The 57,671-nt window shown below is 71.0% G+C and carries 49 protein-coding genes (2 of these 49 cut by a window edge); 36 read left to right on the forward strand and 13 right to left on the reverse strand.

Annotation, left to right across the window (positions count from 1 at the left end; all coding sequences use genetic code 11):
• Positions 1-135, reverse strand: partial view of a type 1 glutamine amidotransferase domain-containing protein gene (locus ACTWQE_RS04965; protein WP_443327566.1) — the 5' portion only. 606 nt of this gene lie to the left of the window's left edge; 135 of the gene's 741 nt are visible here — the first part of the coding sequence; its start codon is at positions 133-135; its stop codon lies beyond the left edge, outside the window.
• 396 nt (positions 136-531) lie between these two features.
• Between ACTWQE_RS04965 and ACTWQE_RS04970 the strand changes: the two genes are divergently transcribed.
• The 8 genes from ACTWQE_RS04970 to ACTWQE_RS05005 all read left to right on the forward strand — a co-directional run bounded on the left by ACTWQE_RS04970 (position 532) and on the right by ACTWQE_RS05005 (position 9,145).
• Positions 532-1,401 (forward strand): HalD/BesD family halogenase, encoded by an 870-nt coding sequence (locus ACTWQE_RS04970; protein ID WP_443327567.1) that lies wholly within the window; start codon positions 532-534, stop codon positions 1,399-1,401.
• A gap of 71 nt (positions 1,402-1,472) precedes the next feature.
• Positions 1,473-2,321, forward strand: a complete 849-nt coding sequence (locus ACTWQE_RS04975; protein ID WP_443327568.1) for a class I SAM-dependent methyltransferase — start codon at positions 1,473-1,475, stop codon at positions 2,319-2,321.
• Positions 2,322-2,362: 41 nt separating this feature from the next.
• On the forward strand, positions 2,363-4,189 hold the full coding sequence (locus ACTWQE_RS04980; RefSeq protein ID WP_443327569.1) for a choline/carnitine O-acyltransferase: 1,827 nt from the start codon (positions 2,363-2,365) through the stop codon (positions 4,187-4,189).
• 159 nt (positions 4,190-4,348) lie between these two features.
• Positions 4,349-5,254 (forward strand): LysR family transcriptional regulator, encoded by a 906-nt coding sequence (locus tag ACTWQE_RS04985; protein WP_443327621.1) that lies wholly within the window; start codon positions 4,349-4,351, stop codon positions 5,252-5,254.
• Positions 5,255-5,405: 151 nt separating this feature from the next.
• Positions 5,406-6,572: a CaiB/BaiF CoA transferase family protein gene (locus ACTWQE_RS04990; protein ID WP_443327570.1), complete on the forward strand. Its 1,167-nt coding sequence runs from the start codon at positions 5,406-5,408 to the stop codon at positions 6,570-6,572.
• A 54-nt stretch (positions 6,573-6,626) separates the two neighbouring features.
• Complete coding sequence (locus tag ACTWQE_RS04995) at positions 6,627-7,412, forward strand: crotonase/enoyl-CoA hydratase family protein (protein WP_443327571.1); 786 nt, start codon at positions 6,627-6,629, stop codon at positions 7,410-7,412.
• Between the two features lie 18 nt (positions 7,413-7,430).
• Positions 7,431-8,168 (forward strand): acetoacetate decarboxylase, encoded by a 738-nt coding sequence (locus ACTWQE_RS05000; RefSeq protein ID WP_443327572.1) that lies wholly within the window; start codon positions 7,431-7,433, stop codon positions 8,166-8,168.
• 26 nt (positions 8,169-8,194) lie between these two features.
• A complete protein-coding gene (locus tag ACTWQE_RS05005) occupies positions 8,195-9,145 on the forward strand; it encodes a 3-hydroxyacyl-CoA dehydrogenase NAD-binding domain-containing protein (RefSeq protein ID WP_443327573.1) in 951 nt (316 codons plus the stop codon).
• Positions 9,146-9,228: 83 nt separating this feature from the next.
• Here ACTWQE_RS05005 and ACTWQE_RS05010 read toward each other — a convergent pair whose 3' ends face one another.
• The 4 genes from ACTWQE_RS05010 to ACTWQE_RS05025 are packed head-to-tail and all read right to left on the reverse strand — an operon-like array spanning position 9,229 to position 15,286.
• Positions 9,229-10,476, reverse strand: coding sequence for a PucR family transcriptional regulator (locus tag ACTWQE_RS05010; protein WP_443327574.1), 1,248 nt, complete (start codon positions 10,474-10,476; stop codon positions 9,229-9,231).
• 26 nt (positions 10,477-10,502) lie between these two features.
• Positions 10,503-11,918, reverse strand: coding sequence for a phytoene desaturase family protein (locus ACTWQE_RS05015; protein ID WP_443327575.1), 1,416 nt, complete (start codon positions 11,916-11,918; stop codon positions 10,503-10,505).
• A complete protein-coding gene (locus ACTWQE_RS05020) occupies positions 11,911-13,680 on the reverse strand; it encodes a DUF3556 domain-containing protein (protein ID WP_443327576.1) in 1,770 nt (589 codons plus the stop codon). The genes ACTWQE_RS05015 and ACTWQE_RS05020 overlap by 8 nt, the downstream gene beginning before the upstream one ends.
• Before the next feature lie 49 nt (positions 13,681-13,729).
• Positions 13,730-15,286, reverse strand: a complete 1,557-nt coding sequence (locus ACTWQE_RS05025; protein ID WP_443327577.1) for a class I adenylate-forming enzyme family protein — start codon at positions 15,284-15,286, stop codon at positions 13,730-13,732.
• 1,196 nt (positions 15,287-16,482) lie between these two features.
• Between ACTWQE_RS05025 and ACTWQE_RS05030 the strand changes: the two genes are divergently transcribed.
• From ACTWQE_RS05030 to ACTWQE_RS05080, 11 genes are all read left to right on the forward strand, one after another.
• Positions 16,483-16,704, forward strand: coding sequence for a type A2 lantipeptide (locus tag ACTWQE_RS05030; protein ID WP_443327578.1), 222 nt, complete (start codon positions 16,483-16,485; stop codon positions 16,702-16,704).
• Positions 16,705-16,923: 219 nt separating this feature from the next.
• On the forward strand, positions 16,924-17,730 hold the full coding sequence (locus tag ACTWQE_RS05035) for an HlyD family efflux transporter periplasmic adaptor subunit (protein WP_443327579.1): 807 nt from the start codon (positions 16,924-16,926) through the stop codon (positions 17,728-17,730).
• Positions 17,727-20,033: an NHLP family bacteriocin export ABC transporter peptidase/permease/ATPase subunit gene (locus tag ACTWQE_RS05040; protein ID WP_443327580.1), complete on the forward strand. Its 2,307-nt coding sequence runs from the start codon at positions 17,727-17,729 to the stop codon at positions 20,031-20,033. The genes ACTWQE_RS05035 and ACTWQE_RS05040 overlap by 4 nt, the downstream gene beginning before the upstream one ends.
• A gap of 1 nt (position 20,034) precedes the next feature.
• Complete coding sequence (locus ACTWQE_RS05045) at positions 20,035-22,953, forward strand: NHLP bacteriocin export ABC transporter permease/ATPase subunit (RefSeq protein ID WP_443327581.1); 2,919 nt, start codon at positions 20,035-20,037, stop codon at positions 22,951-22,953.
• 317 nt (positions 22,954-23,270) lie between these two features.
• Positions 23,271-23,711: a helix-turn-helix domain-containing protein gene (locus tag ACTWQE_RS05050; RefSeq protein WP_443327582.1), complete on the forward strand. Its 441-nt coding sequence runs from the start codon at positions 23,271-23,273 to the stop codon at positions 23,709-23,711.
• A gap of 124 nt (positions 23,712-23,835) precedes the next feature.
• Entirely contained in the window at positions 23,836-24,318 is a 483-nt protein-coding gene (locus ACTWQE_RS05055; RefSeq protein WP_443327583.1) for a hypothetical protein, read from the forward strand.
• Positions 24,315-25,568, forward strand: a complete 1,254-nt coding sequence (locus tag ACTWQE_RS05060; RefSeq protein WP_443327584.1) for an MAB_1171c family putative transporter — start codon at positions 24,315-24,317, stop codon at positions 25,566-25,568. Before ACTWQE_RS05055 ends, ACTWQE_RS05060 begins: the two co-directional genes overlap by 4 nt.
• Positions 25,569-25,774: 206 nt before the next feature.
• A complete protein-coding gene (locus tag ACTWQE_RS05065) occupies positions 25,775-26,536 on the forward strand; it encodes an alpha/beta hydrolase (RefSeq protein WP_443327585.1) in 762 nt (253 codons plus the stop codon).
• Between the two features lie 1,535 nt (positions 26,537-28,071).
• A complete protein-coding gene (locus tag ACTWQE_RS05070) occupies positions 28,072-28,494 on the forward strand; it encodes a peptidoglycan-binding domain-containing protein (RefSeq protein ID WP_443327586.1) in 423 nt (140 codons plus the stop codon).
• 104 nt (positions 28,495-28,598) lie between these two features.
• The gene (locus tag ACTWQE_RS05075; protein WP_443327587.1) at positions 28,599-29,543 is read left to right on the forward strand and encodes a threonine/serine dehydratase; all 945 of its coding nucleotides are present in this window, start codon (positions 28,599-28,601) and stop codon (positions 29,541-29,543) included.
• A gap of 364 nt (positions 29,544-29,907) precedes the next feature.
• Positions 29,908-30,639, forward strand: coding sequence for a hypothetical protein (locus ACTWQE_RS05080; RefSeq protein WP_443327588.1), 732 nt, complete (start codon positions 29,908-29,910; stop codon positions 30,637-30,639).
• 340 nt (positions 30,640-30,979) lie between these two features.
• Here ACTWQE_RS05080 and ACTWQE_RS05085 read toward each other — a convergent pair whose 3' ends face one another.
• Positions 30,980-32,575: a glycerol-3-phosphate dehydrogenase/oxidase gene (locus tag ACTWQE_RS05085; protein ID WP_443327589.1), complete on the reverse strand. Its 1,596-nt coding sequence runs from the start codon at positions 32,573-32,575 to the stop codon at positions 30,980-30,982.
• Positions 32,572-33,162, reverse strand: coding sequence for a TetR/AcrR family transcriptional regulator (locus ACTWQE_RS05090; RefSeq protein ID WP_443327590.1), 591 nt, complete (start codon positions 33,160-33,162; stop codon positions 32,572-32,574). Before ACTWQE_RS05090 ends, ACTWQE_RS05085 begins: the two co-directional genes overlap by 4 nt.
• 17 nt (positions 33,163-33,179) lie before the next feature.
• Here ACTWQE_RS05090 and ACTWQE_RS05095 point away from each other — a divergent pair, with 17 nt between their 5' ends.
• From ACTWQE_RS05095 to ACTWQE_RS05125, 7 genes are all read left to right on the forward strand, one after another.
• A complete protein-coding gene (locus ACTWQE_RS05095) occupies positions 33,180-34,787 on the forward strand; it encodes an FAD-binding oxidoreductase (protein WP_443327591.1) in 1,608 nt (535 codons plus the stop codon).
• Positions 34,784-35,731 (forward strand): diacylglycerol kinase, encoded by a 948-nt coding sequence (locus ACTWQE_RS05100; protein WP_443327592.1) that lies wholly within the window; start codon positions 34,784-34,786, stop codon positions 35,729-35,731. The genes ACTWQE_RS05095 and ACTWQE_RS05100 overlap by 4 nt, the downstream gene beginning before the upstream one ends.
• Before the next feature lie 50 nt (positions 35,732-35,781).
• A complete protein-coding gene (locus ACTWQE_RS05105; protein WP_443327593.1) occupies positions 35,782-36,165 on the forward strand; it encodes an RNA-binding S4 domain-containing protein in 384 nt (127 codons plus the stop codon).
• Between the two features lie 182 nt (positions 36,166-36,347).
• Positions 36,348-36,704, forward strand: a complete 357-nt coding sequence (locus ACTWQE_RS05110; protein ID WP_443327594.1) for a glutaredoxin domain-containing protein — start codon at positions 36,348-36,350, stop codon at positions 36,702-36,704.
• Between the two features lie 193 nt (positions 36,705-36,897).
• Positions 36,898-38,148, forward strand: a complete 1,251-nt coding sequence (locus ACTWQE_RS05115) for an ATP-grasp domain-containing protein (RefSeq protein WP_443327622.1) — start codon at positions 36,898-36,900, stop codon at positions 38,146-38,148.
• 17 nt (positions 38,149-38,165) lie between these two features.
• Positions 38,166-40,190, forward strand: coding sequence for a CocE/NonD family hydrolase (locus ACTWQE_RS05120; protein WP_443327595.1), 2,025 nt, complete (start codon positions 38,166-38,168; stop codon positions 40,188-40,190).
• 145 nt (positions 40,191-40,335) lie between these two features.
• Positions 40,336-41,088, forward strand: coding sequence for a cobalt-precorrin-6A reductase (locus ACTWQE_RS05125; RefSeq protein ID WP_443327596.1), 753 nt, complete (start codon positions 40,336-40,338; stop codon positions 41,086-41,088).
• A 93-nt stretch (positions 41,089-41,181) separates the two neighbouring features.
• Here ACTWQE_RS05125 and ACTWQE_RS05130 read toward each other — a convergent pair whose 3' ends face one another.
• From ACTWQE_RS05130 to ACTWQE_RS05150, 5 genes are all read right to left on the reverse strand, one after another.
• Positions 41,182-41,808 carry a precorrin-8X methylmutase gene (locus ACTWQE_RS05130; protein ID WP_443327597.1) on the reverse strand — a complete coding sequence of 209 codons (627 nt, stop codon included), beginning with the start codon at positions 41,806-41,808 and terminating at the stop codon, positions 41,182-41,184.
• Positions 41,809-42,009: 201 nt separating this feature from the next.
• Entirely contained in the window at positions 42,010-44,268 is a 2,259-nt protein-coding gene (locus tag ACTWQE_RS05135) for a family 2 encapsulin nanocompartment cargo protein terpene cyclase (protein WP_443327598.1), read from the reverse strand.
• Positions 44,269-44,854: 586 nt separating this feature from the next.
• Positions 44,855-45,076, reverse strand: a complete 222-nt coding sequence (locus ACTWQE_RS05140) for a DUF6480 family protein (RefSeq protein ID WP_443327599.1) — start codon at positions 45,074-45,076, stop codon at positions 44,855-44,857.
• Positions 45,077-45,532: 456 nt separating this feature from the next.
• Positions 45,533-45,952: an ANTAR domain-containing response regulator gene (locus tag ACTWQE_RS05145; protein WP_443327600.1), complete on the reverse strand. Its 420-nt coding sequence runs from the start codon at positions 45,950-45,952 to the stop codon at positions 45,533-45,535.
• A 330-nt stretch (positions 45,953-46,282) separates the two neighbouring features.
• A complete protein-coding gene (locus tag ACTWQE_RS05150) occupies positions 46,283-46,840 on the reverse strand; it encodes a hemerythrin domain-containing protein (protein WP_443327601.1) in 558 nt (185 codons plus the stop codon).
• Positions 46,841-47,139: 299 nt separating this feature from the next.
• Here ACTWQE_RS05150 and ACTWQE_RS05155 point away from each other — a divergent pair, with 299 nt between their 5' ends.
• Positions 47,140-48,051: a glycosyltransferase family 2 protein gene (locus ACTWQE_RS05155; protein WP_443327602.1), complete on the forward strand. Its 912-nt coding sequence runs from the start codon at positions 47,140-47,142 to the stop codon at positions 48,049-48,051.
• Positions 48,041-48,937, forward strand: a complete 897-nt coding sequence (locus ACTWQE_RS05160) for a glycosyltransferase family 2 protein (protein WP_443327603.1) — start codon at positions 48,041-48,043, stop codon at positions 48,935-48,937. The genes ACTWQE_RS05155 and ACTWQE_RS05160 overlap by 11 nt, the downstream gene beginning before the upstream one ends.
• 321 nt (positions 48,938-49,258) lie before the next feature.
• Here the strand turns inward: ACTWQE_RS05160 and ACTWQE_RS05165 are convergent, their stop codons facing one another.
• Positions 49,259-49,639, reverse strand: a complete 381-nt coding sequence (locus ACTWQE_RS05165; protein ID WP_443327604.1) for a TraR/DksA family transcriptional regulator — start codon at positions 49,637-49,639, stop codon at positions 49,259-49,261.
• Positions 49,640-50,164: 525 nt separating this feature from the next.
• Here ACTWQE_RS05165 and ACTWQE_RS05170 point away from each other — a divergent pair.
• The 8 genes from ACTWQE_RS05170 to ACTWQE_RS05205 all read left to right on the forward strand — a co-directional run.
• Positions 50,165-51,421 carry an MFS transporter gene (locus ACTWQE_RS05170; protein WP_443327605.1) on the forward strand — a complete coding sequence of 419 codons (1,257 nt, stop codon included), beginning with the start codon at positions 50,165-50,167 and terminating at the stop codon, positions 51,419-51,421.
• Positions 51,422-51,803: 382 nt separating this feature from the next.
• Entirely contained in the window at positions 51,804-52,067 is a 264-nt protein-coding gene (locus ACTWQE_RS05175; RefSeq protein ID WP_443327606.1) for a hypothetical protein, read from the forward strand.
• A gap of 36 nt (positions 52,068-52,103) precedes the next feature.
• Positions 52,104-52,850, forward strand: a complete 747-nt coding sequence (locus ACTWQE_RS05180) for an SDR family oxidoreductase (protein WP_443327607.1) — start codon at positions 52,104-52,106, stop codon at positions 52,848-52,850.
• A gap of 365 nt (positions 52,851-53,215) precedes the next feature.
• Positions 53,216-53,404, forward strand: a complete 189-nt coding sequence (locus ACTWQE_RS05185) for a DUF2795 domain-containing protein (RefSeq protein ID WP_443327608.1) — start codon at positions 53,216-53,218, stop codon at positions 53,402-53,404.
• Positions 53,405-53,435: 31 nt separating this feature from the next.
• A complete protein-coding gene (locus ACTWQE_RS05190) occupies positions 53,436-54,401 on the forward strand; it encodes an NAD-dependent epimerase/dehydratase family protein (protein WP_443327609.1) in 966 nt (321 codons plus the stop codon).
• Positions 54,402-54,473: 72 nt separating this feature from the next.
• Positions 54,474-56,156, forward strand: a complete 1,683-nt coding sequence (locus ACTWQE_RS05195) for a carbamoyltransferase family protein (protein WP_443327610.1) — start codon at positions 54,474-54,476, stop codon at positions 56,154-56,156.
• Complete coding sequence (locus ACTWQE_RS05200) at positions 56,153-57,202, forward strand: glycosyltransferase family 2 protein (protein ID WP_443327611.1); 1,050 nt, start codon at positions 56,153-56,155, stop codon at positions 57,200-57,202. The genes ACTWQE_RS05195 and ACTWQE_RS05200 overlap by 4 nt, the downstream gene beginning before the upstream one ends.
• Positions 57,203-57,302: 100 nt before the next feature.
• Positions 57,303-57,671 carry the beginning of a D-glycero-alpha-D-manno-heptose-1,7-bisphosphate 7-phosphatase gene (locus tag ACTWQE_RS05205; protein WP_443327612.1) on the forward strand. Its footprint extends 459 nt past the window's final position, so 369 of the gene's 828 nt are visible here — the first part of the coding sequence; it begins with the start codon at positions 57,303-57,305; its stop codon lies beyond the right edge, outside the window.

Raw genomic sequence — 57,671 nt, forward strand, 5'->3', positions numbered from 1 at the left:
ATCGGCCTGCGGAGGGCCGTCGCCGCGCTCGGTGGCGAACACCACCTCATGGCCGGCGTCGCGCAACAGCCACCAGGGCACGGCCACTTCGGTGACGTCGAAGTCGCGGTCGGGGAGGGGGATGAGGATACGCACGAAGTCTGACTACCACAGGAGTCGCCGCCGGTGTGAAGCTCCGCCGCCAGCATGCCCGAGTTCCCACCGGCTCAATCGCATGTTCGCCAACCGATACTGGTGACCGACTGTCAGTTTCCTCTTTGTCATCTCTTGCTGAGTACGCGTCAGTGTTGCGTGTCACATGGAACCGCATAGCCGTGAATGAAGAGCAATGCATGTGCTACACCCCTCTGGGGTTGCGAGAAGGATGGGACGGGACGGAAGACGTTGCGGGCAAGACCTGTTCGAGGGAGGTGGCCTTGACAGCGCCTGGTTCATGGTGCTTGCCCTGCACGAGCGTCGAGGACAGGAATCACCGAATGGGCCGGGACAGCTCGGCCAGGAGCGGTGAGATTGCACCTGGAGAGGATCCTCATGAGCACATCGGAAGCCCGGATGGCCGGGCAGGTGGTCGACACGGCTCACTATCCGCTGTCGGAGCCGGACAGCACCGAGTGGAAATCCGTGGTTTCTCGCACACGGCAGGAACTGGAGACTTTTGGGTGCAGCGTGCTTCCCGAGTTCATTCGTCCTTCCCTGGCCGGCACCCTGCAACGGGAATGCGCGACGATCGCCCCTCAGGCGCATTACGAGGTGGAAACCGTCAACGCCTACAACATCGCTGTGGACTCCGCGCTCCCCGAGGACCATCCAGGGCGTATCGCCATCCAGCGCGGCAACGCGTTCGTGCCGCGCGACCGCATCCCCGAGGATTTCATCATCCATCGGCTGTACTCCAGCGCGTTGTTCCAGCGCTTTGTCGCCGACTGCTTCGAGCTGCCCCTCCTCCATGAGCTGGCCGATCCCCTGTCCGCACTGTGTCTCAACGTCGTCACTCCGGGGATGGAACACCCATGGCATTTCGATACGAATGAGTTCACGGTGAGCCTGCTCACGCAGGAGCCGCAGGACGGTGGCATCTTCGAATACTGCCCCAACATCCGGTCCGCGAAGGCGGAGAATTTCGATGACGTTCGCGATGTGCTGGTCGGTCGCGGTGACCACCGGATCCGTCGCCTCTCACTGCGTCCAGGTGATCTGCAGCTGTTCAAGGGCCGTTACTCGTTGCACCGTGTGAGTTCCGTGCAGGGCCGGACCGCGCGCCATTCGGCGATATTTGCCTACAGTGAACGCCCAGGAGTGATCGGCAGCGTGGCCCGGACCAGGCAGCTGTTCGGCCGCGTCCTGCCCCAGCATCTGGCGGCCGAGGGACGCGCTGTGCGTGTCGACCAACTTCTGGATTAGGGAGTCGACCCGGCGATGGGAACCAGCCGACGGCCCATCACCACTCTGCCATCCACCGAGGAGAGCGCCCTGTGCGTTTCGACGCGACCGGAAAAGTTTCACTCGACCACATCTACACGCAGCCCGACCCGCGCGCCTACTTCAGTACCCTGCGCAAGCTTGACTACTGCATTCCCCAGCTCGCCAAGCCCTATTTCGCCAAGCTCATCCAGGAATACCGGGAGTCGCAGCGGGTCCCGACCCCGCACGTGCTGGACATCGGTTGCTCCTACGGCATCAACGCGGCTCTGCTGAAATGCGATGTGACCATGGACGAGCTGTACGAGCGCTACTGTGACGGCGACGCCGGAACACGGACTCGCAGCGCACTGCTGACCCGGGACCGGGAGTTCGTCCAAGCACGTCACCGCTTCCAGCGCACCCGTTTCACCGGCCTCGATACCTCGCAACAGGCCCTCTCGTACGCGCTCTCGGCCGGGTTTCTCGACGGCGCCGTCCATGGCGACCTGGAGGAACACGAGCCCACGGAGAGCCAGCGCGAGGAGTTCGCCGCGACGGATCTCGTGATCTCCACGGGCTGCCTCGGCTATGTCACGGACCGGACCATCTCCCGCGTCGTCCGTGCGTACGGTGAACGCAAGCCCTGGATGGCGCACTTCGTGCTGCGGATGTTCCCCTTCGACCCCATCGCGGAGACCCTGGCGGCAGCAGGGTACGAAACCCTCCAGGTCGAGGGCCTCTTCAAGCAGCGGCGGTTCGCTTCCCCGGAGGAGCAGTCACTCGTCCTGGACACACTGTCGTCCGTCGGAGTGGACGCGCGGGATCTGGAAACCGACGGCTGGCTCTACGCGCAGCTCTTCATCTCCCGGCCGCGCGGCACGAACGGCCGCACCGTCGTGGACCTCGCGACCGCCGAGTAATCTACCCCCAAACCCCACAACTGCCTGGAACGAGAACTCACTTGAACAGTCGTCAGGATACCGAAGCCGCTACCTTCAGCAATGAGGACCTGCTGCCGCGCGTGCCCTTGCCCACCGTGGAGGACAGCTGTCGCAGGTTCATCGACTGGTGCGCACCGCTGCTGACCGCGGACGAATTGGCCGCGACCGAGGCGGAAGTGGCCTCGTTCCTGCGGCCCGACGGCCCCGGGCGCAAGCTCCAGGCGGCACTCGAGGAGTACAACGCCGAGGAGGGCGTCCACAGCTGGCTCGACACCTTCTGGCCGTACCGGTACCTGGGGCGCCGCGACCGTATCGCGCTCAACGCGAACTTCTTCTTCCTGTTCAAGGACGCCGGACAGCGGCAGGTGGAACGGGCGGCCGGGCTCATCGCCGCGGCCCTCAACTACAAGCGGCAGCTCGACGAGGAGCGCATTCCGCCGATCGTCCAGCGCGGACAGCCGCTCACGATGGAGCAGAACAAGTACCTGTTCTCCGCGACGCGCATCCCCGGCCCCGTGCAGGACACCGTCCGCCTTCCCTACAGCGATGAGTGGCCGGGCCCGTCCCGTGCGCGCCACATCGTGGTGTTCTTCCGCGGAAACATGTTCCGCATGGACGTGCTGGGCGCGGACGGCCGCCCCCATTCCCTGGACGATCTCATGGCGGGGCTGCACGCCGTGATGAAGACCGGCGCGGTGCGGTCCGAGCGGGATGCCTCGGTCGGCCATCTCACCACCAAGGCACGGGCGGAGTGGGCGGCGAGCCGGGAGGCCCTGCTCGTCGGCGACCCCGGGAACGCGGAGGCGCTCGACGAGATCGAGACCGCGCTGTTCTGCGTATGCCTGGAGGACTTCGCACCCAAGGACAACCTCGAGGCCTGCGACCACCTGCTCCACGGGGACAGCGGAAACCGGTGGTTCGACAAGGCCGTGTCCCTGATCGTCTTCGAGGACGGCAGGGCGGGCATCAACGTGGAGCACTGCGGTCTGGACGGCACCACGATCCTCAGCTTCGTCGACGCCCTGCTGGGCACACCGGCCGAGGAGCAGTCGCGGCAGTCGGAGGCCCGGTCGCAGGGCATGCCGGCCGTCGAGCCCATCGAGTTCCGGCTCGATGCCGCCCTGCGGGCCGATGTGGGGGCCGCGGCCGAGTCGTTCGCCGCGTACGGCGCGGCCACCGCCACGACCACCGTGTCGTTCGAGGACTTCGGCACAGCCCGGGCCAAGGAGCTGCGGATCTCGCCGGACGCGTTTGTGCAGATGGCCTATCAACTCGCCCACCAGCGCGCCAAGGGACATGTGGGTGCCACGTACGAGTCGATCGCCACGCGGCAGTACCGGCGCGGTCGTACCGAGGCGATGCGCGTCGTCACGCCCGAGGTGCTGCGGTTCGTGGCCGCGATGGAGGACCCCGGGGCCGATACCGGGACCCGCAGGGCGGCGTTCCGGGCCGCCGCCGACAAGCATGTGCAGCGCGCGAAGGAGTGCCAGGCGGGGCAGGTGCCCGAGCAGCATCTGTGGGAGCTCCAGCTGATCCAGAAGCGGCGCGGCGAGACGCTGGGCGTGACCGAGCAGCCCGCTCTGTACGAGAGCCCGGGCTGGCTCACCATGCGGGACGACTATCTGAGCACCAGCTCCGCACCGTCGACCAACATCCAGTACTTCGGTTTCGGGTCGACCAGCAGCCGGTGCATCGGTGTTGCCTACGTACTGCTTCCCGACCGCTTCAATCTCTATCTGAGCACGCCGCTCCCGGTGGCCGAACAGATGTATGTGTTCGCCGACAAGCTCCGGGAAGCGGTGGGCGAACTGCAGGATCTGCTGGCTACCGAGTCCGCGGAGAACTGACGGCCCCAGCCGGTGTCGCCCGGGTCCGGGGGGTACGGCGCGTCGCCGGGCCGGCCGGACCCGGCGCCGCCGTGTACCTGGGACCTGCCCTGAGGGATTCGGGCACATCGACCGGTTATCCCGGCGCTACCGGAGGGTAGGTAGGGTGGCCACGTGGAGATGTTGCACCTGCGGTACTTCGTGGCTGTTGCCGAAGAGCTCAACTTCTCGCAGGCGGCACGCAAGCTGCACATGGCGGCCTCTCCTCTGAGCCGGCGGATCAAGGACCTCGAGCGGGAGCTCGGCCATGCCCTGTTCGAGCGCACCACCCACCGGGTGGAGCTGACACCCGCGGGAGCGGCGTTGCTGCCGATGGCACGCGACGTGGTCGAACGCGTCAACGCGATCCCGTGGCGGCTGCGCGAGGCGGTCCGGCCACGGCGCAACACGGAGTTCATCGGCATGCCGGCCGGAGTGCATCCGTATCTGCGCGACCGGGTCCGGCTGCTCGAGGAAGCCTCCCGTGAGACCTTGGAGCTCAAGCGCTGGCCCGGCACCTCGGCGGGCCTGGTCACCGCCGTACACGACGGCAAGCTGGCGCTCACTCTGGCGCGGCTGCCGGTCTCCGACCCGGCGCTCGAGATCATCGAGGTCATGACGGAACGCCTCGGCGCCGCCGTGCCGGCGGACCTGTTCGCCGGCCGGGAGTCGGTCAGGCTCGAAGACCTGATGGATCTGTCCTATGCGGCCGCGTCCGACGACAGCACTCCGGCTTATTTCGAGGAAATCGATGCGCGGCTGAATTCAGCCGGACTCAAGAAGAGAATTCGTATCGGCACGGCGCAATATTCCGGCGCTTCGGAGCTGATCTCCAGTGGCATCGCCTTCTCGATAACCATGCTCTCCGCGAAGAGTCCGATGCATCTCTACCGGCTGGAGAACGTGGTCGTCCTGCCGGTCGAGGACTTCCAACCCGCTCTCGTCACCGGGTTGTTGTACCGCAAGGACCGGGCGGGCGCCGGAGCGGACCTCGAAGGTCTGATTGCTCAGGCCCGGACCATATTCGGCGAACCGCTTTCCGCCTGAATAACCTCCCTCTGCATTTCTGGCCGATCCAGGAAATGGTATGACTGCTGTGGTCATGCCGGTGTGCCTGACATGATCATTCCCTTTTTCTCTGGTGGCCGTTAATTTCGATGGTGAAACATCGCCGAGCCACAAAGGAACGGGAGAAGTGATGGACAACACGGTCGGGAACACCGCCGGACCACTGGAGGGTGTCCGGGTGATCGACCTGTCGACGGTGGTGATGGGCCCGTACGCCGCGCAGATCCTGGGCGACCTCGGCGCGGACGTCATCAAGATCGAGTCACCGTCGGACACCGTACGGCTGGGCCCGTACCGCAACACCCGCGGAATGACCCCGCTCAACCTCAACGTCAACCGCAACAAGCGGAGCGTGGCGCTGAACCTGAAGGACGAGGCCGACCGCGAGCGAGCGCTGGAGTTGGTCGCAAGCGCCGATGTGCTGATCACCAACATGCGCCATGGCGCGCTGGCCCGCCTCGGTCTCGACTACTCCGAGGCCGCCGCGCGCAACCCCCGTCTGGTCTACGCCCACGCGCAGGGCTTCCGCAGCGACTCCGACCGGGCCGGACACGCCGCGTACGACGAGACGGTGCAGGCCGCCTCCGGGCTGGTGGATGTCGCCAACCGGGCGACGGGCAGGCCCGCCTATCTGCCGACGATCCTCGGCGACAAGGTCTCCGCGCTCACCATCGTCTACGCGGTGCTCGCCGCGCTGCTGCACCGGGACCGGACGGGCGCCGGCCAGCACGTAGAAGTCCCGATGACCGACACGCTCATCGCCTTCAACCTCGTCGAGCACCTGCAGGGCCATGTCTTCGAACCCCCGGTGGGCTCCACCGGGTTCCCGCTGTCCCTGGCCAAGGGACACCGGGCGGTGCCGACCAAGGACGGCCTCGCCTGTGTCATCCCCTACGGTCCGCAGAACTTCCGTGACTTCTTCACCGAGGCGGGCCGCACCGACCTCGCACAGGACCCGCGGGTCAACGGCGAGACCATCGCCGACGCCGACGTCGACGCGCTGATGGACCTCGTCGAGGAGTGCTCGCCCGGTCTGACCACCGAGGAGTGGGAGAGCATCTGCGCCAAGTACAGCATCCCGATGGCTCCGGTGCTGGAACTGGACCGGGCGAGCGAGGACCCGTACGTCCAGGAAGGCCATCTGCTCGACGTGGTCGAGCACCCGACCGAGGGGGCCATCCGCTCGGTCGGCATTCCGGTGCGCTTCTCCGCGACCCCCGGATCCGTCCGGCGGCCGGCGCCGCTGCCCGGGGAGCACACGGACGAGGTCTTCCAGGAGCTCGCCGAGCGGCACTGACCCCGCGTACCGACGCCCCCCGCCCCCACGGGGCCGACGGCTCCGACGACAGGAATGAAGGGCTTCATCGTGAACGACACCCCGGAGGTACGCACCCAGAAGATCGGTGCGTCCCTGCTCATCACCATCGACCGCCCCAAGGCGCGTAACGCCGTCAACGCGGCCGTCGCCGCCGGACTCGCCGCCGCCCTGGACGAGTTGGAGGCGGACCCTGCCCTGCGCGTCGGCGTGCTGACCGGCGCCGAGGGCACCTTCAGCGCCGGAATGGACCTCAAGGCCGCGCTGAAAGGGGAATCACCGGAGATCCCGGGACGGGGGTTCGGCGGACTGACCCAGGCCGAGGGCACCAAGCCGCTCATCGCGGCGGTCGAGGGCTGGGCCATGGGCGGCGGCTTCGAACTGGCCCTGGCCTGTGACCTCATCGTGGCCGCGGAGGACGCCCAGTTCGGACTGCCCGAGGTCAAGCGCGGTCTGATCGCGGCCGGCGGTGGCGTGATCCGGCTGCCCAAGCGGATCCCCTTCCACCTCGCCATGGAGGTGCTGCTGCTCGGTGAGCCCCTCTCCGGTGTGGAGGCGGGCCGGCTCGGCATCGCCAACCGCGTGGTCCCGGCAGCCGAAGTCACCGCCATCGCACTGCAGTTGGCCGAACAGCTCGCCGCCAACGCCCCCCTGGCGCTGGCCGCGGTCAAGAAGATCGTCCGGGCCGCTGACGGAGCACCCGAATCCGAGGCGTTCGCCGCGCAGACGCGCGAGATGACCGCGGTCGTGGCCTCCGACGACGTACGCGAAGGCATGGCCGCGTTCGCCGAGCGCCGCAGCCCGGTCTGGCAGGGCAAGTAAGGCCGGAAAGAAGAGATCATGAAGCAACAGGACGTGCCCCGGCACATCGCCACCCCGCTGGTGAACCCGGCGTACCCGCCCGTCGTACCGCGGTTCACCGACCGCGAGTACCTCAACATCGTCTACCGCACCGACCCCGAGGCCCTGCGTGCGGTGGTGCCCGAGCCACTGGAGATCGACGAACCGCTGGTGCGCTTCGAAGTCATGCGGATGGGCGACGTCACCGGGTACGGGCCCTACACCGAGGCGGGACAGGCGGTCGAGGTCCGTTACGAGGGCGAGCGGGGCGAGTACCTCCACGCCATGTACCTGGACAACTTCCCGGCCACCGCCTCCGGCCGTGAAGCCGCCGCGTACCCCAAGACCGTCGGGGCGCCCGCCCTCTACGCGGACCACGGCGCTCTCGTCGGCGTCCTCGACTACGGCACGCTGGGCGTGGCCCGCGCCACGATGGGCTACAAGCACTACGAGCTGGACCCCGAAGAGGCCAGGGCGCAGATCGCGGTACCGACGTACATGCTCAAGCTGGTCCCCGGGTTCGACGGGGCGCCGCAGGTCGCCCAGCTGGTGCGTACCGAGATCACCGATGTCGAGGTGAAGGGGGCCTGGACCGGCCCGGCCCGTCTCCAACTGTTCGAGCACGTGCTCGCCCCGATGGCCGATCTGCCGGTCCGCGAGGTGGTCTCCGCGAGCCACATCCTCACCGATCTGACGCTGGCTCCGGCCAAACCCGTGCACGACTACCTCGCGCGCTGAACCGATGACGAAGAAGGAAGACCCCCATGAGTGAGTCATTCACCACCGCTGCGGTGGTCGGCGCCGGGACCATCGGGCTGTCGTGGACCGCGCTGTTCGCCGCCCATGGCATGGACGTATGGGTGACCGACCCGCGGCCGGACCTCGCCGAGGCGGTCGAGGCGGCACTGACCGAGTCGGCACCGCACCTCGCCCAGCAGGGCTTGCCGGTGCAGGACATCGCCGGCCGGGTGCATCTGGCGGCGGATGTCGCCGAGGCCGTACGGAACGCCGACGTCGTCCAGGAGAACGGCCCGGAGAACGTCGGCTTCAAGCGGGAGCTGTTCGCCACGCTCGTCCGCGAGGCCCCGGCCCACGCCCTGCTGCTGAGTTCGTCGTCGGCCATCCCCGCCACGGCGTTCACCGATGGACTGGAGGACGCGGGCCGCATCCTGATCGGCCATCCGTTCAACCCCCCGCACCTGGTGCCTCTGGTGGAAGTGGTGCCCGGCGAGCGTACGGACGAGAAGGCCGTGGCACGGGCGACGGACTTCTACCGCTCCGTCGGCCGGGTACCGGTGGTGGAGCGCAAGGAGATCCCCGGCTTCGTCGGCAACCGGCTGCAGAACGCGCTGAGCCGCGAGGCCGTCTACCTCGTCGAGCAGGGCGTGGTCAGCCCGGCCGAGCTGGACGCCGTGGTGGTGAACTCGCTCGGGCTGCGCTGGGCGACCGTGGGGCCGTTCCTCGGAGCGCATCTGGGCGGAGGGCCCGGTGGCTACCGGCACATGGCCGAGCACATCGGTGTGTCGATGCAGAAGATGTGGGATTCGCTCGGCCGCCCCGAGCAGGGCCCCGAGCAGACGGAGCAGCTGATCAAGGCGGTGGAGAGCGCGTACGGTTCCCGCTCCTACGGCGAGCTCGCACAGGAGCGCGACCGCAAGCAGATCGCCGTGCTGGCCGCTGTGGACACCACGAGCGAGCAGGAAAGCCGGGCATGAGGTCGGTGCCTGCCGGGCGTTCCGGGGAACGGTGACCTCTGGTCGCCGATGCCCGGGGCCGGGGACCGACCTGGCCTCCGCGCTCAGCCGACGTCCCCTCGCAGGACGTCCGTACCGTGCCAGCGGCAGATGGTCAGGGCGAGTTGGAGTTCGAAGGCGTTGTCCTCCACCAGGACCCCGTACTTCTCGACGGCCTGCTGGATGCGGTAGTGGACCGTGTTGCGGTGCACGGTGAGCTGTTCGGCCGTCGCGGCGTAACTGCGGTTGGTGGCGAGGAAGACCCGCAGCGTCTCGCGCAGGGACTGCCGCCAGGGCTCGTCCACCGCCAGCCCGCCGAGGGTGTCGGCGACGAAGTCCGCCAACTCGGCCGGTTCGTCCGCCAGCAGCGCGACGGGTGCCACCTGGGCGAAGGAGACCGCACGGGGCGCGGCGTCGCCCGCCGCCAGCGCGACCGTCTTCGCCCGGGAGGCACCGCGGACGCTGCGCCGGAAGCCCTCCAGCCCGGAACGGGCGTTGCCGATGGCCACCCGTACCGGCAGCTTCGCCCGCTCCAGCTCCCGCGCCACCACGCCCGGGTCCACCGCCGGGTGGGCCTTCACCGGGAACCAGATACGGGCGTCCGTCTCGTCCGTCGGCACGAGCAGGGGCTCCCCGCGGGCCTGGAAGACCCGGTGCAGAAGCGTGCTCAGGCGCTCCAGGATGCCCATCGCGTCGACCGGGCCCACCGAGCGGTTGGCCCACCCCTCCACGGCGAGATGGGTTCCGGCCATGCGGTAGCCGAGGGCGGTCTCGGCCTGTTCCACGTTGGGGGAGGGGGCGTTCAGCAGCTGGCCGACCCAGTGCTGGCGCAGCGCGCCACGGCTGCTCACCCAGCGCTCGCGCTCGTCCTCGTAGGCCCGGGCGACCTGTTCGGACACCCGGTCGACGTACGCCGAGGTGATGCCGACCAGCTGCATGACCGTGTTCGCGGGGTCCCCGCCCGGCAGCTTCATCGCTTCGCCGAGGACCAGGTCCAGGGAGCGCGCCTGCCCCAGCCGGTAGGCGCGCAGCAGTGCCGACATGGGGACGTCGCGCTGGGCGAGCCGGCGGGCGTAGGAGACGGCCGACGGCGGGGCGTCCACGCTCCGCGGGTCGATGCCGTTGCTCATGATGTGCAGGGCGCTGACGATGTTCTCGGTGACGCTCGCCTCGAGCAGGCTGTGCAGTCTCTCGTCGTGGTCGAGGACCGCGATCTCCCGCTCGATGATGGTGATGAGCGTCGCGATGAGGTCGTCGCGGTGGGGCAGTACGGCATCCGCCACCCGTGCGACCGGGTCCCGGTCCCTGTCCACGTCGGCGCTCCTTTCCCGGCCGGTCCTCACCGGGTGAGAAACCGTAGCGCGGACCGCGCGGCGTTGTACCCGCACAGACCGTGGGCTCCGGGCCCGGGCGGGGTGGCCGCCGAGCACAGGTACACGCCGGGGATACCGGTGCGGTACGGGTCGGGGGCCGGCCGTGGGGGCAGCGCCGCCTGGAGCGCCGTCTTGGCTCCCGTGACGATGTCGCCCCCGACGTAGTTCGGGTTGTAGCGGGGGAAATCCGTGGTCGAGCGGACGAATCGGCCGACGATCCGGTCCCGGACGCCCGGCGCGAACCGTTCGATCTGGTCGAGCACGGCGTCCGTGGCGTCCCCGCGGTAGCCGTGCGGGACGTGCGCGTAGGCGTAGACCGGGTGGACGTCGCCGGCCGAGCGCCCCGGGTCGGCCAGGTACTGCTGGCAAACCAGGACGAACGGGCGCTGCGGCATCCGGCCCCGGTGGATCTGCGCCTCGGTGCCGACGACCTCCTCCAGGGTGCCGCCGAGGTGCACGGTGCCGGCCCGGCGGCAGGCCTCGTTGATCCAGGGGACCCCGCCCTCGACGGCCAGATCGACCTTGAAGGCCCCCGGCCCGTGGCGCCATCTGCGGTAGGCGCGCCGGACATGGGCGGGCAGGCGGTCCCCGCAGATGTCGGCGGCGGCGCCCGGGGCGAGGTCGAGCATGACGATCCGGGTCGGGGGCAGCTCGTCGAGGGACCGCACCCGTACGCCCGTCTCGACGGTGCCGCCCAGCTCCTTGAGCTCGGCGGCCAGCGCGTCGGTGATCGCCCGGGATCCACCGCGGGCCACCGCCCAGCCGTGCCGGTGTCCGGCTGCGATGAGCATCAGGCCGATGGCCGGGCTCAGGGGGCGGGTCAGGGGGTGGAAGGCGTGAGCCATCACTCCGGCGAACAGTGCGCGGGCCTCGTCGGTCCGCCAGCGGCGGGCCACCGCGGTGGCCGGCTGGATCGCGGACAGGCCGAACCGGGCGAGCCGGAACGGGTGCCGGGGTACATGCAGCAGAGGACGCATGACGTCCTCGGACAGCGCGTCGTAGTCCGAGGCCAGCGGGCCGAACAGCCGGCGCCAGGCCGGGCCGTCCGCGCCGAGGCGGGCCTCGGTCTCCTCGACGGAGCGGACCATCACCCCGGCAGCGCCGGAGTCCAGCGGATGTGCGAGGTCGACCTCGGGGAACAGCCACTCCAAGCCGTGCCGGCCCAGGTCCAGGGACTCCAGGAACGGGGAGCCGACCGCCATGGGGTGCACTGCCGAGCAGTGGTCGTGCACCGCTCCGGGCACGGTCAGCTCACCGGACCTGGTCCCGCCGCCGATCTCCTCGGCGGCCTCCAGGACGGTGACCGCCACTCCCTGCCGGGCCAGGGCGACGGCGGCGGCCAGCCCGTTCGGGCCGGCCCCCACCACGACCGCCTCACTCATGCGCGGTCACCACCGGCGTGCCCGCGGGCCGTACGGCGCTCCCGGCGGGCCGGACAGGGATCGAGGGGCTGTCCTCGTCCAGCCACGGCTGTCGGACGATCATGTCCTTGACGTCCACGTACCCCTCCTCGATACGGCCGGTCGCGGCATCCATGATGCGGTAGTGCTGGTGCTGCCTGTGAAGGGGCTGTGACTCCAGGACGATGACGCGCAGCTCGCCCTCCTCGAAACCGCAGCGCTCCTGAACCGCCTCCAGCAACTGCTCGTTGTGGAGATGGCCCTCACCGAAGTTCCAGCCCAGCACCCCGCCCGCCACGTACTCGCCGTCGCGCAGGTCGTACGCCTCCGTGTCGTCCACCGCGCGGGGGAGCAGACCGTTGAGGGCACGGCCGTGGGTGTGCATCGAACGCCAGACCATGCCCTTGTGCAGCATCAGATCGGCGAGCTCGTCGCCGTAGAGCGCGACGAGCTGGTCCTTCGCCATACCGGCGGCCTTGGTGATGTGCGTGTTGAGCTTCTGCTCCGAGCCCTTGCGGAAACACCAGGTGCTGGTGGCCCAGTTCCCGGCGTAGTAGCGCATCGAGGGCAGGAACGACACCAGGTGCGGCTTGATGTTGCCCAGGGCGGGGACGGCGACCACGCACACCAGCAGCAGGGCGGCCAGGAGAGGGGACTCCACGGAGCCCACCCCGATCGCGGCGTGGTGCCCGAAGAGGAACACCGCCGAGTAGATGAAGAAGACGTTCCACTCCAGCGGGACGCCCATGGGGAACGTCGACATGATGTGGAGATGGAAGACGACCATGAGCGCCAGCGCGGCGGTCGTGGTGATGCCGCCATGGGACAACAGGAGCACCACGGGCACCACGTACTCGATGACCGTACCCGTGTGGGCCAGGAACGCGGGCAGCTTGGACGGCCGCAGGTCGTCCGGGAAGTTGCGGTAGAGCTTGCGCTTGATCCAGGCGATCCGCTGCAACGGGCTGTTGCTGATCATGATGGCCACGACGAACGGGAAGTGGTGGTTGAGCTTGGAGGTCGCCGCGCCCCACCACAGGGCCAGCATCACCAGCTTCAGACCGACGATCATGTCGATGAAGGGGAAGAAGAACACCAGCAGGGTCAGCCCGTAGTGCTCACCGCGGGCGGCGAGGAAGACGGTCTTGTCGCGCAGCCCGAGCAGGGCGAGGGAGAGGACCAGCGGAATCAGCCGCACCGGTTCGATCAGACCGACGGCGTTCTCCCGGGGCACCGGTCCGGCGGTCCCGGGTGAGCACAGCAGCCACACCGCCGAGCCGATCACGGCCGCGTACAGCGCAACATCGACCGCCGTACGGCGGGTGCCCCGGGTGAGCGGTACCTTGCCGGGCCAGGCGGGCAGCCGGACGGTGCCGGGCCGCAGGAAGTGCAGAAAGGCGCAGACCGGTGGCATGAAGCGGAGGGTCAGCGGGCCGGATCCGCAGCCGAGGCCGAGCACCTCGAACAGCAGGGTCCAGACCACGATCTTCTGGTACACGATCGGCTCGGTCCACCAGGACGCGATGTCGCCGACCGTGCCGAGTCCCGGCGTGGCCGCGGTGATGGCCACGCCGCCGAGCACATAGCCCACGATCTTGACGACATAGAGGACGTAGACCGCCCCCGGTGTGCCGAAGCCGTTCTCGGCCCAGTGCCGGGCCAGCGGACGGAGGCGCTGCAGATACGGCCGCGACCGCCATTCCTGGACGTCGAAGTCGGGTGGTTCCGGCGTGATGAAGCCCATGACGAACCTTCGTTTCCCGCCCGAGGGCGAAGGGGGAGAGGGGGGCGGCTCAGGCTGCGGAGGACGCGGGGGAGACGAGCCCGGCCCGGAGAGCGGGCTTGTCGATCTTTCCCACGGGGTTCTTGGGGAGCGCGTCCAGCACGATGACGCGTTCGGGGCGCTTGTAACGGGAGAGCGCGCCGCTGCAGAGGCCGAGGAGGTCCTCGGTCGTGGCGGTGGTGTCCGGGCGCAGCACGACGAAGGCGACGGGCACCTCGCCGAAGACCTCGTGCGCCTCGCCGACGACAGCCGCCTCGAACACCTCGGGGTGGCCGTAGAGGACCGCCTCGATCTCCTTGGGGTAGATGTTCTCCCCACCGCGGATGATCATGTCCTTGATGCGGTCGACGAGCACCAGATAGCCGTCCTCGTCGAACCGGCCGATGTCACCGGTGTGCAGCCAGCCGTCGACGACCGTACGGGCGGTCTCCTCCGGCTTGTTGAGGTAACCGCGCATGACATTGGCGCCGCGCAGGACGACTTCACCGGTGGCGCCCCGCGGCAGCAGTTGCCCCGAGGGGTCCATGACGCCGACCTCCTGGCCGGGCATGGGCAGGCCCACTGTTCCGGGTTTGCGGAGTCCGTCCACGGGGTTCGTCGTCGAGGCGCAGGTGCCCTCCGACAGGCCGTAGCCCTCCACGATGGGGATCCCGTACCGGCTCTCGAACCGTTCGATGAGCTCGGCGGGCATCGGCGCGGCCCCGCAGGCGGCGTACCGGACGGAGGAGGTGTCGGGCCGCTCCGTCTCCGGGAGCGCGGCCAGCATCGCGTAGATCGCGGGCACGGCCGAGAAGCGGGTGGGGCGTACCGCCTCGATGGTCCGGAAGAACGTCTCGGCCTTGAAGCGGCCGGAGATGGTGACCCTGCCGCCCGCGAGCAGCGGGGTCAGCACACTCACGACGATGCCGTTGACATGGAAGAGGGGGAGGACCAGCAGACTGTGGTCGTCCTCGGATACGTTCGACACCTCGATCATCATCGTCGACATCGCGGTGAGGTTGGCGTGGGTGAGCATGACGCCCTTGGGGCGCCCGGTCGTGCCGCTCGTGTAGATCAGCAGTGCGAGGGCATCGGCGTCGGGGTGCGTCGCGCCCTGCCCGGTGCCGGCCTCGCCCGCGGCGCCCCCGGAACTCCCGGGGTCCGCGGCGCCCCCGGAGCCCGCGCCCCCTGGGGCCACGGGCTCAACGGCCTCGGCGGCCTTGCGGAGTTCGGCGACATCGATCCTGTCCACACTGAGGGCCGGGGCGTCGTCCTGGCTGATGACCACCCTCGCGGACGAGTCGGCGATCTGGTACTCGGCCTCGTTGGCCGTGAGCGCCGGATTCACCGGGGTGACCGCCGCGCCCAGCCGCCAGGCCGCGAAGAGGGCGACCACGAACTCGACGCGGTTGGGCAGCATCACCGCCACCACGTCGCCGCGTCCGATCCCGCGGTCCCGCAGACAGCTCGCGGTCGCCCTGACCCACGTCAGGAAGTCGGCGTTGCTCAGGCGTACCGCGTCGTCGGCGACGCTCGGGGCATCGGGGCGCTGCGCCGCACGCGCATCGGGCAGTTCCGCACAGTGCATTTCGGGTCCTCCGTCACAGTCCGTCCGCCGCGTTGTGGTGAGAGACAGTACGAACGCCTCGCGTCGCGGGCCCATAGGCGCGGGAGACGACTCCTGCGGTGCCGGTTGTGCGCGGAGCACAGTGGTAGGGCACGCCCCGTCCGCCCCGGGCACGCCCTGTCCGGCCCCGGCCCGGCCGCGTCCGCCCCCGCCCGGCCGCGTCCGCCCCGGGTACGTCTGGGGGCGGGGGCCGGGGCAGGCCGGGCCGGGGCCGGCGGTGACGGGCGGCCGGGCCGAGCGACCGTGGCCTGCGGCCATGGGTGAACCCCGGTGGCGGACGACCGGCCCGCCGTTCCCTTCATGCCGCCTGCCGGATGCCGGTGTGGGAGCGGAGAGTTGGCCACGGCTGCACGAGGCCTTTGTCCGCCTTCGGAATACCTGAACGGAATTGGCCGAACGGGAATCCTCTGCACGAGGCCCCGGGCCGGGGTCGAGGCATCGCGGTGCGAGGACGGGGAGCACGTCTGCGAGGAGCCGCCGGCCGACTGTGTGACATCGGGCCGGTGTGTCCCTTTCATCGGTACAGGCCGATGAAAGGGGATATCGGCTGAAGGGGCCGACTTCCAGACGCCGTAGAGGGGCGAGCGCAGTCGGGCCGCAATCCGTAGCAGTACTTCATGCATTGATGAGTTCGCCTGCTTCACCCATGGCGGACAGCTGTCGCGTACGTACGTTATTTCGGCCGACGAAGTCATTTGCTCCGAAGGGCGCTGTAGGCGCCAGTAGCCGAAACATGGCGGCCGGATAAACGACCTCTCCGTCAGAGGATCTACACATCGTGTACGCAGCATGCACACAGCAGGCCGGGAGCCCTCGCCTGGCCCCGTGAGTGTCGGGGCAGATGTGGGAGCTATGTCCCACCCTGATCAACGACCGCCGCCGAAACGGGTAATTGGCCGGTGAACCATGTGAAGAAGTTGTCACCACGCGGCAGGCGAAGTCGCACGTCAGCACGGTGTGCAGCGGAGACGCCGGACCAGCCGGGTGGCCGGGCGGCCCGCCCGCGTGCTTATATCGTCCGTGACGCGGGAGTTGTAGAAAATGAGTTCCCGATTCCCGGGGACTGGACGACCGTTGACCGGTCCGGTATTGGCGCGAGCCGAGCCCGGCCAACCTTTTGAGAATCCCCCAAAAAAGCAACGAAGGGAACGCAGGTCATGCGTAACGACTTCACCCCCCAGGTCGAGACCCGCGAGATTGCCGACAGCGACCTGGACAACGTTTCCGGCGGTCTGGTCGGTCAGGTCGTCGGCACCGCTCTGGGTACCGTGGGCACCGTGGACGCCGCTCTGCCGACGGTTGCGGACGTCAACGGTCTCGCCGCCCAGACCACCGGCCTGAACCCCGCCGGGATCGCCGCCAGTGCCACGGGCCTCTGACGGCGACGTTCGTCACCAGGCTTCCTAGCCGAAGGCATTACCCGGCCCACGGATACTGCTGAATCCACCAGGGTCGGCCATGAACCCCGGAGCTGGTGTTCCGGGGTTCATGGATGCCGACGGCCGAGTCCGTCGGCCGGTATCTGCGCACCTCGGAGCCTGTGTTACGGTCATCCACCGTTGTGCTGACCGTAGATATGCAGTTGAAGGAATAGTCCTGTGGAGTTCCGGCAAAAGGCGCTTTCCAAGCTGCAATCGCCCGAGGAGCTCGACGTACCCGTACGCTTCGCCCGGCCGCAGGGCCGGCTGGTGCTGGCCGTCACGGTCGTCCTGATGGCCGCCGCCTCCTTCTGGGCCGTCACCGGCACCGTCTCCTCCAAGCTGAGCGCCCCCGGCATCCTCACCCATGCGCAGGGCAGTTACGTCCTGCAGAGCCCGTTCGCCGGCCAGGTCACCGCGGTCCTCGCGAAGGAGGGCGACACCCTGCCCGCCGGAGCTCCCGTGCTGAAGGTCCGCACGGAGCGGGGGGACCGGGCCGTACGTACGGTCGCCGCGGGCCGGGTGACCACTCTGGTCTCGAAGATCGGTGCGGTGGTCACCACCGGAGCCGATGTGGCGACCGTGGAACGGATCGACCGGCCCGACGACCCTCTGGTGGCCATGTTGTACGTGCCGGGCGGCAGCGGGCCGACGGTCCCCGCGGGTGCCCGGGTGGACCTGACCGTCCAGTCCGTGCCGTCGCAGCAGTACGGGGTGCTCCGGGGCCACGTCAAGGCGGTCGGCCGCGTCCCCCAGACCCAGCGGCAGATCACCGGTTTCCTCGGTGACAGCCAGTTGGGTGAACAGTTCTCGGAGAAGGGCCAACCCGTGGCGGTCATGGTGGAACTGGACCGGGCGGCGGGGACCAAGTCCGGGTTCACGTGGTCGTCCGATCAGGGCCCGCCGTACGCGATCGACTCCACGACCCTGGTGAGCGGTGCGGTCCATCTGACCGCGCAGCGCCCGATCGACTGGCTGCTCCCGTGACCGCGGCCGACGACTCCCCGGCGACCCAGCGGCTGCCGGCCGCAGGCGGCAGGCACCGTCCGAACGCGAGCGGCCAACGGCGCCGTCCGAACGCGAGCGGCCAGCGGCGCCGTCCGAACCGGGCGAGGCGGCCCGAGCCGAAGCCCAAGAAGCAGAGAGCCGTCCGCAGCCCCACCGTGCTCCAGATGGAAGCCGTGGAGTGCGGGGCCGCCGCGCTGGCCATGGTGCTCGGCCACTACGGCCGTCATGTCCCCCTGGAAGAGCTCCGTATCGCCTGCGGTGTCTCCCGTGACGGATCCCGGGCCAGCAATCTGCTCAAGGCGGCACGCGGATACGGCCTCACGGCCAAGGGCATGCAGATGGAGCCGTCGGCCCTGGCGGAGGTGCGGCCCCCGGCCATCCTCTTCTGGGAGTTCAACCACTACGTCGTCTACGACGGCATGGGGCGGCGCTTCGGCCGGCGCGGCGTCCACATCAACGATCCGGGCCGGGGCCGCCGCTTCGTCCCGATGGAGGACTTCGACACCAGCTTCACCGGCGTCGCGCTGACCTTCGAGCCCGGCGACGGGTTCCGCCGGGGCGGCCGGAAGCCGGGGATCATGAGCGCCATGCCCGCGCGGCTGCGCGGCACGTCGGGCACGATGCTCGCCGCGCTGATCGCCAGCTTCCTGCTCGTCGTCGTCGGCGCCGTGGTACCGGCCCTGAGCCGGACCTACATCGACATGTTCCTGTTCGGCAACCAGACGTCGTTGCTGAGCGTGCTCTTCGCGTCGATGGCGACCATGGTGGTGCTCACCGCCGTACTGACCGCTCTCCAGCAGGCGAATCTGCTGCGCGGGCGCATCATCTCCTCCACCCTCAGCAGCGCCCGGTTCCTCAGACATCTGCTCAGACTGCCGGTCACCTTCTTCTCCCAGCGCAACCCGGCCGACCTCGTCCAGCGCCTCCAGTCCAACGACACGGTGGCCGAGACCCTGGCCAGGGACCTCGCGGCGGCCGGCGTCGACGCGGTGGTGGTGGTCCTGTACGCGGTGCTGCTGTGGACGTACGACCCCCAACTCACCGTGGTCGGGGTGATGATCGCGCTGCTCAACGTGGCGGCGATGCGCGTGGTGATCCGTATCCGGGCCATCGGTACCCAGAAGCTGCGCGCGGACAGCGCCCGGCTGACCAACACCTCGTACAGCGGGCTCCAGCTGATCGAGACGATGAAGGCCACCGGAGGCGAGAACGGGTACTTCCGCCGTTGGGCCGGCCAGCACGCGACCACCCTGGACCAGCAGCAGCGCCTGGGCGTACCGAGTGCGGCGCTGGCCGTCGTCGCGCCCACGCTCGCGGCCCTGAACAGCGCGATGATCCTGCTGATCGGCGGAGTCCGGGCGGTGGAAGGCCATATCTCCATCGGCCTGCTCGTCGCCTTCCAGGCGCTGGTGACCAGCTTCACCGCGCCGATCACCCGGCTCAACGGGGTGGCGGGCCGGATCCAGGACTTCGCGGCGGACGTGGCGCGGCTCAAGGACGTCGAGAGCTTCCCGGTGGACTCGCTGTACGCGCGGCGTGAGCCGGCCGCGAGCACGCGCCGGCTCAAGGGCCATGTGACCCTGGAGAACGTCACGTTCGGATACAACCCGCTCGACAAGCCGCTGCTCACCGACTTCTCGCTGTCGGTCGGCCCCGGACAGCAGGTGGCGCTCGTCGGCGGGTCCGGCAGTGGCAAGTCCACCGTCTCCCGGCTGATATCCGGCCTCTACAGTCCGTGGGAGGGCGCGATCCGGATCGACGGGCAGCGGCTGGAGGACATCTCCCGCAGCGCGCTGTCCGCCTCGGTCTCGTTCGTCGACCAGGACGTCTTCCTCTTCGAGGGCAGTGTCCGTGACAACATCGCGCTGTGGGACCCCTCGATCCCCGACGAGGCCGTGGTCGCCGCCCTCAAGGACGCCGCCGCCCACGATATGGTCGCCCGTCGCCCCGGCGGCATCCACAGCCGGGTGGAGCAGGACGGCCGCAACTTCTCCGGCGGCCAGCGGCAGCGGCTGGAGATCGCCCGGGCGCTGGTCCGACGGCCGAGCGTCCTCGTCCTCGACGAGGTGACCAGCGCGCTGGACGCGGAGACCGAGCAGGTGATCATCGACAATCTGCGGCGGCGCGGCTGTGCCTGTGTCGTGATCGCGCACCGGTTGAGCACGGTGCGCGACAGCGACGAGATCGTCGTACTGGACCGCGGCACGGTCGTGGAGCGCGGGCGCCACGAGGACCTGGTCGCGACCGGGGGAGCCTACGCCGAGTTGGTCAAGGAGCATTGACGTGACATCCGTTCACCACCCCGTGGTCCCGGGCGGCCAACCGGCGGGCGATGTGGTGGTCGGCGCTCTGGGCGCCCTGGGCACGGCGGTGGACTGCACGGGCAGAAGCAGCCTGGCGCTGGAGGGGCCCCATGTGCTGTGGCTGGTCGTGGACGGCGCGATGGACCTGTTCGCAGTCGACGCCGCCGGCCAGGGCCACTGGCACTTCCTCGGGCGTCTCGGTGCGGGGACGCTGCTGCTCGGACCGGTCGAAGGTCCGCAGCATACGCTGGTCGCCAGGCCGTTGCAGGGCTGCGTGCTGCACCGGATCCCGCTGCGTGAGCTGTACCGGCCCGAGTGGGGTGACACCGGCCAGTACCCCGTGTACAGCGACCAGTGGTCGTACTACGGCCCCGAGGGCGGCCTCAGCCCGCTGGAGGACGCGTTCGCCCGGGGCGTGGGGCGCAGTCTGCGCGTCCTGTTCGAAGCTCCCCTGGACGGACAGCCGGTGCAGACCCCGGGAGAGCCCGGTCCGGGGGCACCGGGAGCGGCGGGGGCCGCCGACGCGTACGAATCGGCCGACGAGAACATCCTGTGGATGCCGGTGGACCCCGGCAGCGTGCAGTACGGCGCCGCGTACAGCGCGGACGCGGCGGGCGATCTGCTGATCGACGGCGCGATGTGGCAGCGCATGGTCAACCAGCAGTCGCGGCTCCTCTTCGCGCTGGACAGCTGGATCGAACGGCTCGAGCGTGCGCACGAGGACCGGGCGGCGGCCGGTATCAAGGCCGGTGAAGCGGTCCGCGCGCAGGCGGATCAGGCGCTGGTGGCCTCCATCGGCCGGACGAGGAGAGGCGCGGCCGGCCGGAGCGAGGGCACGGACGACGCGACGCTGGCCGTCTGCCGCCGGGTCGCCGACGCGGCGGGGATCACCTTGTCGCCGCCCTCGGGCGGCGGCTCCTTGAGCGGCCGGATGAGCCCGGTCGAGCGCATCGCGCTGAGCTCGCGGCTGCGGACCCGCGTGGTCAAGCTCTCGGAGCGCTGGTGGCGGGAGAACTCCGGGCCCCTGGTGGGCCACTGGTCGGAGTCCGGGGATCCGGTCGCGCTGCTGTGGCGGCGGGGCCGGTACGAGGCGGTGGACCCCACCACCGGCGAGCGGACGAAAATCGGCAAGGCGAACGCGGACGACCTCGAGCCGCGCGCCGTCATGTTCTACCGTCCGCTGCCCGAGCGGCCCGTCTCCGCCTGGGGGCTGGTCCGCTTCAGTCTGCGCGGCACCCGGCTGGACCTGCGCAATCTGATGCTGGGCGGTCTTGTCGCCGTCGGCCTCGGTGCGCTGGTGCCGATCGCGACCGGACAGGTGCTCGGTGTCTTCGTACCGAACGCCGAGACGGGTCTCATCGTCCAGACGGCCATGGCGCTGGTGGCCACCACCATCGTCTCGGCCGCCTTCATGCTGCTGCAGAACATCTCCCTGCTGCGCATGGAGGGGCGCATCGAAGCGACCCTGCAGCCGGCCGTCTGGGACCGGCTGCTGCGGCTGCCGACCCGGTTCTTCTCCCAGCGCTCCACCGGAGAGCTGGCCAGCGCGGCCATGGGCATCAGCACCATCCGCCGCACGCTGTCCGGTATCAGCTCGATCGCCGTACAGGCCGGCACGGTCGGTGCCGTCAACCTCGTCCTGCTGCTGTGCTACAGCGTCCCGCTGGCGCTGATGGCGATGGGCCTGCTGGCCGTCATCGCCACGGTCTTCTTCGGGCTGGGCATGTGGCAACTGCGGTGGCAGCGACGGTTGATCGAGCTCGGCAACAAGCTCAACAACCAGGCCTTCCAGACCCTGCGCGGACTGCCCAAACTGCGGGTCGCCGCGGCGGAGAGCTTCGCCTACGCCGCCTGGGCACGGGAGTTCGCCGGCAGCCGCGAGCTGCAACAGCGGGTGGGCCGGATCAAGAACCTGATCACGGTCTTCAACGCCGTCTATCTGCCGCTCTGCACACTCATCATGTTCATGCTGCTCGCCGGTCCGGCCCGCGGGAGCCTGTCGCCCAGCAGCTTCCTCACCTTCAACACGGCCGTGACGATGATGCTCACCTCGGTGACGCAGCTCACCGGGGCGCTGATCTCGGCAGCGTCCGTTCTCCCGATGTTCGAGCAGATCAAGCCAGTGCTGGACGAGCTCCCCGAGGTACGGGGAGGCAGCACCCAGCCCGGTGCCCTGTCCGGCGAGATCGAGACCAGACAGCTGTCCTTCCGCTACAGCGAGGACGGGCCGCTGGTGCTCGACAACGTGTCCTTCCGGGTGCGTCCCGGCGAGTTCGTGGCGATCGTCGGGGCCAGCGGCTGCGGCAAGTCCACCCTGCTGCGGCTGCTCATCGGCTTCGACAGGCCCACCTCGGGCGACGTCCTCTACGACGGCCAGGACCTGTCGGCTCTCGACCAGGCATCGGTGCGCCGGCAGTGCGGCGTCGTGCTGCAGAACTCCCAGCCGTTCAACGGCTCGATTCTGGACTGCATCTGCGGCGCCGAGATGTTCTCCCTGGAGGAGGCGTGGGAAGCCGCCGCGATGGCGGGCCTGGCCGAGGACATCAAGGCCATGCCGATGGGGATGCACACCATGCTCTCGGACGGCGGCGGCACCGTCTCCGGCGGGCAGCGCCAACGTCTGATGATCGCCCAGGCCCTCATCCGCCGCCCGCGCATCCTGTTCTTCGACGAAGCCACGAGCGCCCTGGACAACGAGACCCAGCGCATGGTGACCGAGAGCACCCGCAGTCTGAATGCCACCCGCATCGTGATCGCCCACCGGCTGTCCACCGTCATGGACGCCGACCGGGTGATCGTCATGTCGGACGGCCAGGTGGTCCAGCAGGGGCCGCCCGCCGACCTGCTGGCCGATGCGGGCGGCCTCTTCCACGAGCTGGTTCGCCGACAGATTCAGTGAACCTTCCCCGTCCCCTCGTACAGACCCCCGTCCAGTACGAGGGGACCGGAACCGGCCGCGATGTCTCGATCGCCGCCGCCCCGCCTCCGGTCCTCTTCCTCCGTCGGGCGAAGCGCCCCCGTCGGGAGGTGACCCCCGGCGACCGCCAACGGATGGTGGACCGGCTTCAGTTGCGATCCAACATGAGTTGACGTCCGCTGTCGACGTGGACGTTAGGAGGTCGCCACGACCGATGTCAACTGGTGTGGGACAGAGGCCATGTCGACTCGCACATGGGTGTAAAGCTACATTGTGCTGCGAGGGATGGAGGCGAGAGCATGACCAACTCCGGCGACGCCCCAGAGCGCACGCTGGCCGACAAGCTGAACCACCTGTTCGAAACGGTGGTTCCGGCCGGTCGTGCCCCGTACAGCACCGAAGAGGTCGCCAGAGCCATCACGGCGAGCGGCGTACCGATCTCGGGCAGCTACATCTGGCTGCTGCGCAAGGGACAGCGGGACAACCCCACCCTGCGCCATCTGGAAGGTCTCGCCAAGTTCTTCGGCGTGCCTCCGGCCTACTTCTTCGACGACCGGGTGACGGCGGATGTGAATGCCGAACTCGGCCTGCTCACCGCCCTCCGGGACACCCGGGTGCAGCATGTCGCCCTGCGTACCGCCGGCCTGTCCCCGCAGAGCCTCAGCTCGATCGGCGAAGTGATCGAGCGGGTCCGCGAGTTGGAGGGGCTGCCTCGGGAGCCCACCGACGGAACCCTGTAGCATCGCTGGGGACGACCGTTAAGTGATCGTTTCCATTTGGGTGCACGGGGCTGGGGCCGGGCGGGAAGGTGAGGCAGTGACATCCCGGGGCGTGAAGCGGCGCTGTCGCCTTCTCCTCCGCGGCATGGACATTCCCTCGCCCCTGGACGTACGGGTGTTGTGCGACCGTGTGGCCGAGCGCTCCGGCCGCCCCATCCGTCTGGAGCCGATCTCCCTGCCCGCCTCCGGGCCCTGCGGCCTGTGGGTCGCGACCGGCACCTGCGACTACGTCTTCTACGAGCAGGACACCAGCCGTCTGCACCAGGAGCACATCATCGCCCATGAACTGGGCCATGTGCTCTGCGGCCACGAGGCGGCCGCGGTCATGAGCGAGGACTCCTCCCGGCTGCTCCTTCCCCATCTCGACCCCCGGATGGTCGAGCAGGTGCTGCACCGGACCCACTACAGCACCGTCGAGGAGCAGGAGGCCGAAGTCATCGCATCACTGATACTCCAGGAGGCGCACCGCCGGACGCGGGAACCCACCTGGACCGTGCCGTCCGGCGCGGCCGACGTCCTGGAGCGAGTGGACCGCTCGCTGCGCCACGTTCCCAGAGAGCCCTCGTGAATTTCTATCTGCACCCGCTCTGCGCCGTGATCGCCTGGCTGGCGCTCTTCTACAAGATCAGCGACGTGCGGCGCTCCTCGCGCGACTACGCCCTGATCGCGCTCTGTTCCGTCCTCGCGTTCTCCGCGCTGAGTTTCACGCTGTCCCACCCGCTGGTCTGGCCGCGGGTCGACGGGCTCCTGGGCTTTCCCAACAGCGCCGCCCTCGTGTCGCAGTGCTGCGTGGTGATGGTGGTGGTCAGCCAACAGGTCGTCCTGGTCTTCTGGTCCCACACCTCACAGCGGTCCGCCTGGCGCGCGGCGCGGACGAGGCTGCTGACCGCGGCTCTCGTGCTGGCCGCGCTCATCTCGCTCTTCCTCTCGATGTCCCCGGCCGAGCAGCGGCCCAAGGACTTCACGCTCCACTACGCCGATCACCCGCTGTACGCGACGTATCTGCTGCTCTACATCGTCTACTACGCGTTCGGAGAGATCGAGATCGGGCGGCTGAGCCATCGGTACGCCAAGGTCTCCCACCGCCTGTGGCTCCGCCGGGGGCTGCGCCTGATCGCCCTGGGGGCCTTCGTCACCCTCGGCTACAGCACCATCAGGATCGCCAACCTCGTCGCGGTTCCCCTCTCCCTGGACCTGCGCGCCTGGGAGCCCGTCGCATGGTTCTGCGGTGACATCGGGGCGCTGCTGACGCTCATCGGCTGGACCCTTCCCGGCTGGGGACCCTTCCTGGGCATCCCGCGGCGCTGGATGCACACCTACCTCCAGTACCGGCGTCTGCTGCCGTTGTGGAAGGCGGTCTGCGCGGCGGCACCGGCGGTCCGGCTGACTCCCCACGCGACGGGCTTCTGGGGCGGATTGAGCCTGGGCGCTCTGGAGTTCAGGCTCTACCGGCAGGTCATCGAGATCCGGGACGGTCAGCTCGCCCTCCGCGACTACACCGATCCTGGGACGGTACGTGAGGCGACGAGGCTGGGGCGGGACGCCGGCCTGGCCGACAGGGCGCTGGAAGCGGTCGTCGAGGCGGCGCGGCTCGCCTCCATGCTGCGGGCCGCCCGGGAGCGCGATCGGCCGGCCGCGGGGCCTCCGCCCTCGAGACCGGTCGCCGGGCCCGAGCAGGCGGACCTCGCCGACGAAACCGCGTGGCTGGTCGAGGTCGCGCGAGCCTTCGCCGGCGCCCCGGTCGTCGCGGCGCTCAACGCCGCGGACAGCCACCGGGAACGAGTGAGCGGACCGGCCCCCAGAGCTGACGGCCCGTGAGGGCTTCGGATTTTTCACGGGCCCTTACGAGTCCACGGCCCCGGGTTGATGAACTCACGGGTTGACGGACCCCCGGGGCGGCCAGTGGACTCCCGGGCCGACGGACTCCGGCGTTGACGGCTTTCGGATAGATGTAACCCCGGGTTTCCCGGCCCCTTGGCCGTAGGACCCCTCACCCAGCAGGACAGGACTAGGAGCGCTCCGCTGTGACCAGTGACCCCGGTGTGACGCACAACCTCGCCCATGGCGTGAACGGCAAGGCGATCGACGTGTACCGTCCCAGCGCAGGGACCCCGGACCGCGTACCCACCGTGCTTCTCTGGCACGGCAAGGGACCGGACGAGAGGGACGTCCTCCAGCCTCTGGCGGAGACGGTGGCGCGGATGGGACCGCAGGTGCTCGTCCCCGACTGGCGCTCCGACGCAACCGACGGGGGCCGCTCGCACCTCCTGGACTCGCTGCGCTTCGCCCGGGACCAGGTGGACAGTTCCGGAGGGGACCCCGGCCGGATCGTGCTGGCGGGGTGGTCGGCCGGCGCACCGGCCGTGATGGGCGTCGCGCTGCGCCCCGAACTGGTCGGCGGATGGCGCCCCCTGGCCGTCGTCGGGATGGCGGCCCGCTACGACTGGGCAGCGCGCACCACGGACACCGTCCCGATGGACGACCTCGGGACCACGGCCGCTCATCCGGTCCCGGTGTGGCTCGTCCACGGGACGACGGATCCGGTGATGGAGAGCCGGTATTCCGAGGAGTTCGCGGATGCCCTCAAGGAGCGCGGCTGGCCCGTTCACCTGGAGCGGCCCGACACCGACCACGCCGGCGTCGTCATGGCCGCATACGACCCGGAACTCGACCGCTTGCGCCCGGCAGGGGCCGAACACGCGCTCAGGGGCGGTCTGCTGACCGCCCGGATCATCGCCCGTGCGTGCGGAGTGGAGCCGTCCGTGCCGGAACCGGGCGGCCGCTGAGACCAGGAGTGGCCCGGGCGGCCTCCGGAGCCCGGTGGCGGTGGGGCCGGGGCGCTTGGGCGCCGGGGCCGTCTCCGGCGGCCGGCCGCGGCACCGTTCCCCACCACCCAGCGCGCCGACAGCCCTCCCGCTTCCTCCTCGGTGGTCGGCACGCCGAACTCCCGCTCTTGCTGGTTCGGAAGACGGTGCCCCGGCTCCGCGGCGCTTGTTCCGGCGAGCGGTGACCACGGCCTGCGGCCGGTCAAACCGTGACGTGGGGAAACCTTTACCTGGATGTGGGCGGAGTCGCACCGGCCGGGATGAGACAAGGACGCGCGGACTGCGTATCGCCTCATAACGAAGACCGACCCGTGCGGCCCATCCCCGCCGTCACGGACCCGCCCCTGCGAACACGACCCATGATTCTGATACGCATCCGCTGATGAAGGACGCGCCTGGTCTGTCCGAACGGACACTCCACGGACGTTGGTTGAGGAGGACTGCCGGTGGGAGTCAACGACACCGAAACTCAGCGAGATCCCGGTTCAGGTCCTGATACCGGGCAAGCGATAAGGGACTCGTTTCAGGCCGTCCTGGACGCCTTGGACGCCGCACGCGCCGACCTCCACGCTTTCGACGAGCAGCAAGGCTGGACCGAGAGCCGGCCGTCGGCCCTGCGTCACCGTGGCGAACCGGCCAGGGACACCGGCTCACTTCTTCAGAGCCCGCCCCCGAGCCCGAGGATGAGCCCGGCCCCGCCGCCACCGAGCCCGGGTGTGAGCCCGGCCCCGCCACCGAGCCCGAAGGTGAGCTCGACCCCACGCCCGAGCCCGTGGTTGACCCCGCCCCCACGCCGGACTTCGACACAGGCCCCGGAGCCTGCCCCGTGGTTGAGCCCGATCCCGCCTCCGACCCCGATCCCGGCTCCGGTTCCGGCCCCGATCCCGGCTCCGGTTCCGGCCCCGATCCCGGCTCCGGTTCCGGCCCCGGACACCGCCCGTACTCAGGCCCCGGCCCCGCCTCTGCCCCGATGGCCCCAGCCCGGAGGGCACGGCCCAGCGGGCCCGGAACTGCCCCGCACCGGAGAGGTACGAGAGGAGCCGGGTGGCCCGTTCGCCGTCCCGCCGTCCTTGCCGGAGCCGCTGACGACGGCCGGCGTAGGCCACGTCGACGCCCCGCAGGTTGTGGCGGCCCCGCAAGCTGTCGTGGTGGAGCCTCTGTGGTCGCGTGGCGTGCATCAGGAGGCGGTTCCGCCACCGGCGGCGGAAGAGCCGCTGTCTGAGGACGCGGACCCGACGGACACCCCGCCGCTCGTCACCTTGCTCCCCCCGGCTTCCCCGAAGGCGCGCGGACACCGCAGGACCGGCCCGCGTCCGGGCCCCGCCCGGCCGGATGCGTCCCCGCACCCGGACCAGCTCTCGTCCCCCTTCCCGGACCAGCCCGCCGAGGCGTCACCGTCGCCCGTCCGCTCGCACGCGAGGAGCAGGACCCGAGGGTGGCGGCGCCTCACGGACCGGCGGGACACTCGTGTCGCCGGGGTCTTCGGTGTGGGCGCCGTGAGCGGGCTGATCCTCGCCACGTCGCTGCTGAGCAACGACAACTCCGCACCGGCGGCCCCGTCCGCGCCCTCCTCCGGACAGCTGGAGAGGCCGATGGGCGACAATCCCGCACCGGCGGCCCCGTCCGCGCCCACCGGACAGCCGGAGAAGCCGCTGCCCGACAACCCCGCTCCCTCGCTCCCCGAGATCCCGGGCCGGGGCGTGCTGCGCCAGGGCGACAGCGGTCACGGGGTGTACGAGCTGCAGGTCCGTCTGCTGCAGCTGCCGGACGTCTACGTCGGCGGCGCGATCGACGGGCGCTACGACACCGGGGTCCGGGCGGCCGTGGCCAGGTTCCAGAAGTGGTACGGCATCCGCGGCGACGAGGCCGGTGTCTACGGCGAGAACACACGCCGCGATCTGGAATCACGCACCAAGTGATCGCGTACCGGTCAGGAGGAACGAGAGAGGGTGGGAGCCCGGGTGAGTGAGAATGGAGGCCGTGACCACCTGATCTCGCGCACTCGACTCGACGGAGACCGCGGATGACCCTCAGCTACGCCGATGTGAAATCCGCGGCCGACCGTGTCGCCGGACATATCCGCCCCGTCACGCTCAGCCCTGTCGACCCGGGGACCTTCGGCGACGCCGAAGTGTGGTTGGCGCTGGAGATGATGCAGCACACGGGCACCTTCAAGGCTCGGGGCGCGGTGAACTTCACCGCGTCGCACATCGAGTCGGGCGCCATGCCCGACGCGGGCGTCGTCATCGCGTCCGGCGGGAACGTGGGGCTGGCCTGTGCCTGGGCCGCGGCCCGGCACCACGTGCCGGCGACGGTGTTCGTTCCCGAGAACGCGCCCGCGGTGAAGGTCGCCAAGCTGCGGGCGCTCGGCGCGGACGTACGGCAGGTGGGCACCGAGTACGCCGTCGCCCTCGAGGCGTCCCGGCAGTACGCCGCCACCACCGGCGCACTGGAGTCGCAGGCCTACGACCATCCGCTGATCGCCGCCGGCGCCGGCACCCTCATGGAGGAGATCCACGAGGCATGGCCCCCGGTGGACACGGTCGTGGTCGCCGTGGGCGGCGGGGGCCTGTTCTCCGGAGTGGCAGCCTCCGCCCACGAGCACGGCGTACGCGTCGTCGCTGTCGAGCCCGAGAACTGCCGGGCGCTGAACGCGGCGATCCAGGCCGGCCGGGTCGTCGACGTCCCCGTCGACTCGGTCGCGGCCGACTCCCTCGGCGCCCGCCGCACCTCGGAGATGGCGCTGCACTGGGCACGGCGAGCCGAGGTGACATCTCTCCTCGTCCCCGACGACACCATCGTCGCCGCCCGCCGGGCCCTCTGGGAGCATCGCAAGCTCGCCGTGGAACACGGCACCGCGGCCGCGCTCGCCGCCCTCCGGTCCGGTGCGTACGAGCCGGCGCCCGGAGAGCGGATCGCCGTGGTTCTGTGCGGGGCGAACACCGATCCCTCCGACCTCGTCCGGTAGTCTGTCCTGCCCGTGCAGTGCCGTACGCGCCCCGGGCGCACGGAGGTTGGCGCACGTCAGCCGGACGGGGGGCTCGGGGGCGAGGCTTTCGCACGCAAGTCCGGGACCCCACGGACGTGTCGCGGTCGCACAAGTGGGTGGAGTCGCGGCGCGGAGCCGAACCGCTGACGTGAAGCGCCCCGGGGCCGGTGACGAACCGTGTGCCGGAGCGCCGTACCCGTAGGCCTTCGCTGATGCGTCGGGCCGGAGCCACCTCACCGCCCCGGTCAGGGTTTTGAGCTGCTCGGCCTCCCTTGGACCGGTGTCTGCATCGATCGGTACCCTTCGCGAGTCCACTGGCAGTAAGGAATTGGGGAACAACCGCATGGCGATGCGCAAGGCGACGATGAAGGAACAGGTCACAGCGGCCATAGCGCAGGCCGCGCCCGGCGACCGGGCGTTGGTGACCGTCGCGTCGCTCACCGGGCCGACGCCCTGGCTGACGGGGGCGTTGGGGCTCATCGGCCAGCTTCTGGTGAAGTACTACTTCATCACCCTCACCGACCAGGCGGTGGTTCTCCACCGGATGCACCGGCTCTCCCAGCGGCCGAAGGAGGTCGCGTACGCGATTCCCCGCGCTCAGTTCCCGATGCTGATCGGTGACGTTCAGTTGAACCCGCTGTGGAGTTCGTTCCGGCTGGCGCTGCCCGGAGAGCAGGCGCCGACCCGGTTCAACGTCCACCGGATCTGGCGAGGGGAGTTGCAGCAGCTCCTCGCCGGCGCGGGCGCACAGCAGCCCGGCGTACAGCAGCCCGGCGCCCCGCAGCAGGGCATGCCGCCCCAGGGCATGCCGCACGCCCCGGGGTACCAGCAGATTCCGCCGCAGCCCGGTCCGTACGGGCAGCAGGCCCCGGCTGCACCGCAGCAGCCCGGTCCGCCGCAGCCCGGTCCGTACGGCAGCCCGGCCCCGGCCCAGCAGCCCGGTCCTTACGGTGCCCCGGCTCAGCAGCCCGGTCCTTACGGTGCCCCGGCTCAGCAGCCCGGCCCCTACGGTGCCCCCGCCCAGCAGCCCGGCCCCTACGGCCACCCGCAGCAGGGCAATCCGTACGGCGGCTGAGCCGTCGGTTCACAGCTCGGAGGCCGCCTTGCCGTTCGCGGGAGGCGGCCTCACTCAGAGGGTTGGTGCTTTCCGCACGCTGCCGACGTCAGCCGCGCCGATGCTGCCGGCCGGGATCGTCGCGGGTGTCGGCTCATGGACCGGAGTGACCGCCGCACAGGCCGACAGCGTGTACGGCTGCGACGTGGGTGCATTCTGTCTCTGGGAGACCTGCCCGCGAGACCCGGACCGGCCGGCCCGATCCGGCCCCGCCTCGTCCGGGCCCCCGGTGGTCCGTCCCGTCAGCCCGTTGCGGCAGCCCGGCGAGCGGGTCACGGCGGAACCGCCCGGCAGGCGGTGGTCAGTTGCCGAGTGCCGCGCGTGCCGCGGGCAGTGCGCGTTCGCGGTCGCCCGGCACCAGGCCGATGCGGGTACGGCGGTCCAGCACATCCGCCTCGTCCAGGGCCCCTTCATGGCGGACCGCCCAGCGCAGTTCCGCCCCCGTGACACCCGCGGCGACGGGGTCGAGGAGAGCCGGATCGTGGGCCGCCTCCGCCATGACGGCGCCGGCCTCGCTCCCGTACCGGGCGATCAGCCGCGGCGGGACGTTCATCGCTCCCGGACGGCCGCGCGGGGCGGCGCCGATCAGGGGCAGTGACCGGGTGCGGCAGGGGCCCGCGGACAGTCCGGCGCGGGCGACACCCGCGTCGACGGCGTCCTCGGCCATGGCGCGGTACGTGGTGAGTTTGCCGCCCACCGCCGTGATCACCCCGTCCGCCGAGGTGAGAACGGCGTGCCGGCGGGAGAGGTCGGCGCTGCGGCCCGTTCCCGAGTCCAGCAGGGGGCGCAGCCCCGCGAACGCGCCGATGACGTCGTCCCGGCCGAGCGGCGTGGCGAGCACCCGGGACAGCACCTCGAGCAGAAAGACGATGTCGTGCTCGGGGGCTTCGGGGACGTCCGGGACCGGGGTGTCGAGCGGTTCGTCGGTGAGCCCCGCGTAGATCCGGCCGTCGGGCTGGGGCAGCGCGAAGACGAACCGGTTGGTCTCGCCGGGGACGGGGACGGTCAGCGCGGCGCGCGGGTGGCCGAGAGCGGAGGCGGGAAGCACGATGTGGGTGCCGCGGCTGGGCCGCAGACGGACGCCGGGCGCCAGGGTGTCCGCCCAGACACCGGTGGCGTTGATGACGCATCGTGCGCCCATCTCCAGGGTCTCTCCCGAGAGTTCATCGCGCAGCACGGCCGCGTTCCCGGTCAGCTCCACGGCGCCGCAGCGGGTGACGACATGGGCGCCGTACGCGGCCGCCGTACGGGCCAGCGCCACGACCAGCCGTGCGTCGTCGGCGAGTTGACCGTCGTAGGAGAGCTGGCCACCGCGCAGGCCCGCCGGGCGCAGGGCCGGGGCGAGGGCGAGGGTGAGTGCCGCGGAGATACGGCGGGAGGAGGGCAGGGTCCGCGCCCCCGCTCCGGCGGCGAGGCGCAGCGCGTCGCCCAGGAGGAAGGCGGTGCGGGTGGTGGCCGCCCGGAGGTGGCCGACCTCCTGGTGGACGGGGAGCACCATGGGCAGGGCGTGGACCAGGTGCGGGGCGGTACGGCTCATCAGCAGGCCGCGCTCGCGTGCGCTCTCGTAGGCGATGGCGACATCCCCGGAGGCGAGGTAGCGCAGCCCGCCGTGGACCAGCTTCGAACTCCAGCGGCTGGTGCCGAAGGCGAGGTCCTTCCGCTCGGCGAGCAGCACGCTCAGACCGCGCGAGGCGGCGTCCAGGGCGATGCCGGTTCCGGTGACACCGCCACCGACCACCAGGACGTCGACCATGGGCCGCCGGGCGAGCTGGTCCAACGACCGTTGGCGCTGGGCCGCGTTGAGGGATCCGGGGCGGGGCGCCGGGCTGTCGAGGGCACGGCAGCGGTGTGCCGGACTGTCGGAGGAACCAGGGCCGTACGCCGGGCTGCGGGTCATCGTGAGGCCTCCGGCGGTCGCAGATATCCGTCCAGAAGCCGGCCGAGTCCGTCGAGCAGCCGCTCGTCGGACAGGGTGTCCTCCACGAGGCGCCGGGAGGTGGTGACGGACTGGGCGGTGAGGAGTACCAGACGGGCGAGTTCGTCCGGGTCGCCCTCCCGTACGGAGCCGTCCTCCTGACCGGCCGCGATCTCCGCGCGTATCAACTCGAGGGCCGCGTGCTGGCTGGATCCGAGCCGGTGGAAGACGTAGGTGGCCAGAACGTCCGTCTCGGTCTCCACGAAACGGTTGAACAGCGGGTGCCCCCACAGCGTCCGGACCGTTCCGGCGCACTGCTTGATCAGGCGCTCGCGGGCCGGGGCGGCGTTCGAGGGGAGAGCGCACCCGGCGAACACCGCCCGCAGCTCGCGGGTGAGCAGGTCGCCGACGAGCGAGGAGATGTCGGGCCAGTGCCGGTAGACGGTGGGGCGGCTGACACCGGCGCGCCGGGCCACGTCGGTGAGCGTGGTGCGGCGTACGCCGAAGGCCTCGATGCACTCCCGTGCCGCGTCGAGGATCGCGTCCTCTCTTTTACGCTTTGACGTCATGTGTAACACTGTACTGCATGACTCGTCCCCGCCACCGCGTCGGTGAGATGGCCTGGAACGCCTGGGGCGACCCCGGGCAGACAGTCCGACTCAACGACTCCGTACGTCAGTTGATACGCCAGGCCCTGGGCGTCCCGGCCGCTGTGACCGCCCCCGTGCCGGAGAGTGAGCTCTCCCTGGAGCCGAGCGCTCTGTCCGATCCGGCCCACGCGGCGCTGGTGGAGGTCGTCGGCCGGGAGCATGTGCTCACCGACCCGGCCTCCCGCGTCCGGCGCACGGGCGGCAAGAGCACCCCCGATCTGCTGCGCCGCCGGGCGGGCGATGTCTCCTCGGCTCCCGACGCCGTCGTCCGGCCCGGCACCCACCAGGAGGTCGAGGAACTCCTCGCCGCATGCGCCTGGCACCGGGTCGCCGTCGTCCCGTTCGGCGGCGGGACCAGTGTGGTGGGAGGGGTCGAGCCACTGCGCGGCTCGTTCGGCTCCGTGGTGAGTCTCGATCTGCGGCGGCTGGACCGTCTCGTCGCTCTCGACACGGAGTCCGGCACGGCGACCCTGGAGGCGGGGCTGCGTACCCCGGAGGCCGAGGAGATGCTGGCCGCCCACGGCCTGACGCTCGGGCACTTTCCGCAGAGCTTCGCGTACGCCACCATCGGCGGCTACGCGGCCACGAGGTCGTCCGGCCAGGCCTCGGCGGGTTACGGGCGCTTCGACGCCATGGTGGTGGCGCTGCGGGTGGCGACCCCGCGAGGCACCCTGGATCTCGGGCGGGCGCCCGCGTCCGCGGCGGGCCCGGACCTCCGGCAGCTCTTCCTCGGCTCCGAAGGCGTCCTCGGCGTCATCACCGAGGTCACCGTGCGGGTCCGGAAGGCGCCGGAGGACCGCGGGGACGAGGCCTGGTCGTTCCCGGACTTCACCAGCGGGGTCACGGCGGTGCGCCGGCTGGCGCAGAGGGGGACGCTGCCCACGGCCATACGGGTCTCGGACGAGACGGAGACGTTCGTCAACGCCGCCGTCGCGGCCTCCCCCGCACCGGAGGGCTGTCTGGCGGTCGTCAGCCACGAGGGCACCGCGCGGCAGATCGCCGAACGCCGTGCCGCCGTGGACGGTGTCCTCCGGGAGTGCGGCGCGGCGCCCCTGGGGGAGGACACGGCGAGCGCCTGGCGGCGTTCCCGCTTCTCGGGGCCGTATACGAGGGACGCTCTCCTGGACACCGGTGTGCTCACCGAGACGCTGGAGACCGCCGCGTCCTGGTCCTCTCTCCCGCGGCTGCGCGAGCGGGTGACCGGGGTTCTCACCGAGAGCCTCGGGCGGGACGGCTCCGCGCCGGTGGTCTTCTGCCATCTGTCCCACGCGTATCCGACCGGAGCCTCCCTGTACTTCACCGTCGCCGCCGCCGGGGGAGCGGACCCGGAGCGGCGGTGGCGCGAGGCCAAACGGGCCGCGAGTGAGGCGATCGCGGAGAGCGGGGGCACGATCACCCATCACCACGCGGTGGGCACGGACCACCGCCCCTGGATGGAGGCCGAGATCGGGCCGCTCGGCGTCGAGGTGCTGACGGCGGTCAAGAGCACGGTGGACCCGCTCGGCATCCTCAACCCCGGCAAGCTCATCCCCGTGCTGTCATGAGCAGCCGTCGTGCCGTGGTGCTGGTCAACCCCGCCGCCGGGCGGGGCGCCGCCCGCCGGGCCGCCGAGGAGACCGTACGGATCCTCCACGCCAACGGATGGCAGGCGCGGACCGTGACCGGCCTGGACGCCGCCGACTCCCGGACCCGGGCCCGGCGGTGTGTGACCTCGGGTGTCGAGGTGCTCGCCGTGGCCGGGGGCGACGGCATGGTGGGCATCGGACTGCAGGCGGTGGCGGGCACCGATACGCCGCTGGCGGTCATTCCGGCGGGCACCGGCAACGACTTCGCGCGCTCCCTGGGGATTCCGCGCGACGACACGGTGGCGGCGGCACGGCTGATCGGGGAGGGCGTCCGCCGGAGCGTCGACCTCGGCCGCTGCGGTGACCGGTGGTTCGGTACGGTCCTGACGTCCGGCTTCGACTCCCTGGTCGCCCACCGCGCCAACAGCATGACCTGGCCGCGTGGCCGGGCCCGCTACAACCTGGCGATCCTCGCCGAATTGGCGCGCCTGCGGCCCCTGCCCTTCTCCCTGACGCTCGACGGACGGGCCCTGGAGACCGAGGCGACACTGGTGGCCGTGGGGAACGGCCCGTACTACGGCGGTGGGATGCGGATGTGCCCCGAAGCGACGCTGTCCGACGGGTACCTGGCGGTGACGGTGGTCGGGGCGGTCAGGCGCGATGAACTCGTCAGGGTCTTCCCCCGGGTCTACCGGGGCACCCACATCACCCATCCACGGGTCCGGACCTTCCGGGCCCGGAGCGTCGGCATCGACTCGCCCGGGGTGTTCGGCTACGCCGACGGAGAGCCGGTGGGCGATCTGCCGCTGCGCGTGGACTGCGTCCCCGGCGTGGTGGACGTCATGACACCCGGGCCGGGCGTGACCGGTGGCAGGAACGGAGACGACGGGCCGACGGATGCCGCCCGGGGCGAACAGGTGTGATCTCCGGCGAAGCGACACCGCTCGGCGGTCTCCTGGCCTACCGTCGAGGCATGGCCGCAGATGAGGGAAGCGTACGGGTCGACAGCTGGATCTGGTCCGTACGGCTCACCAAGACCCGTTCGCTGGCCGCCTCCGCCTGCCGCGCCGGGCATGTCCGTGTCAACGGCGAGCGGGTGAAGCCCGCCCACGCGGTGCGGCCGGGAGACCAGGTGCGGCTGCGGATCGCCGGGCGGGAGAGGATCGTCGTCGTCTCCCGCCTCGTCCGCAAACGCGTCGGACCGGCGGTGGCCGCCGACTGCTTCATCGACCACAGCCCGCCGCCGCCCGCCCGCGAGGAGATCGCGGTGGCCGGCGACCGTGACCGCGGCGCGGGGCGTCCCACCAAGCGCGACCGGCGCGAACTGGACCGCCTGCGAGGCCATCCGCCGCAGTAGGCCGCGCCCGGTTGACCTCCGCGGCTCACCGCGTGCAACGTCCCGGCGGCGGGTTGGTCGTGGAACCACCGAGCCAGTGGCCCGTTCGAGAGGAGTACGCCGGTGGGCCGGTCCTCGAGGCCCGGCCGCCCCGACGACGGCGGGTCTACCCTGGGGCCGAGGCGTACGGACACGGGGGATCCATGAACGGGGAACGTGACGGCGTGGTCGTCTACTGGCGGCGCGGCTGCGTGTACTGCATCAAGCTGCGTCTGACCCTGCTCTTCACACGGTTGCGGTACACCGAGGTGAACATCTGGCAGGCCCGCGAGGCGGCGGCGTTCGTCCGCTCGGTCGCGGACGGGAACGAGACCGTGCCGACCGTGACCGTGGCCGGACGCCCCCTGGTGAACCCGTCGAAGCGTCAGTTGTTCGCGGCCGTAGGGACATACGCGCCGCACCTGCTGCCCGAGTCCGGGGGGCCGCGCCGGCCGCCGCGGCTGACAGCGCGGACGCGATGGCCTCGGCGGCGCTCCCGTTCCGCGCGGGAGCGCCCCTGACACAGGCCCCGTGACGGCGGATCTGCTCGCCGGAGTCCTTTTCGGACCCGGGGGTGGGGACCGTATCCCACCGTGTTTCCCGTGGTCCCTCACATCGCGGCGAGATTGCGCGTCCATAACGCGGGTAACCGGCCCGTAGGGACAAAGCGCAAGGAGACGTCAGGTGAGCCGAGCAAATATCTTCGTCATCGGCATGGACGAGACGAATCTGGACACGTTGCGGAATGTGCCGCATGCTGCCGAGTACCAATTTCATCCCCTGCTGAGCGTCGAGGAACTCCAAGTCGGCGAAATACCTGTTGCCGAATTGATTGAAAAGGCCGAGGCGGAGCTCGATGCGTTCGATGGCAGTATCGACGCCATTGTCGGCTACTGGGACTTCCCGGTGAGCACGATGGTCCCGATACTGTGCAAGCGCTATGGGCTGCGCAGTACGAGCCTGGAATCAGTCGTCAAGTGCGAGCACAAGTACTGGAGCCGTCTGGAACAGCGGAAGGTCATCGACGAGCACCCGCGGTTCGCCCTCGTGGATCTCGAAGGCGAAGCGGATCCGCCGGCGGACGTACGGTTTCCGATGTGGCTCAAGCCCGTCAAGTCCTTCTCCTCCGAACTGGCCTTCGGAGTCGAGGACGAGAAGGGGTTCCGGGCGGCGGTGGCCGAGATCCGCGGGGGCGTCAGCCGTATCGGCAGGCCGTTCGAGTACATCCTCGACCAGCTGGTTCTGCCGCCGGAGATCGCCGCCGCGGGCGGCCAGGCGTGCCTGGCCGAGGAGTCGCTCACGGGCGTTCAGGCGGCGGTCGAGGGCTATGTGTTCGACGGCGAGGTCACGGTGTACGGGGTGCTGGACTCGATCAATTACGACGACAGCGCCTGCTTTCTGCGCCATCAGTATCCTTCCGCTCTGCCCGGGCAGGTGGTGCGGCGGCTCAAGGACGTCTCCGAGCGGGTCATCCGGCAGATCGGTATGGATTCGGCGACCTTCAGCATCGAGTACTTCTACGATGCGGAGACCGATGCGATCAACCTGTTGGAGATCAATCCACGCCATTCCCAGTCGCACGCCGAAATGTTCGAATACGTCGACGGCGTACCCAATCACCATTGCATGATCAGTCTCGCGCTCGGCCGCGACCCGAAGTTGCCGGACAACAAGGGAACCTATGAACTGGCCGCAAAGTGGTACTACCGGCGGTTCGAGGACGGAGTGGTCCGGCGCAGGCCGACGGCGAAGGAGGTGGAGCGCCTCGAACAGGAAATCCCCGGCCTGAAGGTCGACCTTGTCCCCGAGGAGGGCCAACGGCTTTCCGATATGCCGGGGCAGGACAGCTACAGCTTCGAACTCGCCCATATCTTCGTCGGCGCCGACAGCGAGGCGGAGCTGCGCGAGAAGTACGACCGGTGTGTGGCATCGCTGCGCTTCGAATTCACCGATGCCATGCCGTGAGAGGAGCGCGTCCGGCCATGCGCTATGTGAACACCCTGCCATATGCGATCAAGGAAGAGGAGCACGTATGGATCCCGGTGTCCGACGGCACCCGCCTGGCAGCTCGCATCTGGCGCCCCACATCCTCGGAAGGCGAGCCCGTGCCGGCGGTGCTCGAGTACATCCCCTACCGCAAGCGCGATCTCAGCTCCGTACGCGACTCCATGCACCACCCGTACATCGCCGGTCACGGCTACGCCTGCGTACGGGTCGACTTGCGCGGCACGGGTGATTCCGAGGGCGTCCTCACCGACGAGTACATCGAGCAGGAGCAGCGGGACGCCGAGGACGTCCTGGCATGGATCGCCGAGCAGCCGTGGTGCACGGGCAGGACGGGGATGATGGGGATCTCCTGGGGCGCCTTCGCCGCGCTTCAGGTCGCCGCCCGCCGGCCGCCGAGCCTGCATGCGATCGTCATCTCCTCCTTCACCGACGACCGTTACGCCGACGACATGCACTACATGGGTGGCTGTCTGCTCTCCGACAACCTGGGTGAGGCGGGCACGATGTTCGCCTATGCCACCTGTCCGCCCGACCCCGCCCTGGTCGGCGACCGCTGGCGGGAGATGTGGCACCAACGACTGGAGAACAGCGGGCCCTGGGTCGCGGAGTGGCTCCGCCACCAGCGGCGCGACGACTACTGGCGGCACGCCTCCGTCTGTGAGAACTACCAGGACGTACGGTGTCCGGTCCTGGCCTCCAGCGGATGGGCGGACGGTTACTCGAACGCGGTGGGGCGGCTGATGGAACACCTGGACGTACCGCGGAAGGGGCTGATCGGCCCGTGGTCGCACAAGTACCCCCACCTCGGAGAGCCCGGCCCGGCCATCGGCTATCTGCAGGAGGTCGTGCGCTGGTGGGACCACTGGCTCAAGGACGTGGACAACGGTGTGATGGACGGGCCCATGCTGCACACCTGGATGCAGGAGAGCGTGCCGCCCCACACCTCCTACGAGGAGCGGCCCGGCCGCTGGGTGGGCGAGCCGAGCTGGCCGTCGCCGTACGTCGAGCAGCGGGCCCACCCCCTGGCCGTGCACCGCATCGCGGCACCGGAGGACACGGTGGAGGCGACGGAGCTGACCGTCCAGTCGCCGTTGTCCGTCGGCCAGTTCGCCGGAAAGTGGGCCTCGTACAACGCGCCGCCCGACCTCCCGTACGACCAGCGCGAGGAGGACGGCGGGTCGCTGGTCTTCGACAGCGACGTGCTCACCGAACGGCTGGAGATCCTCGGCTCGCCGACCGTGCAGCTCGACCTCGAGGCCAGTGAACCCGTCGCGATGGTGGCCGCCCGGCTGTCCGATGTGGCACCCGACGGCCGCGCCACCCGGGTCACCTACGGCCTGCTGAACCTCACCCGCCGGGGCGGCCACGACGAGCCGGATCCACTCGTACCGGGCGAGCGGTACCGAGCCGTCGTACAACTCAACAACGTGGCGCAGGCCTTCCCGCCGGGGCACCGCGTCCGGCTGTCCCTGTCGACGTCCTACTGGCCTCTCGCCTGGCCGCCGCCGAAGCCCGTGCTGCTGAGCGTGTACGCGGGTGCGAGCACGCTGACCCTGCCGGTACGACCGGTCGAGGAGTCCCACGAGCTCGAAGGCCGTCCCTTCGGTGAGGCCGAGGCGACCGCACCGCTCCCCACCACCCAGGTGACCCCTCCCGAGCAGCGCTGGAACGTCATCCGCGACCTGGTCGGGTACAACTCGGCCCTGGAGATCGTCAAGGACATCGGGATGGTGCACTACAACGACATCGCCCTCGACGTCGGCCGCCGCGCCTACGAGCGCTACGACTCGGTCGCGGACGACTTCGAGTCGGTGCGGGGCGAGTCGGCGTGGACGATGACGTTCAGCCGTGGCGAATGGGAGGTCCGCACGGTGACCCGTACGGTCCTCAGTTCCACGGCGACGGATTTCCAGCTGCATGCGACGCTCGACGGATACGAGGGGTCGCGCAGGGTGTTCTCCCGCAACTGGAACCAGAGCCTTCCCCGCGATCTCCTCTGAGACGGCTCCGGCTTCCGGGACGGCTCCGGAGGGCACCGGTGCGGGTGCCTCCGGCACGGGGCGTACTGTGCCGCCAGAGGCCCGGCGGCACAGTACGCACCGCGGGCCCGGCCGCTGCCGACCTGCGAGCCCGGAGGACCACCCGATGAGCGCTGTGCGCCATGTGCTGATCCTCGGGGGCACCACGGAGGCCCGCGGCCTGGCGGACGCGCTCGCCGCGGACCCCGCACTCCGCGTCACCAGCTCCCTCGCCGGCCGGGTCACCGAGCCGCGGCGGTCGGCCGGACAGGTGCGGACCGGGGGGTTCGGCGGCCCCGAAGGCCTGGCCCGGTGGCTGCGGGAACACCGGGTGGACGCACTCGTCGACGCGACCCACCCGTTCGCGGACACCATGAGTTTCCACGCGGCGGAGGCCGCCGCCACCGCCCGGATTCCCCTGCTCGCCCTGCGCCGCCCCGGCTGGGAGGCGGGCCCCGGCGACCGTTGGCATACGGCGGGGTCACTGGCCGGGGCGGCGGAGCTGCTGCCGGTACTGGGCCGGCGGATCTTTCTGACCACGGGCCGTATGGGGCTCGCCGCCTTCGCCCGGCTGACCGACCTGTGGTTCCTGGTCCGTTCCGTCGAGGCCCCGGAGCCGCCGAAGCCGCCCCGCATGGAGGTGCTGCTGGACCGGGGGCCGTTCACCGTCGAAGGGGAGACGGAGCTGCTGCGCCGGCACCGTATCGACGTGCTGGTGACCAAGGACAGCGGAGGGCGTGCCACCGCGGCGAAGCTCACCGCCGCGCGCGAGGCCGGAGTGCCCGTCGTGGTGGTGCGCCGCCCGGCCGTGCCCGAGGGGGTACCGGTCGCCGCGGACCCGTCGGAAGCCGTGGCCTGGCTGCGGAGCGCCGTGGGCTGAGTCGGGCGCCGGACACCGCCGTTCGTCGGCGGAGCCGTATCTCCCCGCGTACTGAGGAGCAGTACCGGGGGAGCCGGACCGGCTCGCCCCCGGCTACTCCTCCTCGCTCGCCAGGGCGTTGACCGCGGCCGCCGCGATGGCGCTCCCGCCCCGGCGTCCCCGCACCACCAGATGGTCGAGGCCCGCCGGATGCGCGGCCAGGGCGTCCTTGGACTCGGCCGCGCCGACGAAACCGACCGGTACGCCGATGACCGCTGCCGGCCGAGGCGCGCCCTCCTCGACCATTTCGAGCAGCCGGAACAGCGCGGTCGGAGCGTTGCCGACGGCGACCACCGCCCCGTCCAGCCGGTCGCGCCACAGCTCCAGCGCCGCCGCGCTGCGCGTCGTGCCCATCCGGGCGGCCAGCTCCGGCACCGACGGATGGGAGAGGGTGCAGATCACCTCATTGGCAGCGGGCAGCCGCTTACGGGTGACACCGCTGGCGACCATGGCGACATCGCACAGCACCGGTGCGCCCGCGCGCAGCGCCGTACGGGCTCTGGCCACCACGTCCGGCGTATAGGCGAGGTCCTCGACGAGGTCGACCATTCCGCAGGCATGGATCAGCCGTACGGCTACCTGGCTCACGTCCGGCGGCAGGCCGCCGAGGTCGGCCTCCGCCCGGATGGTCGCAAAGGACTGGCGGTAGATCGCCGCCCCGTCCTTCTCGTAATCGAACACCGTGCCCTCGTTCGTATCGCTCCGCGCGCCGCCGACGCGCCGATGTGCCTGCCGCAGGCCGACCGGGCGGCCAGCATGAGATCAGCACATTACCCGCCGCCGTGCGGCCGGACCGGAGGGGGCGGACCGGCCGCACCGGTGCGGTGCGGCGCCGGGCAGCGGCACGACGACGGCGAACGGGGGGGCGTGGCCGTGCGGGTGCTACCGGCGCGAGCCGGCGGACAGTGCGATCCGGGCCGCTGACGTCCCCAGCCCGCGGGGAGCCCCGGGCAGCCGTTCCGGCCGGGCCTGTCCGCGGCGCAGCTCGGCCTCGTCGTAACGACGGCTTCCCTGATGCCACGTCAGAATTCCGGCCAGCCAGTTCCGGAGTTCCGCCACGTATCCGTCCAGGATCGCCCGGGCATCCTGGTCCAGTGCGAAGTCGTCGTACAGAACGGGCAGTTCATGCTCGGCGACATGCTGGAACTGGCGCATACGCGACGTCATCAGGTCGTTGACGATGGCGACGGCGGTCGGGTAGTCGCAGGAGAAGAAGGACTGGACGACGAGGACGCCGTTGTGGACCTCGCCCTCGAACTCGATCTCCTTCTGGTAGGAGAAGAGGTCGTTCAGCAGGCAGGCGTAGTCGGCGGCGGCGTTCTCCAGGGAGGCCATCGGTCCGCTGCGGTAGATCTCGGGAGGGACCTGTTTGCCGTGAGCCAGCCGGCACAGACTCATCGTGAGGTCGGAGCCGAAGGTCATCCGGCGCATCTCGATGTAGTCGACGGGGTCGGGGACGCGGTGCTGCGCCTGGTTCGCCAGCTCCCACAGCCAGCTCGAGGTCATGTCCTCGACGGCGGTGCGGAACATCCGGCGGGCGCCGACCTCCATCGGACCGGCCGTACGGGACCAGAGATCGGCCAGACCCCGTTCCAGCGCGTTGGCCGGAGCGGGGACGGCCGGGGACTCGACCGGCATGAACGCCGACAGCCGCTCGTTGCACGCCTTCGCACCGGCCAGGTCACGGGTGCGGCCGAAGACGACGGGGAAGTAGTCGTCCCCGTAGGTCCCCCAGGTCAGCCAGTCCGACGACAGGTCGAGTTCCTCGCGGGAGGCGTCCGGGTGGATGCCCGCGGCGCACAGCGGGAAGTCGAAGCCGGCGAGCCGGCGGGCGTCCCAGATGTCCGATCCGGGCACGCCGGGCTGCGGCCGCAGCATGCCCATGTGCTCCGCCCACTCGAGGACGTGCCGGCGCGAGGCACCCAGATGCGGGCTGAGCGTGGTCGTGAAGGGCATATGGATGTCGGGGATACGGGACGGCCCGACCCTCTGGTAGGGGACATGGGTGAGGCTGCGGATCCTGCCCGCACCGCTCAGGCGCGCACGGCTCAGGCCCGCGGCGGAGGCGATGTCCGCGGCCGAGGTGCCCAGGCCGCTGGGGGCGAAGGGGAACGCGGGGGCGGAGCGGGAGGCGTACGGGGAGGAGGCGCCACCGCCGTTCATATAGCGGCTGGAGCGCATATGCCACTCATGGCCGCCCGACTGCCAGTCCTGGAGCCCCTTGACGTACGCCAGGACCTGCGCGCAGGACAGCGGGTCCAGCCCCTTCTCGGTGAAAAGGGGACCGAGTTCGGTGAGAGTGGTGTTCTCGAACTGCTGGAGGCGCGAGGTGAGAAGGTCGTTGACGGCATCGGCGGCCTGCTGGGTCGTGCAGTCGAGGAACGTCTCCAGGACGAGGACTCCATTGCTCAGCTCGCCCTCCTCCTCGGTCTCCCGCTGATACGAGAAGAGGTCGTTCCGCAGATGGACTCCGTCGGCGAAGGTGTCCTTCAGGACCCTCATGGGCCGGGATCCGGCGATGGACGCGGGGACTTCGGCTCCGACCGCGTGCTCCACCAGCCCAGCCGACCACGGTGCCCCGCCGACCTTGCGGCGCATCTCGATGTACTCGACGGGGTTGGGTACGCGATGCGCGTTGATATTGGAGAGTTCCCAGAGCGACTCGTTGAGGAGGTTCTCGGTGCTCCGGGCGAACCGGGCCCGCCAGTCCAGGGACATCGTCGGCACGGTGCGGACCCACAGGTCCGCAAGGCCCGCCTCGACGGGGTGGGTGGGCTCGGGGGTTCCCGCGGCGAGGTCCATCGGCATGAAGGCCGGAAGCCGGTCCAGATACTCCTTGCCGCCCTCCCGGTCCTGCGTGCGTTTGAAGGCCTCCAGGAAGTGGTCGTCGAAGAAGAAGACCCACACGTACCAGTCGGTGACGAGGGAGAGCTCGGCGCCGGACGCGTCCGGGTGGGTGTAGGCGCACAGCAGGGCGTAGTCATGGGCGTCGAGGTCGCGCTCGTCCCAGATGCCCGAGCCCTCGAGCATCCCCATACCGCGGGCCCACTCCCTGGAGTGGGCCCGTGCCTCCTCGACGTGGGGGTTGAGCCGCGCCGGATACGGCATGTAGAAGTCCGGCAGTTCAAAAGGCTGTGTCACTGGCCCCGGCTTTCTTCGCTCGTCGAACCGCACTGAGGCGTCCGGTCGTTGCCGCCGTCGAACGGTCGGCTCACGGCGCTCCGTTCGCGCCGTGCCATCCGATCGGGCCAGCTCTACCCGGGGCCATACGGGGCTATCCAGCTGCGACAACAGTCATATGAGCGGCCTCGAGGAACCCTGGTCCGCCGCGGTCGGCCGGGACTCCTCGCCGGGGCAGGGAGCCTGGCCAGGCTCCCCGGCCGGGCCCGCAAGGTATCCGACGACGTCACCCCTGAGGGCCACCGCGCTGATCCGCCAAGAGCCCACCGTATTCCGACGGCGGCACGGCACCGCGACTGCAACGGCACCGCGACGGCGGTACGGAAGGGCCCTGGCGACGGCACCGCGACGGCGGTACGGCGCCGCGACGAGGCACCGCAACGCGACGGCGACTCGGCGCCGCCCAGTGACGCGCCACCGTACGCCGCCGGCGCGCCTCTGTCCGCCACGTCGACGGTCCGCCGCTGCCCGCGTCGTGGCCGGGTGGACGCCCCCCTGCCGCTGCCGGCCGGCCGTATACGCGGCGCCGCTGCCGGGCGCCGCTTCCTCATCGGGTGAAGTAACCGACGATGAAGAAGACGGCGAAGAGGACCACCACGACCATGAGGATGATGATCGGGCCCTTGCCCCATCCCTTGGCCGGGTTGTACGTCTCCCGTGGGCCCGCGCCGGAGAGCGTGCCCTCGCCGGGGGGTGTCTCGCCGGGCGGGACGCCGCCCGGCTCCACGCCGGGGCGCTCGGAACCCGGTTCCGGATACTTTTCGTTCATGGCTGCCGAGTGAGCAGCCAGGATGGTTTCACACCCTTTGTGCCCCGGAATTCGGATGGCCGGGGTCCCGAGAGAATCCGCGGCTCGACGTCACCAAGGGGCGGTGGTGCGTCGGGCGAAGTCGTGCGTCCCCATCGGAGCGGCGGAACCGACCCGGAGCGGCGGAACCGACCCGGAGCGGCGGAACCAACCGGCCAGGGGGCGCCCCGAACGGACGCCCGCCGCCACGGCGGCCACCACCGCCCCGGCCGGATACCCGGGCCGGGGCGGTGAGGGTCGTCGAACCGGACGGATGCCTGCCGTCCCGGCGGAGAGGTGCCGGACCGGTCATCCGCGCCGTGGACGTTTCGCCCGGGCGTTGTGCGGCACTCGTCGGTTACGTTCCTGCCTGAGCCTGACTGAGGCGGAAGCGTAGGCGTCGGTCGGTTAGGAAAGCAGCCGTCCCGGCGCCGCCCGTCACCCCTCGGCCGCCGTCCTTCCGCCCTTCCGGCGGATCAGCGCCAGACGCAGTGCCGTGCGTACCGGCTCCGGCGGCGGGCGGCCTTCGGTGCTGCTGATGACGGCGTGGGCGATATGGCGCAGTTTGATGTTGGTGTGCTGGGAGGCGTCCAGAAGGACCGCCCAGGCATCCTCGGCCGAGCAGGAGCAGGTCGCCATCAGAACGCCACAGGCCTGGTCGATGACCGGCCGAGCCTTGATGGCTTGCTTGAGCTGGGCGTTCTCCCCGCGGAGCCGCTCCAGTTCCAGGGAGTCCGCGGACCCGGCAGGCACGGTGGAGGCTGCGGACAGTTCCCCGGGGGAGGGAGAGCGCGAGGACGGACCGACCGTACGCCGAGGCGGGATACGGGACCTTGCGGGCCCGGTGTGATGCTTCATGTGCTGTTTCTCCGTCCAGCAGAAACTGCTGCCGCACCGCCGCCCGGGAGTACGGGGTGGAGCCACGAACAACCCCGGCGGGACGGAGCACGCCACCGATGGGATCGGTGGCGGTCCTCTGCGCGGGGGCCTGTCGGCGATGGAGTACAGCAGCGAGACAAGCTGGTCTCCCAACGGTCCCACCCATGGCGCACCCCTGCCACCCCCAGCCGGTCGGGACGTGCTTTCCTGCCGCCGCACACGGGGCGGCGAGTGACGCCGCGCCGGGCCGCCGTTCCCGGCGGCCCGGTGGGCTCGCGGACGTATTGCCGCCGCTCGGCGGCCTGCTCGCTACTTGCCGCGGCCGGTGACGAAGTCGCGGGCGCGGTCCACCAGCCCCGCCCCGGGGGCGAGCAGCTTGTTGGCGGGCGGGGTGTCCGGTGCGCCGGGGTGCGGCCGGGTGGGGGCGGTCTTCTTCGCCCGCCGCACCTTCTCGCCCAGCTCCTCCATGGCCTCCTTGGAACAGGCCTGGCGCAGCTGCACGAAGAGGTTCAGCTCCTCGTCCCGCACATGGGTCGACACCTCGGTCTTGAGTTGCAGCACCAGCCGGTTGAAGTCCTCGTCCTCGGCCTTGCGCCTCTCGAGGTCCTTGAGCAGGACCTCCACCCGGGAGTGGTCCGCGATCTCCTTGTCGGCGATCGTGTCCCCGTCGGAGAGGTGCCGCCGTACGGCCGGGTAGAGATGCTGCTCCTCGGCCACCGAATGGCGTACCAGCTCGATGGTGAGCTGATCCACCAGACGTTTGCGCTCCGCGTCCCCGGGCGCGACATTCTCGATCTTCTCGAAGAGCTCATCGACCTCCCGGTGGTCCCTGGTCAGTTCGTCGATCACGTCTCCGCCGTGGCCCATGATCGTGTTACCTCCCGTGTGTGTCGTGGTTCAGCCGGGTCGTCCCGGCGGTCATGTGCACGCGTTCCCGGGCTGCCCGGCGGCTAACGCGGCGGGGCCCGGAAGCGGCCGTGCGGGGCGGGCGTGTTCAGCGGAGAATGACGTCCCACGGCTGTGCCCGATCCTCGATGCGGGGGGCGAAGCCCGCGTCCAGGGCAGGCGGCCGGAATGGCGTATCCACTGCTCCGGTCGGGTCTACCGCCGGGTGGCAAACCCAGTGGCGGGGTTCGACAGTTCCCCCGCGGGTTACTGCGGTAGCCATGGCACTTCAGCGCGCTGCCCCTCCTGTCCCGGCAGGGACGGCCGAACCCGTCATCGGCGTCGTCGTCGCCACCCGCAACCGCGCCGACACGCTCGCGGTCGCACTGGACCGTCTGGTGGCACTGCCCGAGCGCCCGCCGGTCCTCGTCGTCGACAACGGCTCCACGGACCACACCCGGGCCCTGATCGCCGACCGGTTCCCCGGCGTGGAAGTCCTCGCGCTCCCCGTCAACCGCGGAGCGCTCGCGCGCAACGACGGCGTGCGGGCCATCGGCACCCCGTACGTCGCCTTCAGCGACGACGACTCCTGGTGGCAGCCCGGCGCGCTCGCCCGGGCGGTCCGCATCCTCAACGAGCACCCCCGGCTCGGCCTCCTCGCGGCGAGCGTGCGCGTCGGCCCCGAGGCCCGGCCGGATCCGATCAACGCGGTCCTGGCCGCCTCCCCGCTCGGCCGGGCCGGTGACCTCCCCGGACCGGCGGTCCTGGGCTATCTGGCCTGCGCGGCCGTGACCCGCCGGAGCGCCTACCTCGAGGCGGGCGGCTACCACCCGCTGCTCTTCTTCGGAGCCGAGGAGACCCTCCTCGCCTACGACCTCACCGCGAACGGGTGGGGTGTCTGCTACTGCCCCGAGGTGGTCGCCCACCACCACCCCGCGATCGGCCCCCGCGTCCGCCGGGACGCCGTCGTGCGGCGCAATGAACTCGTGACCGCCTGGTTGCGCCGCCCCCTGCCCGTCGCGCTCCGCCGCACCTGCGCCCTCGCCGCCGACGCCCGCCACGACGCGGACGCACGGCTGGCCCTCCGTGGAGTCCTGGCGCGGCTCCCGGCCGCACTACGGCGGCGTGCCCCCCTGCCGCCACGCGTCGAGAGCGCCGTACGACGCGTGGAGGGAGCACGGCATGGGCGATGACCGCATCACGGTCGTGGTCATCACCCACAACCGCCGCGACGAGCTGCTGCACACCCTCGACCGGCTGGCCGAGCTGCCGGAGAAGCCCCCCGTGGTCGTCACCGACAACGCTTCCACGGACGGCACCGCCGAGGCGGTGGCCCGTCTCCACCCGGGCGTACGGCTGCTCCGGCCCGGGCACAACCTGGGCGCTGTGGGCCGCAATCTGGCCGTACGGGAGGCGCGCACCCCGTACGTGGCGTTCTGCGACGACGACTCCTGGTGGGAGCCCGGGTCGCTGGCCCGGGCCGCGGATCTGCTCGACCGCCACCCCGGGCTCGTATCCGTGACGGCCCGCATCGTCGTGGAGCCGGGCGGCACCGAGGACCCGATCGTGGAGGAGCTGCGCCGCTCTCCCGTGCCCGGCCCGCCCTGGCTGCCGGGCCCCGCACTGGGCTCGTTCCTCGCCGCGGCGACCGCGATGCGGGCCGGTGCCTTCCTCGAGGCGGGCGGCTTCTCCGCGCGGCTGTGGCTCGGTGGCGAGGAGGAACTGCTGGCCGCGGACCTCGCGGCACGCGGCTGGTGGCTCGCGCATGTGCCGGAGCTGACCATCCACCACGCGCCCTCGCGCAACCGCGACAGCACCGGGCGCCGGGTCCGGGGCCTGCGCAATACGCTCTGGTTCACCTGGCTGCGGCGCCCGCTGCCGGCCGCTGTGCGCCGCACGCTGCACCTCGCCCGCACCGTCCCCCGTGACCGGGCCTCGCTGCGGGCGTTCCGGCAGGCGGCGGCCGGCCTTCCCTGGGTGCTGCGGGAGCGCTCGGTGGTGCCGGCGGAGGTCGAGAAACGGTTGCGGCTGCTGGACGAGACCCAGCGCCGCTCCACGGCACGGCGGTACGTGGGGTGAGGTGCCGCGCCGTTCCCAGGGCGGGCACGCACCCTCACCCGGGCGCCTTTCTGCTCACGCGGCCGCGGCTCCATGCGGCCGTGCTCCAGCTCATGGGGTGCCGCTCAGCGTGAACCCGGCCGCACCTCATGGGCGGCCCCCCACCTGGGGCTGGCCGCAGCTCCGGGGTCCCAGCGCGTAGGCCATGCCCCAGCTCGGCGGCGCCACCACGGTGGGCCTGGCCCCCAGCTCATGGGCCACCCCAGCGCGTAGGCCGGCCTCGGCTCGTGGGCCGGGCCGTGACCGTAGGCCCCGCCCACGGCCGTGGTCCCGGGCGTCGGCTCACCCGCCGGCCTCGCTCCGGCGCCGGCAGTCGATGCACAGCGCGGTGTGCGGCATGGCCAGGGCACGGGCACGGCCGAGGGAGCGGCCGCAGTCCGTGCAGACCCCGAAGGTTCCCTCCCGCAGACGGCTGAGAGCCGCGTCGGTCTGCTGCAGCAGTGTGCGTGCCTCCCGGGTCCGGGTGCGCAGCTGCTCCACGGACACGGTCTTCGTACCGGCGTCGGCCGCGTCGAGATCGCAGTCGCCGCGCAGCAACGACTCCTCTTCGTCCGCCGCCGCGATCTCCTGACGCAGCCGGGTCGCCTGCCGCGTCAGCTCGGCGGTGACGCCGTGGAGGTCCTCGGGCCGCAGCGTGTTCTCGCCCACATCCGGGTCGTTCACGGGTGTGCTCCTCACCACAGGGCGGCTCCGGGGAGGCCGGTCACGGGGAGCGACCGGATCGCTCCGTCCGCGTACGTCAGCGGGCCGGGACACTTCCTGTGAGCAATGCCACGACCAGCCCGATACATAGGCCGCGCAAGGGAGTTGGGGTGGTCGTTGCGGACGGGGCGCCGGGCCCGACTTGGGTGGAACCGTCCGATCTGTGACGATGGATCACTGCTGAGCCCCTGCGCCGGCTGCCCCGGAAGCGGGGCTTTTCTCTTGTCCCGCACCTCCGCCCCTACCCCGCCGCGCGCATCTCGCACTTTCACCATGAATTCTTCTTCTCTTCCGCATGTCCCCGCCCCCCGGTCGGCTCCCGACGGGCAGCCGTCCCCCGGCGCCTCCGAGACGTCGTCTCCGAGCCCCTCCGCGGAGCCTCCTCCGGATCGCTCCCTCCCGGCACGTTTCGGGCGCCTCCTCGGCCGCCGTACGGCCGGGAAGGGGGAGGACCGGGCTCCATGGCGCTGTCTGCGCCACCGCAGCATGCGGTGGTGGTCCCTGGCCAACCTCGTCTCCAACGTCGGGACGTGGATGCAGCTGACCGTGCAGAACCTGCTGGTCCTGCAGATCACCGGCTCCGCCGCCGCCACCGGCCTGTCCCTGTCGGTCCAGGCCACTCCGGGCCTGCTGCTCGGCCTGGCGGGTGGCGCCGCGGTCGACGCCTGGCCCCGTAAGGTCACCGCGGCCGTGAGCCAGGCCGTCCTCGGCCTCGTCGCCTTCACCATGGCGGTTCTCGTGGCCTTCGATCTCCTCAGCATGCCGCTGCTGCTGGTCCTCGCCGCGGTCACGGGTCTGATCGCCACCGTCGACGGACCGGCGTGCGCCCTGTTGGGGAACGACCTGGTGCCGACGAAGGACGTACCCTCCTCGATCGCCCTGGGCTCCGTCGTGCACAGCGCCGGCCGGCTCATCGGCGTCGCGCTCGCCGGTACGGCTGTGGCGGCCTGCGGTACCGCGGTCGCCTATGTCGTCAACGGGCTGTCCTTCCTGTTCGTCAGCGCCGTGGTGCCCTTCCTGCGCCCCGCGGACCCCGCCGGGCGCGGGCCCTCCGGTACGGCGGCACCCGAGGCCCCGGTCCGGAAGCGGCCCGGTGGCACCGGAGCCCGCGAGGGGCTGGCCTTCTTCCTGGGCAGGCGCAGGCTGGTCGCCCTCGCGACCATCACCGGGCTGAGCGCTGTCTTCGGACGGAACTACGGGCTGACCCTGGCGGTTCTGGTCACCGGTCCGCTGGCCGGTGGCGCGGAGCAGTTCGGGACCGTCTCCACCGTGCTGGCCGTCGGGGGCATCATCGGCGCGGTGATCGCAGGCCGGCTGCGACAGCCGTCCGTCCGGCTGGTCGGCACCCTGGCCGCCACCGGTGCGCTGCTCCAGGTCGCCGCCGGGGTCTCGCCCAGCATCTTCCTCCTGACCCTGCTGGTGGCCCCCATGGCGGTGGTGGAGTCGATCTCCGACACGGCGGGCACGACCGTGCTGCAGACGGATCCGCCGGCCGACATGCGCGGGCGTGTCCTCGGTGTCTGGCGCAGCGCGAGCACCGGCTGGGGACTCGCCGGTCCGCCGCTGCTCGGTCTGCTCATGGAGTGGGCGGGGCCGCGTGGGGCGCTGGTCGCCGGCGGGCTGATCATCGCGGGGACGATCGCCACGGGTGCGCTGCACCACCGCCGGCGTACCGTCCGCCCGGTGGCCATCGAGCCGGCACCCACGCACGCCCGGGTTCCCGAGCTGTCCACCGCGGTCTGACGGCCCGGCCCAGGTCCCAGGGCGTGGTTCGAGAGTCCCACCCCCGGACTCCGTCCGGGCGGTTCCCCCAGGTCCTCGACGTCTGGCGCGCAACTCCCCCAGCGGTGGCTGGGGGAGCCGCGGACCCCGCCCCTCGGGCGGACGGCGCTCCTTTTGAAACACGTCCTAGCAGCGCCGCGACCCGCCCCCGTGCCACCGGCCGGGGGCGGTCGCCGTCGGTCGCTGTCGGTCGGCGTCCGTCGCCGTCGCTGGTACCGACTCGTTCACGAAAGGTCAGTTTCGGGCGGATAGGTGAGGTAACTCGGTTCGCGCCGCACGGTGGCGGCCCCGGCTCCCCCGGCCCCGGCTCCCACGGTGCGGTGGAGCGCGAAAGGAGTCCGAGATGAGCCGACAGCCCCCGAAGAAGCCGCGGCCGGCCGCCCGGGAGCGGGCGCGGGACGAGAAGGAGCCGGGCGCCCACTCCGGCGCGGAGAGCACGGCGCAGGACCGTGTGGTCCCGGGAACAGCCAGTGCCCGCGAGGGCTACCAGGCCGAGGGGGGCACGGCGCACGGCGAAGCTCTCGAAGGCGTCGAGAAAGGCGACACGGGGCGCCTGTCCCGAGGCGGGCGCCGTCGCGCCGCCGAGGGGGAGTCCGAGGACCGGTGACCCCGCTGACGGGGCCGGACGTCTCTGGAGGTCCGTATGAGCGGTACCGCAGCAGTCGATCTTCGGGGCAGACATGCCCTCGTGACCGGTGGTGCGCGGGGGTTGGGCGCGTCCATCACCCGACGGCTCGCCCGCGCGGGCGCGGCCGTGACGGTGGCGGACGTACGCCGCGGCCTGGCGGAGAAACTCTGTGCCGGGCTGACCGAAGAGGGTCATGAGGCCGGTGTCGCGGAGCTGGACATACGAGACCCCGCCGCCGTTGCCGCGCTGTTCCTGGAGCGGGACGAGCGGGGGCAGCCACTGGACGTGCTGGTCAACAACGCCGCCGTGGACGTCTCCAAGCCGATCGAGCATCTGACCTCCGAGGAGGTCACCCGGGTGATCACCACCAACCTGCTCGGCCCGATGTATCTGTGCCTGGAGGTCTACCGGCGGATGGTCGCCGACGGCGGGGGGCACATCGTGAACATCCTGTCCACGGCCTCGAACCGTACGTGGACGGAGGCCGGTCCGTACTCAGCGGGCAAGTCCGGGCTCCGCGCGTTCACCCACACCCTCTTCAAGGAGGCCCAGCGGGACTGCCCGGGTATCGGGGTCACCGGAATCATGGCGGGCGGGATGGAGACCCCCTTCGTACTCGACCGCTTCCCCGACGCCGACACATCGAAGCTCCAGAGCCCGGACATCGTCGCCGACACCGTGCTCTACGCCCTGTCGGTCCCTGTGGGCAGCGTGGTGCCGGAGCTGGTCGTCGTGCCGCGCAGTGAGAGCTCCTGGCCGTGACCGGGGCGGCGGGAGGCTAGGCGCGGCCCGGCCGCGCCTCCCGCTCTGAGGCGAGCGACGGCCCTTGCGGGAGTCGAGGGGGCCGAGGTCCGGACATCATCGGCCGGCCCGGGTGCGAGCAGCATCCCGGGCCGGCCGTTTCCGTATGCCCGCACTTGGTCACGGACTGTCACCGTTCGAGTGGGGCCAATGGGTAAGAAGTGCCACAATCATTTCGATTGGTCCCTGAGGCAAGGGTGACTCAGGAGGTGCGCGACCGTGCCCCTCGGCAGGGAAGCGCAGAGAAACACTCGAACCGAAGGCAGAGAAACACCCGAAGCGCAGAGCAACCCCGCCCAGGACGCACGCCGGATCCGGAGGACACCATGGCCGACATCAACCCCATCGACCTGCAGAAAGCCCTCAAGGGGGCGGAGTACCCCAGCGACCGGAACTCCCTGGTCGAGCTGGCCAAGCGCAATGGCGCGGGCCAGTCGCTCGTGGACCGCCTCGCCGGGCTGGACCAGGACCGGTTCGAGGGACCCGACGACGTCCAGAAGGCCGTCTTCGGCTGAGCGATCCGACGGTGCACGAAGGGAGGACCCGATGCGCCAAGCAGCCGCCCGCCGCTTCCAGCACGCCGTCGTCACCGGCGGCGCCGGTTTTGTCGGCTCACATCTGTGCACCGCGCTGCTCGACCAGGGCACCGCCGTCACCTGTGTGGACGACTTCTGCACCGGCACGCCCGGCAATGTGGCCCATCTGGCCGGCCGCCCCGGGTTCACCCTGCTGCGGGCCGATGTCACCGAGCCGTTCGCGGTCGAGCGGTCGGCCGATCTGGTCCTGCACTTCGCCTCACCGGCCTCGCCCGCCGACTATCTGCGGCTGCCGCTGCACACCCTGGAGACCGGCAGCCTCGGCACTCGGAACGCGCTGGCCCTCGCCCGCCGCCACGGGGCCCGGTTCATCCTGGCCTCCACCTCGGAGGCGTACGGCGACCCCCAGCAGCACCCGCAGAGCGAGAACTACTGGGGCAACGTCAATCCGGTGGGCCCGCGCAGCGTGTACGACGAGGCCAAGCGCTTCGGGGAGGCGTTCACGACGGCGGAGGCGGGGGTGAACGGGACCGACGCAGGCATCGTGCGGCTGTTCAACACGTACGGCCCGCGGATGCGCGGCTACGACGGACGGGCCGTGCCCACGTTCATCCGCCAGGCCCTCGCCGGCGAGCCCCTCACCGTCACCGGCGACGGACGGCAGACCCGTTCGCTCGCCTATGTCGACGACACCGTGCGCGGCATCCTCGCCATGGCGGCATCGGATCTGCTCGGCCCGGTGAACATCGGCAACCCCGTCGAGATCACCATGCTCGACCTCGCCCGCACGGTCATCGAGCTCACCGGCTCCGAGTCCACCGTCCGCTTCATCGAACGGCCGACGGACGATCCGGCCGTGCGCTGCCCCGACATCACGCTGGCCCGCGGCAAGCTCCAGTGGGAGCCGCTCGTCCCCGCGGCCGAGGGCCTGGCCCGGACCATCCGCTGGTACCGCGAGAGGGCAGCCGCCGACTGACCGGCCGCCCTGCCCGACACCCCGGCGCACCGCTCCTCCCCCGCGGCCCCGGCCGTCGAAAGGCGAACGTCCATGCGCATCCTCGGCATCAACGCCCTCTTCCACGATCCGGCCGCGGCGCTGGTCATCGACGGCCGTATCGTCGCGGCCGCGGAGGAGGAACGCTTCTCACGGCGCAAGCACGGCAAGCGGCCGCTGCCGTTCTCCGCCTGGGAAATGCCCGAGAAGGCAGCCGCCTGGTGCCTCACCCAGGCCGGTCTGCGGCCCCAGGACCTGGACGCCGTCGCGTACTCCTTCGACCCCGCCCTCGCGCGCCCCGCCGAGGCCATGGGCCTGGACGATCCCTGGGACCATCTGCGGCTGACGTACGCCCGCGAGGCCCCCGGCTTCCTGCGCACCGCCCTCCCCGGCCTCGACCCGGAGATCGTGCGGTTCGTCCCCCACCATCTGGCGCACGCCGCGTCCGGCGCGCTCGCCGCCCCCGGAGCCGAGACGTCCTCGGTCCTCGTCCTGGACGGCCGCGGCGAGGCCACCTCCCACCTTGCGGCGCGTCGTGTGCGCGGGCGTCTGGAGCCGCTGTACGGCCAGGAGCTGCCGCACTCCCTCGGCCTGGTGTACGAGGAACTCACCGAGCATCTGGGCTTCCTGCGCTCCTCCGACGAGTACAAGGTGATGGCCCTCGCCTCCTACGGCTCCCCGCGGATGCTCGAGGAGCTGCGCCGGTACGTCCACCCGACCGGCGACGGCGGCTTCCGCGCCACCGGGGTGCCCTGGCACGAGCTGTGCTCTCCGCTGCGGCCCGGCGAGGCCTGGTCCCGGGAGCACGCCGATCTGGCGGCGAGCGCCCAGGCCTGTCTGGAGGAGACCCTGCTGGACCTGGCGCGCTGGCTGCACGGGCGGACCCACGACAGCGTGCTGACCATGGCCGGGGGAGTGGCTCTCAACTGCGTGGCCAACTCCCGTATCGCCCGCGACGGCCCGTTCGACCGGGTGTGGGTGCAGCCCGCCGCGGGCGACGCCGGCACCGCGCTCGGCGGCGCGCTGCTGCTGGCCGCCGAAGGGGGCGGGAGGACGGAGCCGATGGCGGGTGCCGACCTGGGGCGCTGCTGGACCGACGCCGAGCTGGAGGCGTGGCTGAAGACGGCGGCCGTACCGTTCGAGCGGCCCCCCGACGTCGCCGAGACGGTCGCCCGCGCGCTCGCGGACGACGCGATCGTCGCCTGGTTCCAGGGCCGCTCCGAGTACGGGCCCCGGGCGCTGGGGCACCGCTCCCTGCTGGCGCATCCCGGCCGGTCGGGCAATCTCGAGCGGCTCAACGACGTCAAGGGCCGGGAGCAGTTCCGCCCCGTCGCGCCGATGGTGACGACGGACCGGGCTGCTGAGATCTTCGACGGCCCGCTGCCCAGTCCGTACATGCTGTTCGTGCACGAGGTGGCGCCCGAGTGGCGTGAGCGCATCCCGGCCGTCGTCCATGTGGACGGCACGGCCCGCATCCAGACCGTCGACCCGGCCGCCGAGCCGCTGGTCGCCAGGATGCTGGGCTGCTTCGAGCGGCTGACCGGACTGCCGGTGGTGGTCAACACCAGCCTCAACACCTCCGGCAGGCCGATGGTCGACGACCCGCGGGACGCGCTGGAGTGTTTCGGCTCCGCTCCGGTGGACCTGCTGGCCATCGGGCCGTTCGTGGTCCGCCGGGGCCCGTTCTTCGCCACGGGCCGGCCGGACGCGGCCGCCGGTGCCGGAGCCGTCCGATGAACGACCGCGCCACCTCCGCCGGGCCCCCGTACGCGGTGGTCGTCCCCACCCTCGGGCGGCCCAGCCTGGGCGGAGTCCTGCGGGCCCTGGAAAAGGCGGGGGAGCCCCGCCCCCGGCGGATCGTCCTCGTCGACGACCGGCGCCGGCCCCACGGCCCGCTTCCCGTCGGGATCCCCGCCTCACTCCGGGCGCTGGTCGAGGTCGTCCGCGGCGGCGCCGCCGGACCCGCGGCCGCCCGCAACGCCGGGTGGAGAGCCGCTCCGGAGCCCTGGATCGCCTTCCTCGACGACGATGTCGTACCGGGGCCGTTCTGGACGGCGGATCTCGCGGCCGACCTGGCCCGGGCCGGACCGAACGTGGGTGGTGTCCAGGGCCGTATCGACGTTCCGCTGCCGCCGGGCCGGCGCGCCACCGACTGGGAGCGCACCACCGCGGGACTGGCCACAGCCCGGTGGATCACCGCGGACATGGCCTACCGGCGTGCGGCGCTGGAGGCCGTCGGAGGGTTCGACGAGCGCTTCCCCCGAGCCTTCCGCGAGGACGCCGACCTGGCGCTGCGGGTCGAGGCGGCGGGCTGGACGCTGATCACGGGGCGCCGTCGTACGAGCCACCCGGTGCGGCCCGTGAGCCGCTGGGTGTCTGTCCGCACCCAGGCCGGCAACGCCGATGACGTCCTCATGAGCCGGATCCACGGGCGCGACTGGTGGGCCCGGGCCGGGGCCCCGCGCGGCCGGCTGCCGCTCCACCTCGCGATCACCGCGGCCGGCGCGGCCGGTGCACTGTGCGCCCTGGGCGGGCGGCGGCGGGCGGCGGCGGTCTGCGCGGGGCTGTGGCTCGCGGGAACGGCGGAGTTCGCCGTGGCACGCATCAGACCGGGTCCGCGTACCCGCGAGGAGATCACCACGATGGCGGCGAGCAGCGCCGTCATCCCACCGATGGCCACGGCCCACTGGCTGGCGGGGCTGACACGGCACCGCAACGTGCCCCCCTCGGTGGCCGGCGCGGGGTACGGCGAGCGGCGGGTGACGTCCGGTGTCCGGGCGTAGCGAGGGAGCGGCGGCCGAGGGGGCCCTGTCGCCGCGGCCGTCGCCGTATCGTCAGCAAGCGTCACGATTGGTTGCGCTTCGTCCGGACACTCGACTCCGTATGGCCGCCACTCCCGCCCCAGCAGCACCACCCACCTCGGCGGGGGAGCCATGGCTGTTCGGCCGAGGCGGATCACCGGCGCCACGGACGGGGTCCGGACGAGGCGGCCACCACGCCCTCTCGGGGCTTGCGGCGCTGCTGTTCGACCGCGACGGCACCCTGGTGGAGGACGTCCCGTACAACGGGGATCCCGCGCTCGTCCGGCTCATGCCGGGTGCGCGCGCCGCTCTCGAGGCCGTACGCGCTCGCGGTCTGGCGGTCGGAGTGGTCAGCAACCAGTCGGGTGTGGCCCGGGGGCTGCTCACCCGGGAGCAGGTCGAAGCGGTGCAGCGGCGCGTCGAGGCGCTGCTGGGGCCGTTCGACGTCTGG

This window comes from Streptomyces sp. 8N706 (assembly GCF_052245415.1).
Lineage (GTDB): Bacteria > Actinomycetota > Actinomycetes > Streptomycetales > Streptomycetaceae > Streptomyces.

Coding starts and splice junctions, on each gene's coding strand:
- ACTWQE_RS05055 (WP_443327583.1), top strand. CDS start 23,836: ATGGACATTCCCTCGCCCCTGGACGTACGGGTGTTGTGCGACCGTGTG.
- ACTWQE_RS05015 (WP_443327575.1), bottom strand. CDS start 11,918: ATGAGTGAGGCGGTCGTGGTGGGGGCCGGCCCGAACGGGCTGGCCGCC.
- ACTWQE_RS05185 (WP_443327608.1), top strand. CDS start 53,216: ATGGCCGACATCAACCCCATCGACCTGCAGAAAGCCCTCAAGGGGGCG.
- ACTWQE_RS05195 (WP_443327610.1), top strand. CDS start 54,474: ATGCGCATCCTCGGCATCAACGCCCTCTTCCACGATCCGGCCGCGGCG.
- ACTWQE_RS05160 (WP_443327603.1), top strand. CDS start 48,041: ATGGGCGATGACCGCATCACGGTCGTGGTCATCACCCACAACCGCCGC.
- ACTWQE_RS05075 (WP_443327587.1), top strand. CDS start 28,599: ATGACCCTCAGCTACGCCGATGTGAAATCCGCGGCCGACCGTGTCGCC.
- ACTWQE_RS05155 (WP_443327602.1), top strand. CDS start 47,140: ATGGCACTTCAGCGCGCTGCCCCTCCTGTCCCGGCAGGGACGGCCGAA.
- ACTWQE_RS05120 (WP_443327595.1), top strand. CDS start 38,166: ATGCGCTATGTGAACACCCTGCCATATGCGATCAAGGAAGAGGAGCAC.
- ACTWQE_RS05140 (WP_443327599.1), bottom strand. CDS start 45,076: ATGAACGAAAAGTATCCGGAACCGGGTTCCGAGCGCCCCGGCGTGGAG.
- ACTWQE_RS05200 (WP_443327611.1), top strand. CDS start 56,153: ATGAACGACCGCGCCACCTCCGCCGGGCCCCCGTACGCGGTGGTCGTC.
- ACTWQE_RS05110 (WP_443327594.1), top strand. CDS start 36,348: ATGAACGGGGAACGTGACGGCGTGGTCGTCTACTGGCGGCGCGGCTGC.
- ACTWQE_RS05085 (WP_443327589.1), bottom strand. CDS start 32,575: ATGACCCGCAGCCCGGCGTACGGCCCTGGTTCCTCCGACAGTCCGGCA.
- ACTWQE_RS05150 (WP_443327601.1), bottom strand. CDS start 46,840: ATGGGCCACGGCGGAGACGTGATCGACGAACTGACCAGGGACCACCGG.
- ACTWQE_RS05005 (WP_443327573.1), top strand. CDS start 8,195: ATGAGTGAGTCATTCACCACCGCTGCGGTGGTCGGCGCCGGGACCATC.
- ACTWQE_RS05190 (WP_443327609.1), top strand. CDS start 53,436: ATGCGCCAAGCAGCCGCCCGCCGCTTCCAGCACGCCGTCGTCACCGGC.
- ACTWQE_RS05105 (WP_443327593.1), top strand. CDS start 35,782: ATGGCCGCAGATGAGGGAAGCGTACGGGTCGACAGCTGGATCTGGTCC.
- ACTWQE_RS05170 (WP_443327605.1), top strand. CDS start 50,165: ATGCGGTGGTGGTCCCTGGCCAACCTCGTCTCCAACGTCGGGACGTGG.
- ACTWQE_RS05175 (WP_443327606.1), top strand. CDS start 51,804: ATGAGCCGACAGCCCCCGAAGAAGCCGCGGCCGGCCGCCCGGGAGCGG.
- ACTWQE_RS05020 (WP_443327576.1), bottom strand. CDS start 13,680: ATGGGCTTCATCACGCCGGAACCACCCGACTTCGACGTCCAGGAATGG.
- ACTWQE_RS05025 (WP_443327577.1), bottom strand. CDS start 15,286: ATGCACTGTGCGGAACTGCCCGATGCGCGTGCGGCGCAGCGCCCCGAT.
- ACTWQE_RS05100 (WP_443327592.1), top strand. CDS start 34,784: ATGAGCAGCCGTCGTGCCGTGGTGCTGGTCAACCCCGCCGCCGGGCGG.
- ACTWQE_RS04990 (WP_443327570.1), top strand. CDS start 5,406: ATGGACAACACGGTCGGGAACACCGCCGGACCACTGGAGGGTGTCCGG.
- ACTWQE_RS04970 (WP_443327567.1), top strand. CDS start 532: ATGAGCACATCGGAAGCCCGGATGGCCGGGCAGGTGGTCGACACGGCT.
- ACTWQE_RS04995 (WP_443327571.1), top strand. CDS start 6,627: ATGAAGGGCTTCATCGTGAACGACACCCCGGAGGTACGCACCCAGAAG.
- ACTWQE_RS05125 (WP_443327596.1), top strand. CDS start 40,336: ATGAGCGCTGTGCGCCATGTGCTGATCCTCGGGGGCACCACGGAGGCC.
- ACTWQE_RS05000 (WP_443327572.1), top strand. CDS start 7,431: ATGAAGCAACAGGACGTGCCCCGGCACATCGCCACCCCGCTGGTGAAC.
- ACTWQE_RS05030 (WP_443327578.1), top strand. CDS start 16,483: ATGCGTAACGACTTCACCCCCCAGGTCGAGACCCGCGAGATTGCCGAC.
- ACTWQE_RS04985 (WP_443327621.1), top strand. CDS start 4,349: ATGTTGCACCTGCGGTACTTCGTGGCTGTTGCCGAAGAGCTCAACTTC.
- ACTWQE_RS05145 (WP_443327600.1), bottom strand. CDS start 45,952: ATGAAGCATCACACCGGGCCCGCAAGGTCCCGTATCCCGCCTCGGCGT.
- ACTWQE_RS05090 (WP_443327590.1), bottom strand. CDS start 33,162: ATGACGTCAAAGCGTAAAAGAGAGGACGCGATCCTCGACGCGGCACGG.
- ACTWQE_RS05095 (WP_443327591.1), top strand. CDS start 33,180: ATGACTCGTCCCCGCCACCGCGTCGGTGAGATGGCCTGGAACGCCTGG.
- ACTWQE_RS05115 (WP_443327622.1), top strand. CDS start 36,898: ATGGACGAGACGAATCTGGACACGTTGCGGAATGTGCCGCATGCTGCC.
- ACTWQE_RS05080 (WP_443327588.1), top strand. CDS start 29,908: ATGGCGATGCGCAAGGCGACGATGAAGGAACAGGTCACAGCGGCCATA.
- ACTWQE_RS05050 (WP_443327582.1), top strand. CDS start 23,271: ATGACCAACTCCGGCGACGCCCCAGAGCGCACGCTGGCCGACAAGCTG.
- ACTWQE_RS05180 (WP_443327607.1), top strand. CDS start 52,104: ATGAGCGGTACCGCAGCAGTCGATCTTCGGGGCAGACATGCCCTCGTG.